The organism is Pseudomonas tehranensis, assembly GCF_014268615.1.
Lineage (GTDB): Bacteria > Pseudomonadota > Gammaproteobacteria > Pseudomonadales > Pseudomonadaceae > Aquipseudomonas > Aquipseudomonas tehranensis.
Genome location: NZ_JABWQV010000015.1, coordinates 1 through 51,559, shown reverse-complemented (window position 1 = coordinate 51,559; position 51,559 = coordinate 1). Strand labels below are relative to the sequence as shown.

The following is a 51,559-nucleotide window of genomic DNA, read 5'->3' as shown; positions in this document are numbered from 1 at the left end:
CGCTCCCACACTGGATCTGTAATGAGCCAAGTAGTTCTGACTGGCACACCTCCCGTGGATCTGCGGTGAGCCCAGGTATTTTGCCTGGCACAAATCCTGTGGGAGCGGGCCTGCTCGCGATTGTGGCTGGCCCGGTCGGGGCAAATTTCAGCGTTGTTTCATTCGGTCGATCACCACCGCCAGCAACAGGATCGAGCCCCGGATGACGTATTGGTAGAAGGTGTCGATGTTCTTCAGGTTCATCGCGTTTTCGATAATCGCCAGAATCAGCACCCCGGCGATGACATGGCGAATCATGCCGATACCGCCGCTCAACGACACTCCACCCAACACGCAAGCCGAGATCACGGTCAGTTCAAAGCCCTGGCCGATCATCGGTTGGCCCGAGGTCATGCGTGAGGCCAGGATCACACCCGCCAAGGCACCGATCACACCATGCACGGCAAAGATGATGATCTTGGTCCGATCAACGTTCACCCCCGCCAACAACGCCGCCTCCTGGTTGCCACCAATGGCCATGGTGTTGCGCCCGTAGGTGGTGTAGTTCAACAACCAGCCGAAAAACAGAAAGCAGACAATGGTGATCAGGATCGGTACCGGCACGCCGAACATTTGGCCGTTACCAAACACGAAGAACGATTCCTGGGACACGCCCACCGCCTTGCCATTGGCAAAGATGTAGGCCAGGCCCCGGACGATCTGCATGGTCGCCAGCGTGGTGATCAACGCATTGACTCGCAGCTTGGCAATGACGATGCCATTGATCAGCCCGACAATCAGCCCCATCACCAGCGCTGCGCTGACGCCGAGGAACACGCTATTGGTGTCACGCATCACCACCGCCGCGACCACACCGGCACAGGCAATCACCGAACCCACCGACAAGTCGAAGTGCCCGGAAGCCAGGCAATACAACATGGTGCAGGCCGCGATACCCGTGGTGGAAATCGCCAGACCCAGGCCTCGCATGTTCAGGGGTGACAGGAAGTTGTCGATCATCAGGGTGCAGAGCACGAAGATTGCGACAGCCGCCAGCAGCATGACCCAGTCGTCCAGGAAGCGCCGCAGATCCAGGGGTTTGCGTGCCGTTGGCAGTGCATTGTTTTGAATGGTCATGTTTACCTCTCAGTTCGCCGCGTCGGCAACGCGTTGGCGTGGCAGCGCCAGTTGCAGCAGGTTGGATTCATTGGCCTGGTCACGCGGCAGCTCGCCGCGCATGGCCCCTTCGCAGAGCACCAGGATTCGGTCGGATATGCCCATCACTTCCATCAGATCGCTGGATACCACAATCACCGCAATGCCATCGGCCGCCAGGTTGTGGATGATCTGATAAATCTCGGCCTTGGCGCCGATGTCGATACCGCGCGTGGGCTCGTCCAGCAACAGGACTTTCATCGGCATCGACAGCCAGCGACCGAGAATCGCTTTCTGCTGATTGCCGCCGGACAGGTACATGATTTTCTGACCCGCAGACGGGGTCTTCACTTTCAGCGCCTTGATCTGCTTCTCGGCGTTACCCCGCTCCCATTCACCGCGCAACAAGCACCTCAGGGTGGAATGGCTCGCGCGGGCACTGATGTTGATGTTCTCGCCGACGCTGGCCAGCGGCATGATGCCTTCCTTCTTGCGGTCCTCCGGGCAGAGCAATACGCCCGCGGCAATGGCATCCCGAGGCGAACGCAGTTTCAACGCCTGGTCATGCAGAACCAGGCGCCCATCAGTCTGGCGTTCCAGCCCACTGAGCAACCGCAGCAACTCGGTACGACCGGCGCCAACCAGCCCGAACAGGCCGAGGATTTCGCCTTTATGCACCTGGAAACTCACCGGTTCGCGCAGGCCCGGGCCGAGCAGCCCCTCAACCTTCAACGCCACATCGCCGCGCTCGCGAGGGCGGTAATCGTAGATGTCCTGGATGTCGCGACCGACCATGCAGGTGACCAACTGATCGTGGGTCAACTCGCTCATGTTCTCGAAGGTACGCACGTAACGGCCGTCCTTGAACACCGTGACCGCGTTACAGATGCGGAACACCTCTTCCATGCGGTGGCTGACATACAGCACCACTTTGCCTTCGTCCCGCAGGCGGGTGATGATCGCCATCAGGCGGTCAATTTCCCGTGCCGAGAGGCTGCTGGTGGGTTCATCGAAGGCAATGACATGGGCGCCACGGGACAAGGCCTTGGCGATTTCCACCAGTTGACGCTGGCCGAGGGACAGGCGACCGACCTTTTCCTGAGGGTCGATTTCGTCGGCCAGGCCTTTGAGCAACGCCAACGCCTGCTGGCGCAGTTGCCCGCGATTGACCAGGCCGAAACGGGCCGGCAAATGCCCCAGGAACAGGTTTTCGGCAACGGTCATTTCCGGCACCAGGTGCAGCTCCTGATGAATCACCGCCACGCCGCTGGCAATGCTGTCGGCGGTGCCTTTGAAAGCCATCGTCTGCTCGCCGATCTGCAGGTCGCCGCTGCTGGGGATGTAGGCACCGCCGAGGATCTTCAGCAACGTGGACTTGCCCGCGCCGTTCTCGCCCATCAAGGCATGGACCTGTCCCGGATGAGCAACGAAACTGATATTGGCCAGCGCCTGCACACCGGGAAAGGATTTACCAATCCCGTTGAACCGCAAGCTACCGCCCATGTTGTGTTGCTGTGTCGCTGTTTGCGCTTGCATAACCACCTCGAACTCACAGAGATCAAGCGACCCCGACACTCGTCAAGCCAGGGCCACTTTTGAATCAACCGACCATCAGTTCCACAGGCCGATCTTCTCCAGCTCTTGCTTGAAGTTCTCCCGAGTGATCAGCGTCACCTCGTCCATGGCGGTGTACTTCGGTGGCTCTTTGCCGGTGGTGATCCACTCGTACATCATCTCGGCAGTCTTGTAGCCTTCGATGTGTGGGCTTGGCAGCATCGAACCGAAGAAACCACTGTCGGCTTTCTTCAACTCGCCAATGGCGTCGGTGCCGTTGATACCGATCCCGATCACATTGGCCGCCTTGAACCCGGCGCTTTCGGTGGCGCGCACGCCGCCCAGCACCGTGTTGTCGTTCATGCCGCCGATGATCAGGTTTTTCGCCCCGCTGGGCAGTTTCACCAGGGCCGAGTTAGTGGCGTCCATGCTGCCCGGCACGTCGAGGGTTTTCAGCGCGGTATAAAGGATGTGATCGTCTGGAAAGCCGGCCTTCTTCAGGGCGTCGACCGAACCGTCGGTGCGCTTCTTGCCCGTATCCAGTTCGTTGTAGGTGTTGATCACGGCATAGGTGTCTTTCCAGCCCCAACCGCGCTTTTTCGCCTCAGCGGCCATCGCGGCTCCCTGCTTCTGGCCCACTTCGAATGCGGCCATGCCCAGGTACGGCACGTCTTCCATGAACTTGCCATCGGAACCGACGAAGCGGTCATCGACAGCAATCACTTTCATGTCGTTGAGCTTGGCCTTGGCCATGATGGCCGGACCAAGGGCCACGTCCGGTGGGCAGATCACAAAGCCCTTGGCACCGTTGGCGGCGAGGCTGTCGATGGCCGAGAGGGTCTTCTCGCCGTCCGGCACGGCGATCTTGATCACCGTGAAGCCCCGGTCCTTACCGGCCTTTTCGGCAAACGCCCATTCGGTCTGGAACCAGGGCTCCTCGGCCTGCTTGACCAGAAAACCGATCTTCACTTCCTCGGCCGCCAGCAAGGTGCTGCTGAGGCTGACCGCAGTAACCGCCAGGGCGGCACGGCACAGGGAACGGATCCCACGACGATGATTCATAGCTGTCTCCTTGTTTTTTTTATTGAAAGCCAAAACGTCCAGGGCCCTGCTCCAACATCAGTGGGAATGTGCAGGCTGGGCGGTGAAACATGTTGCTGTACAGCATAGGTCCAAATAGTCATATCGTATGATGATTGAATTACAGGCGAAGTTTCCGACTGAAATCCCGGCAATATTCAGTCGTGGTACATGACCGAACGTCCACCATCGATGGTGATGCACGAGGCGTTGATGAAAGGTGCTTCATCGCTGGCCAGGAACACCGCCGTCATTGCCACTTCGATCGGTTGGCCGATGCGGCGTGGCGGGTGCAGATCCAGCGCACGCTGGCGTTCGGCATGTGGATCGGCGAAGCCGTTCCAGTAGTCGATATTCAGTTGGGTTTCGATGTAACCCGGCGCAATGGCATTCACCCGCACACCTTTGGGCGCGTATTCGATACCCAATGCGCGGGTCAGGCCGAGCAGTCCGTGCTTGGCCACCGGGTAAGGGAAACAGCCGGGAATGATGTGGGATGAATGGGTCGAGGCGATATTGATGATGCTGCCCCCGCCCTGCTCAAGCATCTGCGGCAACACAGCCTTGCAGCCGTACCAGGCGCCATCCAGGTCGATAGCGAAGCAGCGGCGCCAGTCCTCTTCGCTCATTTCCAGCGGGTCACGGAATACGTTCACGCCCGCGCAATTCACCAGGACGTCGATGCGACCGTGCAACTCGACGGCGCGACGGGCCATGGCATGCAGGTCCTGCTGGTTCGACACATCGGCTTTGAGTGCCTGCACATCCGCCCCGCGTTCACGCCAGAGGGCAGCGACGTTCTCAACCTTGTCAGCCTGGATATCACTGATGACCAAACGAGCCTGCTGCGAGGCGAACGCGGCGACGATCGCCTCGCCAATGCCTTGGGCGGCACCGGTCAGCAGCACCACTTTGTTTTTCAGGCGTTCGCCTTTCGCAGGTTCGGGCATCGGTGACAAGGACAGGGTCTGGGCCATGACTCAAGACTCCTGCCGGTCAGCACGACGAAAACCGGACATCCAGAGATGGCCGGGCGAAAGGCTTTTGGAATCGCGTACGCCGTCGGGCGGTACGGAGGAAGATCGTGGCATCACTTCACCTGTCTTGTTTTTTTAGTGTGAGTGCGTATCGCTGATGGGACCGACTATAAACCCGCTCGCCAAATAATCTCAATATATATATTTACATCCCACATTTTGGGATTCATCCTGCAAACCGCGTACAAGCTACACCCGGTACATCGACCCGCATCGACAACACCGCGCCGTCGAGTGGATGGTTAAGCGGGCTCGCCGCACTGGTGATGTACAAAGTCTTAAGGTCTTCACCGCCGAACACGCAGCTGGTGGGACGACTGACCGGCAGCTCGATTACCCGATCGACATGCCCGTCCGGGTCCAGCCGCAGCAGGCAACTGCCGTCCCAGCGAGCATTCCAGACGAAACCGCTGGCATCCATTGCCGAGCCATCGGGTCCGCCGCGCGGGTGAGGGCCAAACCAGACCTCGGCGGGGGCCAGACTGCCGTCGGGATAGATGAAGTGACGGTAAAGCGTGCCGTCGAGACTTTCTCCGAAGTACACCGTCGTGCCATCGGGGCTCCACAACAACGTATTGGGAATGCCCCGCTCACGCAGCAGAGGCTTTACCCGGCCATCGGCACCAATACGAAACAGGCCGCCGGATCGCCGTTCAATGGGCAGGTCTTCGCCGTTTTCGCCGATGTTGTTCTGCATGGTGCCGAGCCAGAGCTGGCCCAGGGCATCGCAACGGGCCTCGTTGGCACGATTGCCAGGCTGGGGATCGGCCATGCACAGCAACTTCAGGCGCGGTTCCAGACCCGACGACTCCAGGTCCAGCCGATAGACACCGCTGCTCAGGGTCACCAAGGCGTCGCCGCTGTGTGTCGGAATGAAAGCGGATACATGTTCGGGCATCTGCCAGATTTGCACATTGGCGCCGATCAGTCGCAGCGCTTGCTTCCCGGCGATGTCGACCCAATACAAGGCCTGGGTCGGCTCATCCCAAAAGGGGCCCTCGCCCAATGTCGCCCGGTGTTCCGTCACAGCCGTCCACATTACTGAAAACTCCTGTTTGCTGCTTGACCGGCGATCTCTGTTCGCCCGGCCATGACGTTAGGGTAAAAGCGCTTGATCGCCAGGTCAGCGTTATCGATCAAGGTCATGCAGGCCCAGACGCCCCGCGCCGCATCACGGGCAGCGATGGCTTCGGCAATATCCTTGTGAATCGGCAAGGTGCGGCGCAGTTCATCCGGGTCGGCGGCGGACACCTCGAACGACACCGCCAGCAGCGCGCCCAAGGCCGGGACCATTTGTTCGATGAATTGGTTATGGCTGGCGGCGAGGATGCATTCATGGAAGAACTGGTCGGCGCGGTTGTAATCGGCGCCGCTGTCCACGGCACGCTCCAGGGCATGGTAGGCCAGACGGATCGCCTGCACCTGGTCGGCGGTTGCTCGCTCACAGGCCCAGCGCACCGCCATCGGTTCAATGGTGCGCCGCAGGTCCAGCAGGTCGTCGACAAAATTTTCCGGCAGCCCGCTGCGCGACAGCCAACCAACCACCTGCGGGTCAAACAGGTTCCAGCGGCGCACCGGCAACACCCGCGTACCGACTTTCGGTCCGACTTCCAGCATGCCTTTGGCCACCAGGGTCTTGATCGCTTCGCGGATCACCGTGCGACTGACGCCCAGTTGCTCGCCGAGGTCCGCTTCAACCTTGATGGTCTGCCCAGGCTTGACCTGACCGGCGGCTATCCAGCCCCCCAGCCAATCGACGGTCGATGCGTGAAAACTGCTGGACATGAACACCCCATGAACCACTCTTTATAGAGGCCCAAACTAATCATCATATGATTGGGTGTCAATTTGAATTTTACGTTACCCACTGTGGGAGCGGGCTTGCTCGCGAAAGGAGTGGGTCAGCTGAGAAGATGTTGGATGTGCTGGCGCCTTCGCGAGCAAGCCCGCTCCCACAGGGTTTACGGTTCCAGGCCGATCGGGAAAAAGACCCCACCACTCCACACCCCCAGCCAGCGCTGACCGTCGATCTCGCGACTGACCGCCAGCTCCACCAGTTGGTAGAACACATTGCGATGGATCAGCGCTTCGAGGTTACTGCGTACGTGCACGTAGGGCGCGGGCTCCTGGGTCTGCGGATCGATCACCACCCGCATCGGATGTTCGCCGCCGGCCTCAGTGGTTTCCTCGACGTTGGTGGTGAAGCGCAGTCGCTGCTGCTCACCCTGCCCTTCAACCTCCAGGGTCACCGCCACAAACGGCGCATCGTCGACTTTGATGCCAACTTTTTCCACAGGAGTGATCAGGAAGTAATCATCGCCGTCGCGGCGGATGATGGTGGAGAACAACTTGACCATTGGCTTGCGCCCGATTGGCGTGCCCAGGTAGTACCAGGTGCCATCCCGGGCGATGCGCATGTCGATATCACCGCAGAAGTCAGGATTCCACAGGTGGACTGGCGGCAAACCTTTGGTCTTGGGGATCTGCCCCAGCAAGTCATTGGCTTTTTGCGGTCCGCTCATGGTGACTCCTTGAATGTTACTGGTCGCTCACCCCCAACAGGCTGCGGGCATACTGGCGCAAAGGGGCAGCGATCAGGTCTTCTGGCTGTTTGTCGTGCAACGTCAGTAAACCGCCACGACTCTTGATGCGTGCAGTATCAATCAAATACTGGGTGCTGGTCTCGATCAACATGATTTGAATGACGCTGGTGTCGACACCCAAGCGGTCCACAGCCTCTTCATCCAGCCATTCATCGGTGTTGCCGATGCGGTTGTCGGCCTTGGCGAAGCGCGTGTACAGCAAGTAATGAGCACCGGCGGCACGGGCTTCGCCCATGGCCTGGTCCAGGCCCTCCGGAACGCGGGCGCGACGCACCATGGGGAAATACTCGATGAAACCGTTGAAGGCCTCTTCGGCGACAACATTGGGCCGCGGGTAGGCACTGCCGGGAGGCGCAAACGCGCCCTGAGCAATGTAGATGAACGAATCCGGCTGGATGCGCAGGTTATTCACACGACGACTGTCGCTGTGGTCCAGCAAACCGGCGTCGCTCATGTGATAGCGGACGCCCTCCCCCATGTCGCTGACATTCATGCAGCCACCAAGCGCCAAAACGGCCAGCAGCAAAACCAGGCTACGCATCCTACCCTCCAAAAACCGGTGACGGAAAACCGGCGAATGGCCATTGGATGCAGCTTTTGCGCCAGCTCATCGAAATGGGGGTGTCAGACACATCCAAGTGAATGGGAAATTGCTATCGCGGGCAAGCCATGCTCCCACAGGTACGGTGTTCACCTTGTGGGAGCAAGGCTTGCCCGCGATAGCATTCGTCAGCCGCCGATGATTTTCATCACGGTTGCGCCGCCGGAGAACGCCACTTCCTGCTTATCCCCCAACGCCTTGACCAGCAAGCGCTGCAGAGCCGGCAAGGCCTGATGCCGGGGCTTGTCCAGGAGATCGCCGACAAAATGCCGGTTGCTCGACGACAGGCAGCCATGCAACCAGCCGGTGGAGGACAGCCGCAAACGCGAACAGGTACGGCAGAACGGCACGCTTTCGTTGGCAATCACGCCGAAGTGCCCCTGCCCCGGAATTTCATAGCGCACGGCCGTGGCATCCACCGGAGCGTCGGCTTGCAGGTACTCGTACTGGTCACCGATCAGGCTCAGCAACTGCTGAAGGCTGACGAATTGCTGCAGGAACGCGTTGGAGTCGCTGGCCAGGTGCCCCATGCGCATCAGCTCAATGAAGCGCAGCTCATAGCCGCGCTCCAGGCAGTACTCGAGCAATGGCATCACCTGATCCAGGTTCTGCCCGCGCAACGGCACCATGTTGACCTTGATCTTCATTCCCGCCGTACGGGCCTGTTCCATCCCGTCGAGTACGGTTGCCAGATCGCCACCGCGGGCGATGCTGCGAAACGCCACAGGGTCCAGGGTATCGAGGGAAACGTTGATGCGGCGGATGCCGGCATCTACCAGCAAAGGCAGCTTTTTGGCCAGTAACTGACCATTGGTGGTCAGGCTGATGTCCTCCAGGCCCATCTGCCCCACCGCCGTCATGAAGCTCTCAAGCTTGGGGCTGACCAGCGGCTCGCCGCCGGTGATGCGCAGCCGCTCGATACCGGCAGCTTCGATCAGGTAGGCCACACCGCGCGCCATGGCCTCGGCCGACAGTTCATCCTGCGCAGCCACTAGCCGCTTGCCGTTGGGCACGCAGTAGGTACAGGCGTAATTGCAGGCTGAAGTCAGGCTGATTCGCAAATTGCGAAAACGCCTGCCTTGACGGTCAACGATCATGGATCACTCCGGCGGAAGAAGAATCGGACTTACGAAACTTGACCCAGAACTCAAGTTTTCGCAAGGCCCAAGCCTGAGTATATTCCTGGGACACTGCGCCATGTAAGCGGACATGGCGCAATCAGGCAGCTGAATGACTTAGCTGCTCGGAACGTCGGTGTCACGCTTGCGCTTGTTGCCCATGCGAACGCCTATGTCCATCAGGAACTGGAAGAAACCTTCCTGGTCTTCCAGCACGTTGCTCCAGAACGGCGAGTGATACAGCGCCACCGCGCCGTGCACTAACGCCCAGGCGGCGCAGTAGTGGAAATAGGGCGGCACGTCTTCGAGCTTGCCTTCACTGATCCGGCCTTTGATCAGCAGGGTCAGGCGTTCGAAGTTCGAGGCGCGGATCTTGTGCAGTTCCTCGACCATCTCCGGCACCTGGTTGCCCTTGACCACCTTCTCTTCCAGGCGGTCAAACAAGCGATAACGCTGCGGATCGCGCATGCGGAATTCGAAGTAGGCCCGGGACAGGGCCTCCTTGTCCTTGTCCACATCGGCCGAATGCAGCAGCTCATTCAAATCGCGCTCGTAATCAAGCATCAGGCGCAGGTAGATCTCCGCCTTGGATTTGAAATGTTTATAAATCGTGCCTTTGCCGATACCCACGGCATCCGCAATCATCTCGACGGTGACGCTGTCTTCACCCTGGTCGAGGAACAACTTGAGCGCGGTGTCGAGAATTTCCTGCTCGCGGCGACGAAACTCACGGACCTTACGGGGTTCTTTGTGCATAAGAAAAAGGTCTGAAGGGTCAAAATTCGAAGCCGAGTATTATGCCTAACTTACGCAAAAATGCACGGATCATCCGTTCCCAACCACAGTTCTTCACAAAACCGTGCAGCTGCGGCTTCCTGTCATTCGCTTCGCCGCACCGTAACGACTGGCTTTGACGGCAGTGAGAACTTATCCGAAGCGAGCGTATTCCAAATTTGTTTAAAAACCAGCCCGGCCAAACTGGACGCGTCAGCATACTGATCAATACTTGAACTGTCGGCGCGACATCTCCCCCAAGTGACGCGCCGGTAAAGGTACCAACGGACCGTGTGCCTTTGTTTTACTCCTAATGGTCTTAACCCGGATTCACCCCCCAGAACCCGGGTTTTTTTTGCCTGAAATTCAGGCTTGCGCCGAGCGGACATGGGCCAGCGGAAACAGCCGCTTGAAGTTCTCCGTAGTCTGTTCGGCAAGCCGCTCGTAGGACTCGCCGCGCAACATCGCCAGGAATTCCGCCACTTCCCTCACATATTGCGGAAGGTTCGGCTTACCCCGATACGGAATCGGCGCAAGGTACGGGGAGTCGGTTTCCACCAACAGACGATCGACCGGCACTTTGCTGGCCACGTCCCGCAGAGCGTCGGCATTGCGAAACGTGACAATGCCGGACAAGGAAATGTAATAGCCCATGTCCAGCGCGGCTTTGGCCATGTCCCAGTCTTCGGTAAAGCAATGCAGCACACCCGCCTGGGGCAGCGCGGCCTCACGCAACAAGGCCAGGGTGTCGGCCCGGGCGCCGCGGGTGTGGATGATCACCGGTTTGCCGGTCTGTTGCGCAGCCTCCAGATGCAGCCGGAACGAAGCCTGTTGAACCTCGGCGGCTTGCGGTTCGTAGTGATAGTCCAGGCCGGTTTCGCCAATGGCGACCACCCGCGGATGGTCGAGCTCGCGCAACAGCCAATCCAGGGCAGGCGTAGCATCGGGCTGGACATCCAGAGGATGGATACCGACTGAACAATCGACATCTGCATAGCGTTCGGCCAGGGCTTTGACGTCGGCGGCATTGTCGGCGCTGACGCCGATGCACAGGAAGTGACCGACGCCGCGCTGGCGGGCGGCATCCAGTGCAGCATCCAGGGAGCCGTCGTGGGCCGCGAGGTCGAGCCGATCAAGGTGACAATGGGAATCTACAAGCATAAAGGGTCGGGCTACATCGTATGGGTGGGACGGTCGGACTTCAGGGTTCCGGCCAGGTGGGTTTCGATCTGATTACGGGCTGAGTGGTCGCCGTCGTTGAACTGCACACCGACACCGGCAGCCCGGTTACCCTGGGCGCCTTTGGGCGTCATCCAGATCACCTTGCCGGCGACCGGGATCTTCTCCGCTTCGTCCATCAGGCTCAAGAGCATGAACACCTCATCGCCCAAGCGATAATTCTTGTTGGTGGGAATGAACAGGCCGCCGTTCTTGATGAAAGGCATGTAGGCGGCGTAGAGCACCGACTTATCCTTGATGGTCAAGGACAGGATGCCATTGCGTGGACCGGGACTGACAGGTTCGTTCATGCTGATCTCCGCTGCGATTGAGCTGAGTTTAGGCAGTGTCTGTCAGTTTCGACCAGGCAAACTCGCCCATTGCACCAACAGCGCCTCGAGCAACAGCACCCGATTGAGGTTCGCCTTGCTCAGCACCTTCTGACGTTGGGCAAGAATCCAGTCCTGAATGTTCAAGATTTTATCCTGGCTGCTTTTTTGCGCCAGGTACTGAATCACCTTGCGCATGTCCGCCAGTCCCAGGCCGGTTTCGTCCTCGGTGAGCTGATAGCGCAGGATCAGGCTCGACCAGTCACAGAACCAGTCGAACAGCAAAAGCAGCGGGATGGCGTTCCAGCCTTCAGCCAGTTGCGTGGGAGACTGTTGCTGCTTGAGCAGCTTTTTCACGCCATCCACCACCAGCGCCCGTTGTTCACGCACACCCTGGGTCTGGAGGCTGACGGCCGCCAACGGCGAGCCGGCGGCAAGGGTCAACAACTCGACGCGTTCTTCGTCGCTGCTGTCAGGCAAGGCCTCGGCCAACCACTTCAAGCTCATCGCTTCACTGGGCAACGGACAGGCCTGCTGTACGCAACGGCTTTTGATGGTTGCCAGCAAGCGGCTCGGCTGGTGACTGACCAGCAATAGCACGGTATCGCCGGAAGGCTCTTCAAGGCTCTTGAGCAAGGCGTTCGCGGCATTGATGTTCATCGACTCCACCGGCTCGATCAGCACCACCTTGCGCCCGCCCATCTGCGAGGTCTGGACCACGAAGCTGACCAGATCCCGGACCTGGTCGACCTTGATCGCCTTGTCCGCCTCCTCCGGCTCCAACACATAGTTGTCAGGATGACTGCCAGCCTTGAGCAACAGACAGGACTTGCACTCACCGCACGCGTTCGAGACACCCGGACGCAGGCAAAGCAGGCTGGCCATCAGACGCTCGGCCAACGCCCGCTTACCGATACCGACGGGGCCGTGCAGCAGATAGGCATGGGCATGCTGCGCCCTTCCGGCCAGTTGCTGCCAGAGTCCGTTCTGCCAGGGATAGGCTTCAGCCACGGGCACGCTCCAACAAACGCGGCAACAAACCGTCCAGCGCCTGCTGGACTTGCGCCAACGGCTGAGCGGCATCAATCAACAGATAACGCGCCGGATCGGCCTTGGCTCGACTCAAAAAGGCATTGCGCACGGCGTTGAAGAACGCCTGCCCTTCCAGTTCGAAACGATCCAGCCGGCCCCGGGCGCTGGCGCGGGCCAGGCCGATTTCCACCGGTAGATCGAACACCAGGGTCAGGTCCGGCCGCAGGTCACCCTGGACGAAGGTTTCCAGCGCGGCGATGCGCTCCAGGGACAAGCCCCTTCCACCGCCCTGATAGGCATAGGTCGAATCGGTAAAACGATCGCAGAGCACCACAGCGCCACGGGCCAGCGCCGGGCGAATCACTTCGGCCAAGTGCTGCGCCCGAGCGGCGAACACCAACAACAGCTCGGTGTCAGGGTTCATGACTTCTTCGATCGGTGCCAGCAGCACCTCGCGAATCCGCTCGGCCAGCGGCGTACCTCCGGGCTCGCGGGTCAACACTACCTCGATGCCAGCGGCTCGCAGGCGTTCGGCCAGGTATTCGCGGTTGGTGCTCTTGCCGGCGCCTTCAGGGCCTTCCAGCGTTATAAACAAGCCAGTCACGGGCGATCCTTAAACAAAGTCATTGCGAGCGCGGCGGCTCGCTGGTGTTCGGTTCGTCGACAGGCTCCTCGTCCGGCACAGTAGGGGCCGGACTGGAGCGATAATCGGCTCGGCGCTTGAGCTGATATTCGCGCACGGCATTATTGTGCGCATCCAGGTCATCGGAGAACACGTGGCTACCATCACCACGGGCGACGAAGTAAAGGCTATTGCCGGCAACTGGGTTCAACGCGGCGTGAATCGCCTCGCGCCCCACCATCGCAATCGGTGTCGGCGGCAGGCCAGGAATCAGATAGGTGTTGTAGGGGTTTTCTTCCCTCAAATGAGCACGGGTGAGTTTGCCGTTGTAGCGCTCGCCCAGGCCGTAGATCACGGTCGGGTCGGTTTGCAACAACATGCCCAGGCGCATACGGCGCACGAACACACCGGCGATCTGCCCACGCTCCTCAGGCACACCGGTTTCCTTTTCCACCAGGGACGCCATGATCAGCGCCTGATAGGGCTGGGAGTAAGGTAAATCGGCGGCGCGTTGCGCCCACTCTTTGGCAAGCACGTCTTCGAGCCGGTCGTAGGCAATTTTCAGCAGGTCAGCGTCCGATGTGCCACGCACGAAGCGATAGGTGTCCGGGAAGAACCGTCCCTCGGGGAATATCCCGGAATGCCCCAGGCGGTCCATCACCTCGCTGTCGCTCAAACCGGCGAGGGTCTGCTGGAGTTTTTCATCCTTGGCCAACGCCGCGCGAACCTGACGAAAATTCCACCCCTCCACCAGTGTGACGCTGTACTGCACCACCTCCCCGCGCTTCCAGACCTCGATCAGGCTTTCCATCGTCATGCCCGGCACCATCCGGTATTCACCGGAATGCAACGGTTGACCGGCAAGATTGAAGCGCCAATAGACGCGCAACCAGAACGCGTCCTTGATCAGGCCGTCCGCTTCGAGGCGCTTGAGGGTTCCGGTGGGGGTGGTCCCGTTGGGGACGTCCAGCAGTTCTTCCTGGGTGATGTTCAGCGGTTGTTGCAACGCCGAATGAATTTTCCAGGCGCAAGTGCCCAACAGCAGCACCGCCAGAACCAGTCCGGTTTCCAGCAGAAGCAAGAATTTACGTCTCACGAATCAAACATCCAATAGCGTGCGGGCAAGGGTCTGCAGTTTACGGGTGAGCGGCCCGGTCGACCAGCGCGCCGAACCGCATGCACGCACCGGCCATACGCCATAAACGCTGTTACAGACGAAGACTTCGTCGGCCAGGTGCAGCTGTTCGAGGCGGATGTCGGTGATGTGCGTGACGATGCCTTGAGACTCGGCTTGATACAATAATTCGGCCCGCATCACGCCGGCCACGCCACAACGGCTCAAGTCCGCCGTGACCAATTCACCCTCGCGCACCAGAAAGAGGTTGCTGAAGACGCCTTCGATCACTCGCCCGGACGTGTCCAGCATCAAGCCTTCGGCGTGCTCGGCATCGCGCCATTCGGCGCGGGCCATCACTTGCTCAAGACGATTGAGGTGCTTGAGACCGGCCAGCAAGGGTTGCTCGGACAAACGGGTGGCACAAGGAAACAGGCGCACGCCCTGCTCGGCATGCATTGGAGGATAGGCGGCCGGCGGACTGCCCTGCAGGATGCGCCGGGACGGCGCCGAGGGATCAGCGCCATAACCACGAAGAGCATCACCGCGGGTCACGATCAACTTAAGTACGCCGCCACCCAGGCCTTGCGCGTAGGCGCGCAACTCAGCCTCCAACGCCCCCATGTCAACCTGGAGCATCAACCGCTGACAACCTAGCGCCAGACGCTGCAGATGACGCTCAGGCAACACCGGTTTGCCTGAGCGCACAGCGATGGTTTCGAACAACCCGTCGCCATAAGCCAGGCCGCGGTCCTTGAGCGACAGAACGTCGGCAGGCTGACCGTCGACCCAGCTTTCCATCAACCAGCGAACCGGCGGAACACCAGGGAGCCGTTGGTACCGCCAAAGCCGAAGGAGTTGGACAGCACCACATCGATGTCCATGCCACGCGCCGTATGGGGCACGAAGTCCAGATCGCAGCCTTCGTCCGGCTCGTCAAGGTTGATGGTCGGTGGCGCGACCTGGCTGTTGATCGCCAGTACGCTGAAGATCGCTTCCACCGCGCCTGCGGCACCCAGCAGGTGGCCGGTCATGGACTTGGTCGAGCTGACCGCCAGTTTGTAGGCGTGCTCGCCGAACACGGTCTTGATGGCCTGGGCCTCGGCAAGATCGCCCGCCGGGGTCGAAGTGCCATGGGCATTGATGTACTGCACCTGCTCGGCGTTGACCTTCGCGTCACGCAATGCGTTGGTGATGCAGCGGGCAGCACCGGCACCATCGGCGGGTGGCGAAGTCATGTGGTATGCATCGCCACTGGTGCCAAAGCCAATCAGCTCGGCATAAATGGTCGCGCCGCGCGCCTTGGCATGTTCCAGCTCTTCGAGTACCAGCGCACCGGAACCGTCGGACAATACGAAGCCATCTCGGCCCTTGTCCCACGGCCGACTGGCGCGGCTCGGTTCGTCGTTGCGGGTCGACAGCGCACGGGATGCGCCGAAGCCACCCATGCCCAGCCCGCAGGCCGCCATCTCGGCGCCGCCGGCAATCATCACGTCGGCCTCGTCGTACATGATGTTGCGCGCGGCCATGCCAATGCAATGGGTGCCCGTGGTACACGCCGTAGCAATAGCGTAGTTAGGCCCCTGCACACCCAGGTGGATGGACAGGAAACCGGAAATCATATTGATGATCGAGCCCGGCACAAAGAACGGAGAAATCCGTCGCGGCCCCGACTCGTGCAGCGTTCGGCTGGTTTCTTCGATATTGGTCAAGCCGCCAATACCCGACCCCATGGCCACGCCGATACGTTCACGGTTGGCATCGGTGACTTCAAGACCGGCATTACGTACGGCCTGGAATCCGGCCGCCAAGCCGTATTGAATGAACAGGTCGAGCTTGCGGGCCTCCTTGACCGACAGGTACTCCTCGACATTGAAACCCTTTACCGAGCCGCCAAAACGGGTGGAATAGGCAGAAAGGTCGGTGTGTTCGATCAGACCAATGCCACTACGGCCAGCCAGAATGCCCTGCCAACTGCTCGGCACATCCGTGCCCAGTGGCGACAACATACCCATACCGGTGACTACGACGCGTCTACGCGACACAGCACTCTCCTTTATTCTAATGACGACTTTGCATCAGGCCTAAAGAAAAAACCGCACGCCGTGATGGCAGTGCGGTTTTTCCATGACAGCTAGCGACGACTAAAAATAATTAAGCCTGATGCTTATTGATGTAGTCGATAGCCAGCTGAACAGTAGTGATTTTTTCAGCTTCTTCGTCAGGGATTTCGGTCTCGAATTCCTCTTCCAGAGCCATCACCAGCTCAACGGTGTCAAGGGAGTCGGCACCCAGGTCTTCAACGAAGGCAGCTTCGTTCTTCACTTCGTCTTCTTTGACGCCCAGTTGCTCGGCAACGATTTTCTTGACGCGCTCTTCGATGGTGCTCATACCTTGTTTTCACTCCTAATGGACAAATTCAGGCAGCTGGCCGGTGGGTAAGTGTATAGAAAGACTTTTCGGTTTTTCAACCGAAAGCTTCACTCCTCAAACCCAGCAGCCCGCCGCCTATAAATAGATTGCAGCTTTATAACGGATTTTAGACAGCTCGTATGACATTTTTTTGAAGCAATCCGTCACATTTAACTCATGTACATCCCGCCGTTTACCGGGATTGTAGCCCCAGTCACGTATGCCGCACCATCCGACGCAAGAAAAGCGACCACGGACGCGATTTCTTGAGCTTGCCCCAGACGACCCAGCGGAATTTGTGTCAACAAGGCTTCACGCTGCGCTTGCGGCAGCTCACGGGTCATGTCGGTATCGATGAAACCCGGGGCTACCGAGTTTACCGTAATCGAACGCGAACCCACTTCCCGCGCCAGGGCACGGCTGAAACCTTCCAGACCGGCTTTGGCCGCAGCATAGTTTACTTGGCCTGCGTTGCCCATGGCACCCACAACCGAACCGATACTGATAATTCGACCCCAACGAGCCTTGGTCATGCCACGCAGAACGCCCTTGGACAGCCGGTACAGACTGTTCAGGTTGGTATCGATCACGTCGAACCACTCGTCATCTTTCATGCGCATCATCAGGTTATCGCGTGTGATACCGGCATTATTGACCAGGATCGCCGGCGCACCGAACTGTTCCTGAATGCTCGCCAGCACCGCCGCAACGGACTCATCACTGGTGACGTTCAGTTCAAGACCGGTACCTTGAATATCGTTTTCCTTCAGGGTCGCAGCGATGCGCTCGGCGCCCGAAGCGGAAGTCGCGGTGCCAACAACGATGGCGCCTTGACGACCCAGTTCCAGGGCAATGGCCTGGCCGATGCCACGGCTTGCACCGGTCACCAGTGCAACTTTACCTTGCAGACTCATGCAAGCTTCTCCTGTTCAGGCCTGCGCTGCACGGGCGGCAGCGAAAGCATCTGGGGTATTGAGATTGGAAGTCGTTACGCCTTCGGCGCAGCGTTTGTTCAGACCGGCCAGCACCTTGCCAGGACCGCATTCAACCAGCTCAGTCGCGCCCCTGGCGGCCAGGGTCTGCACCGATTCGACCCAGCGAACCGGCTTGTAGAGTTGCTCCAGCAGATCGCGCTTGAGGGTCTCAAGATCCGCAGCCACATCGGCGCTGACGTTCTGTACCACTGGAATCTGTGGCGCTTGCCAGTCAATGGCAGCGATGGATTCGGCAAAACGCTCAGCGGCCGGACGCATCAGTTCGCAGTGCGACGGCACGCTGACGGGCAACGGCATGGCACGCTTGGCACCACGGCTCTTGCACCCTTCGATGGCGCGTTCCACAGCAGCCTTGGCACCGGCAATCACCACCTGGCCCGGTGAATTGAAGTTCACAGCGCTGACCACTTCGCCTTGCGCGGCTTCGGCGCAGGCTGCCAGCACGTCGGCATCTTCCAGGCCGAGAATTGCGGCCATGCCGCCCTGCCCGGCCGGAACAGCCTCCTGCATCAACTGACCACGACGCTCGACGAGCTTCACCGCATCACCCAGGCTCAGACTGCCAGCAGCCACCAGAGCACTGTATTCGCCCAAGCTGTGTCCGGCAACGAACGCCGGACGCGCGCCGCCCTCGGCCAGCCAGAGGCGCCAGAGTGCGATCGAGGCGGTCAGAATGGCCGGCTGGGTTTTGTCGGTTTGATTGAGTTGCTCTTCCGGCCCTTGCTGGGTCAGTGCCCACAGGTCATAGCCCAGAGCATCGGAAGCTTCTTTGAATGTTTCGAGGATCAACGGGTATTGCGCGCCCAGCTCGGAAAGCATGCCGAGGGACTGCGAACCCTGCCCAGGAAAGACGAATGCGAGAGAAGCAGACATGAAAACAAAGCCCCTAATGATCTTGTCGTCAAAAATTGACGCCCCAGGGGGCGCTAGGAAACTGACAGTTGGATGGCGGCTTGAACCGACCGGTCACATTTAAGCATTGTCAGACGAAAACGCCTAAGTTAACAAATCTTCGAGGCGCCCATGAAGACGCTCCGGCAGGTTTTCCTGGATTTCGATCAGCGCGCGATTGATCGCACTTTGAAACCCCTGCACGCCCGCCGAACCATGACTCTTGATCACAATGCCCTGCAGCCCGAGAAAACTTGCACCGTTATGCCGCGCCGGCGCCAGATCCGCCTGCAGCCGACGCATCAACGGCAACGCCAGGGCGCCGACCATCCGCGAGGCCAGGTTCTGCCTGAACAGCTTCTCGATACGCGTGCCGATCATGGTCGCCAGGCCTTCGCTGGACTTGAGCAAAATATTGCCGACAAAACCGTCACACACCACCACGTCCGCCTCACCCCGGTACAACCCATCGCCCTCAACGAATCCGATGTAATTGATGCCCCGCGCAGCCTGCAACAACGTAGCTGCCAGCTTGACTTGCTGGTTACCCTTGATGTCTTCGGTACCGATGTTCAGCAGCGCGACACGAGGACGCACGATACCCAGGGTTTCAGCCGCTACCGAGCCCATTACTGCAAATTGCAGTAGATGCTCGGCACTGCAATCGACGTTGGCGCCCAGATCAAGGAGCTGGCAAAAACCACGCTGGGTGGGGATGGCCGCGACCATCGCCGGCCGGTCGATGCCCGGCAAGGTCTTGAGCACGTAACGCGACAGCGCCATCAGTGCACCGGTATTGCCTGCACTGACACACGCCTGGACCTTGCCATCGCGCAGCAGCTCAAGAGCTACACGCATCGAGGCGTCAGGCTTGCCACGCAGGACCTGGGCGGGTTTTTCGTCCATGGTGATGATTTCGGACGCAGGTGCGATCGTCAGGCGCGAACGATCCACAGCCGATTGGCCGTTGAGCATTTCTTCTAGAAGGGAGGGTTGACCGACGAGGGTCAGGTGCAGCGAGGGCGTCGCATTCAGACAAGCAAGGCTGGCCTGAACAATGCTGCGGGGACCGAAGTCCCCGCCCATTGCGTCAATCGCGATGACTTGAGCGGACAAGGATTACTCGTCAGCGCCCTTGTCGATCACTTTACGACCACGGTATACGCCTTCTGGCGATACGTGGTGACGCAGGTGAACTTCACCGGTGGTTTTTTCTACAGACAGGGTGCTAGCCTCGAGAGCGTCGTGCGAACGGCGCATGTCACGGGCAGAGCGGGATTTTTTGTTCTGCTGAACAGCCATAATTGATTAACTCCTAAACGTTTGGGTCACGCTTTAACTGCGCCAATACACTGAACGGGTTGGACCGCGTTACCTCGTCCTCGCTCGGTTCGGGCTCATCTGCTCCCGCCGGCTGCTGGCATTCTTCCGGATGATGAGCAGGCACAATGGGCAAGGCGAGCAGAAGCTCCTCCTCGATCAGTGACTGCAGATCCAATGGATCTTCGCCCAGTTCCAGCACGTCATAACCTTTCGGTAACGACTGGGTATTCGCACCCTCCTTCACCACGGCGTAACTGCATTCGCTGTGGATCGGCAGGGTGACCAGCTCAAGACAACGCTGGCAAACCATTTTGACTTCAGTGTCGATAAAGCTGTGGATTACCACAGATTTACGTTCATCTCGTTCAAAAACGAATTTGGCCTGGACCGTACCGACATCGTCGGAAAGCGGGTCGCAGAGTCTCTTCAAATCGGCCAGCAGCAGCTCACCTTGAAGGGTGGTGCCACGGTCAGCCAATTTGCGCGGGTCAACGTGAGGTGGAATCGGGTCATTCAACATAGGCGCAGCATTATAGGGATGCACCCGGCCATGTCAAAGGAAATTCAGCCCTGTCCGTCACTTGCGCGCCTCGCTAGAATTCGCCCCTGCCTTTTGGAGATGCCCATGCTGCCTTTATTACTCGCCTCAAGCTCAGTGTATCGCCGGCAATTGCTTGCCCGTCTGGGGCTACCGTTCGTCTGCAGCTCACCGGACATCGACGAAAGCCGTCGGCCTGACGAGCCGGCACTCGACCTGGTAAAACGCCTGGCCCGAGAAAAAGCCTTGGCTCTGGCAGACAGCCATCCGGGACACCTGATCATCGGCTCGGACCAGGTGGCTGTGCTCGGCGAGCAAATCCTGGGCAAGCCCCATACATTCGAAAACGCCCGCGAACAGCTGCTGGCCGCCAGCGGCGCCCGGGTCAGTTTTCTGACCGGCCTGGCGGTACTTAACAGCCAGACCGGTGCCTGCCAGGTCGATTGTGTTCCGTTTACCGTTCACATGCGCACGCTGGACCCGGCGCGCGTCGAACGCTACCTACTGGCCGAACAACCTTATGACTGCGCGGGCAGCTTCAAGGCCGAAGGACTTGGCGTGAGCCTGTTCCAGAGCACGGAAGGACCGGACGCCACCAGCCTGGTTGGCCTGCCACTGATTCGCCTTGTGGATATGTTGCTGGCCGAGGGCGTGCAAATCCCCTGAAGCCCGGACCTGCACACACCTGTGGCGAGGGAGCTTGCCCTCTCGCCACAGGGATCGGTGCGATCTTTCAGGTCACTCAGCGCAACGTCGGCCCCTGGAACCCCATCCACATCGCCAAATGCTCGGCAATGCTCGCCCCCAGCTTCTTCGAGAAGCGATCAAACGGCGATTCTTCGATGGTGAAGTCCACCAACTCCTTCTCACCAATCACGTCCCGCGCCACCGAACTGGCGCTACCCAAGCCATCGATCAAGCCCAGCGGCAAGGCCTGCTCCCCAGACCAGACCAAGCCGGAGAACAGCTCGGGATGCTCCTTGTCTTTGAGCCGCTCACCCCGCCCCTTCTTGACGCTGGCAATGAACTGCTTGTGGGTCGTGTCGAGCACGCCCTGCCAAAACACGGTCTCTTCAGGCTTTTGTGGCTGGAACGGATCAAGGAACGACTTGTGCTCCCCTGAGGTGTACACCCGACGCTCCACGCCAAGCTTCTCCATCGTCCCGACAAAACCGTAACCGGCCGCCGTCACACCAATGGAGCCCACCAGGCTCGCCTTGTCGGCATAGATCTGATCGGCCGCGCTGGCAATATAGTACGCACCGGAAGCCCCCAGATCGGAAATGACCGCGTAGACCTTGGTGTTCGGGTGCAACGCGCGCAACCGGACGATCTCGTCATAGACATAACCCGACTGCACCGGGCTGCCACCCGGACTGTTGATGCGCAATATCACACCCTTGACCTTGGGATCTTCGAAAGCAGCCCGCAAGCTACCGACAATATTGTCCGCGCTGGCAGGCTCCTTATGGGCAATCATGCCTTCGATGTCGATCAACGCCGTGTACCCGGAGCCCCGCACGGCACTTTTTTCCATGTCAAACAGGGGCGTGAACAGCAATAGCGCGACAAAGAGATAAACAAACGTCAGCAACTTGAAGAAAATGCCCCAGCGACGGGAACGACGTTGCTCCTGCACACCGGCCAGCAAGGTCTTCTCCAACAGCTTCCAGCTTTTGTCGTCACCGTTCTCGGCGCTCGCCTTGGCCGGTGCTTTCCATTCGTCGGTCATGCAAGTATCCCCAGCAAAAACTTAATTGGCCCGCTGGCTCAGCCAGGCGTGCAATTCAGGAAAATGGTCGATCGCCAGCCGCGGCTCGAAGGCCTGCAGCGCCGCGATCGTCTGCGCGCCGTAGCTCACCGCGACCGACCCCATGCCGGCGTTACGCGCCATCTGCAGGTCAAACGAGGAATCCCCCACCATCAACGCCTGCTCCGGCTGCATGCCGCAGTGAGCCAGGATTTGCTCGAGCATCAGCGGATGCGGCTTACTGGCCGTTTCGTCCGCAGCCCGGGTGATATCGAAATAATCGTTCCAACCATGGGATTTCAGCACCCGATCCAGCCCGCGACGCGCCTTGCCGGTGGCGACAGCCAGGCGATACCCGTCGCCCCTCAAGGCTTCAAGGGTGTCTACCACACCGTCAAATAACGGCGAAGGCTCAGCCTCCAGCGCAATGTAGTGATCAGCGTAATACTGGCGAAAAACCAGCAACTCAGGGTCACTGATCTCCGGGTACAGACTGCGGATCGCTTCCGGCAAGCCGAGACCGATGATGCCCTTCACGGCAAAATCATCACACCTGGCAAAACCCGCACGGTCAGAGGCGGCATGCATTGCCTCCACAATCCGACCGATGGAGTTCGCCAGAGTGCCGTCCCAATCGAAGATCAGCAGCTTATATTCAGGATGCACTCAACCGCTCCACGGTCTTGGCCCACATTTCATCCACTGGAGCCTGCAATTTCAGCTCACCACCATCGGGCAACGGCACGGTCAACATGTAGGCATGGAGAAACAGGCGCTTGCCACCCAGATCACGGATTTCCCGGGTGAAGTCGTCATCGCCGTACTTGCTGTCCCCAGCGATGCAATGCCCGGCATGCAGCGTGTGGACGCGAATCTGGTGGGTGCGGCCGGTCACCGGCTTGGCCTCGACCATGGTGGCGAAATCACCAAAGCGGCGCAGCACCTTGAACACCGTCAGGGCCTCCTTGCCTTCTTCGTTGACTTCCACCATGCGCTCGCCGGAACGCAGGTTGCTCTTGAGCAACGGCGCACGGACTTGCTTGATGGACGTATCCCAACGCCCCCGCACCAGCGCCATGTAGCGCTTGTCGACGCCATCGCCGCGCAATTGCTCATGCAAATGCCGCAACATGCTGCGCTTCTTGGCGATCATCAGCAGGCCGGAGGTGTCGCGATCCAAGCGATGGACCAACTCCAGTTCCTTGGCGTCGGGGCGCAACTGACGAAAGGCCTCGATCACGCCGAAATTCAGGCCGCTGCCGCCGTGAACCGCAATGCCCGCAGGCTTGTTGAGCACAATCAGCGCCTTGTCTTCGAAGACGATCGAGGCTTCCAGGCGCTGCAACAGACCCTGGGCCAGGGGCACGGGCTCATCGCGCTCGGGCACGCGAACCGGCGGCACGCGCACGATATCGCCCGCCTGAAGCTTGTACTCGGGCTTGATCCGACCTTTGTTCACCCGCACTTCGCCCTTGCGCAAAATGCGATAGATCAAGGTCTTGGGCACGCCTTTGAGTCGGGCTAGAAGGAAGTTATCGATTCGTTGGCCGGCATATTCCGGCGAGACCTCGAGCAGTTGAACGCCAGGGGTCGAAGGGGCAGTAGTTGTCATGGCGGCGATGATAACAATTTTTTATGGAATTGAAGCACTTAATCATTGCTGCTATAGTCGCGAACGCCGCCAAAAGCGGCTGGACAGCGGACTAGCGGTCAAAAACCGGCCCTGACCAACGCAATTCACGAGGACGAGAGGCCGTCCTACGGGGCTTTTGCTAGATAACGGCAGAGTTTGCAGGTGTAACGAGCGCAGGTGACATGAGGCCTGAAATACGCGGCAAAGCAGAGTTTTGACTCGCCTTGCGCGCCACATTCACGGCCAGTTCACAAAGTGCAGTCACCGGTAGACGACCCCGAGCGAGAGCTTCGGAAACAACGCCTAAATTAGCCATGATGCGTGACCTCCCCTTTCGGAGCTCACGGTAAATGCCAACCCGCTGCGGATTCTGCGCGCGGCAGCACCCGATTATCAGGGATACGTGTAGGGTGGAGATGTACAACCGTCGGACTGTGTAGCACTAGGCTTATATTTAGACGCTTCATCTCGTCCACAGGCGCCGGTTGATTCCTCCTCCTGACTGAGTGCTTGAACAGCCAGCAAGCAGGACGCGTCCGTCGCGACTTCGCCATCATTGGGTCGAACTCGCTGGACACTGGAATGGCCCGGCCACTTCCATGACGCACCTGACACCGACCGTGAGAAGTCGTGTGTGCCGAACGCCGTTTCCGGCAGCCCGGAAACCGACGGTACTACATGAAAAGAATGCTGATTAACGCAACTCAACCCGAAGAGTTGCGTGTTGCACTGGTAGACGGCCAGCGCCTCTACGACCTGGATATCGAATCCGGTGCACGCGAGCAGAAGAAGGCCAACATCTATAAAGGCCGGATTACTCGCATCGAACCAAGCCTTGAGGCTGCCTTTGTCGATTTCGGCTCCGAGCGCCACGGCTTCCTGCCCCTCAAAGAAATCTCCCGCGAATACTTCAAGAAGGCTCCTGAAGGCCGCGTCAACATCAAGGACGTCCTGAGCGAAGGCCAGGAAGTCATCGTCCAGGTCGAAAAAGAAGAGCGTGGCAACAAGGGCGCAGCCCTGACCACCTTCATCAGCCTGGCGGGCCGTTACCTGGTCCTGATGCCGAACAACCCTCGCGCCGGTGGCATCTCCCGCCGCATCGAAGGCGAAGAGCGTAATGAACTGCGCGAAGCCCTCAACGGCCTGGTTGCCCCGGCCGACATGGGCCTGATCGTTCGCACCGCCGGCCTTGGCCGCAGCAGCGAAGAAATGCAGTGGGACCTCGATTACCTGCTGCAACTGTGGACCGCCATCAAGGAAGCCTCGCTGGATCGCTCCGCGCCGTTCCTGATCTACCAGGAAAGCAACGTCATCATCCGCGCGATCCGCGACTACCTGCGCCAGGACATCGGCGAAGTGTTGATCGACAGCGTTGAAGCCCAGGACGAAGCCCTGACCTTCATCCGCCAGGTCATGCCGCAGTACGCCAGCAAGATCAAGCTTTACGAAGACAGCGTTCCGCTGTTCAACCGTTTCCAGATCGAAAGCCAGATCGAGACTGCGTTCCAGCGCGTCGTCGAACTGCCGTCCGGCGGCTCCATTGTCATCGATCCGACCGAAGCCCTGGTGTCCATCGACATCAACTCGGCGCGCGCCACCAAAGGCAGCGACATCGAAGAAACCGCCCTGCAGACCAACCTTGAAGCCGCCGAAGAAATCGCCCGTCAGTTGCGCCTGCGCGACATCGGCGGCCTGATCGTCATCGACTTCATCGACATGACCCCGGCCAAGAACCAGCGCGCCGTGGAAGAGAAGGTCCGTGAGTGCCTGGAAGCCGACCGCGCCCGCGTGCAGGTCGGTCGTATCTCGCGCTTCGGCCTGCTGGAAATGTCCCGTCAGCGCCTGCGTCCTTCCCTGGGCGAGAGCAGCGGCATCGTCTGCCCGCGTTGCAACGGCACCGGCATCATCCGTGACGTCGAGTCGCTGTCCCTGGCGATCCTGCGCCTGATCGAAGAAGAAGCCCTGAAAGACCGCACCGCCGAAGTTCGCGCCCAGGTGCCGATCCCAGTGGCGGCGTTCCTGCTCAACGAAAAACGCAACTCGATCACCAAGATCGAACTGCGCACCCGCGCCCGTATCGTCATCCTGCCGAACGATCACCTCGAGACGCCGCACTTCGAAGTGCAGCGCCTGCGTGATGACAGCCCGGAAGCCCACACCAATCAGTCCAGCTACGAAATCGCTGCTGCCGCTGCCGAAGTGGAAGAAGTCCAGCCGGCTGCCGCCACTCGCACCCTGGTTCGCCAGGAAGCCGCGGTCAAGACGGCTCCAGCCCGCGCCAATGCACCGGTTCCGACCGAAGCAGCCGCGCCGGCACCGGCACCTGCCGCCGCACCTGAACCAAGCCTGTTCAAAGGCCTGGTGAAATCCCTGGTCAGCCTGTTCGCCACCAAGGAAGAGCCGGCTGCGCCGACCGTTGTCACCAAGCCAGCGACTACCGAGCGTCCAGCCCGCAACGAAGAACGTCGCAATGGTCGTCAGCAGACCCGCAACCGCAACGGTCGTCGTGACGAAGAGCGCAAACCCCGTGAAGAACGTGCACCGCGTGAAGAGCGCGCGCCACGTGAGCCACGTGAAGAACGCCAGCCTCGCGAAGCCCGTGAGGAAGCGCCAGCCGTAGCCCGCGAAGAACGCGCGCCGCGTCCGCCGCGCGAAGAGCGCCAACCGCGCGCACCTCGTGAAGATCGCAAGCCACGTGGCGAGCGTGAAGAACGTGTTCGCGAGCTGCGCGAACCACTGGATGCCACTCCCGCCGCCGCTGCCGTCACCGCTGAAGAGCGTCCGGCCCGTCAGCCTCGCGAAGAACGCGCACCGCGTCCGCCACGTGAAGAGCGTCAACCACGCTCCGAGCAGGCTGCCGCTGCCAGCGAAGAGGAAGTACTGAACAGCGAAGAGCAACTGCAGGAAGACGGTCAGGACAACGCCGAAGGCGATCGTCCACGCCGCCGCTCCCGTGGTCAGCGTCGCCGTAGCAACCGTCGTGAGCGTCAACGCGACGCCAACGGCAATGTGATCGAAGGTTCGGAAGCATCCGAATCCACCGAGAACACCGAAGCGCCAAGTGCTGCCGACCTCGCCGCCGGCCTGGCCGTCACCGCTGCGGTTGCCAGCAGCTCGATCAGCGCCCCCGCTGAAGCCGAGGCGCACGAACAGGCCGAACGCGCTACCGCCGTGGTGGAAAACGCGCCGGTTGAAGCGCCTGTGGTCGAAGCCACTACCCCGCTAGAAACCACCGCTTCGCCAGAAGTGGAACTCGCCCCGGCACGTGAAACCCAGCCCGAAGCCGAAGCCGAGCCTGCACCGGTCGTCGAGCAGCCAGTGCTGGCCGCTGAGCCTGTATTCGAAGCTGCGGCCGAGGAAAAAGCACCAGAGCCTGCCCGTGAAGAGCAGACTGCGTTCAACTGGACCGCAGAGCCAGCCGCACCGGCACCTGTTGTCGAGCCAGAACCGGCACCAGAACCTGTGAAAGCGGTCGAAGCGCAAGTGATCGAACCGGCTCCAGTGGTCGAAGCGCCCGTTGCTGTCGAAGCACCAGCCCCGGTGGAAGAGCCAGCACCTGCCAGCGCCCTGACCCCCAACGGTCGTGCGCCGAACGATCCGCGTGAAGTGCGTCGTCGCAAGCGTGAAGCTGAGCGCCTGCAGAAGGAAGCCGAACAAGCTGCCGCTGCCGCTGCTCAAGCACCTGTGGCCGAGCCGGCACCCGTGGAGCAAGCAATCGAGGCAGCCCCTGCCCCGGTTGCAGAAACCACAGATGAACCTGCTATCGTTGAAGCGGCTCCGGTGATCGACGAACCTCAGCACTCCGCTGAAGAAATCGAACCTCGCCACACTGAAGCACTGGAAAAAGAGCACGAGCCAAAACCTCACGCTTGATTCCATCGCCCAGTAAAAAGCCCCGCCTGGTTGTGATACCAGGCGGGGCTTTTTTATGTCTTCAGACTTATCCACATAAGTGTTGGGATTCTGTGAGAGCGGGCTTGCTCGCGAATGCGGTAGCACAGTCAACATCGATGCAAGCTGATCCAATGCTTTTCGCGAGCAAGCCTGCTCCCACAGGGATCCGCGTCGGCTGTTATTTGAAGATCAGTGCTTCTGGTACGTCCACATCCCAAAGCACACCAGGATCATCCACGGTTACCTCGGCCACATGCGTCCCGGCAAACAGCGTCCTGGCGCCGCGATCTCCGGTCAACGCCATCAACTTCGGCCCGAACGAGCGCCCGAATCCAACCGGATGTCCATACTCACCTGCCAATACGGGCACACTGATGCCATCCTCGCTGATCTGCGCCACCACCTGCTCGATGCTCGACGGCAGGATGAACGGCATATCACCCAGCACGATCAGCCAACCATCAAGGCCCGGGCAAGCCTGGATGCCAGCGGCAATGCTGTCCCCCAAACCGGGCGAGTCCAGCTCCACGAAATCGCAGCCATAGGCCTGGGCCATGCGAATAGCCTGCGGACGATCCTTGCTCGTCACCAGCAGGCGTTTTTCCAGGGCGGCAGGTAAATTCACCAGCACCTGCTCGATCACTGACCGGACAGCGCCGTCACGCCCCGTGCAATCGGCCAGCAGCTTATCTTTGTCCTGGCCGGCAACCTGACGGAAACGGCTGCCCGATCCTGCCGCGAGAATGATCACGCCAATCGACTCAGACATCCCCGCCTCCTCGCCCGCCGATTACAGCGGCTTTTTCTGACGCAACTCGACGCCATTCTTGATCGCCACGATTTCAGCCAGCAACGACAAGGCAATTTCCGCCGGCGTATGGCTGCCGATGTGCAAACCGATCGGGCCATGCAGCCGTTCGATCGCCTGTGCAGACAAGCCTAGCTGAGCCAGGTTATCCCGGCGCTTCTGGCTGTTCACCCGAGAGCCCAGGGCCCCGACATAAAACGCCTTGGAGTCCAGGGCCGTGAGCAACGCCATGTCGTCCAACCGTGGATCATGGGTCAGGGCGACAATGGCGGTGCGCTCGTCGGTCTGGATGCTCAACACCGCTTCGTCGGGCATGCCGGAAACGAAGCGGCCATGCTGCTCTTCCCAACCGTAGACAAATTCCTTGCGCGGATCGCAGATCAACACCTCGAAATCCAGCAACCGGGCCATTTCTGCCACATAACGCGACAGTTGCCCCGCGCCGATCAACAGCAGCCGCCAGCGCGGGCCGTAGATGGCCCGCAGGACTTGACCGTCGAATACCAATGCGTCGGTTTTGCTGGCCGACATCAGCAGCACTTCGCCTGTGGCGACGGTCAGCTCACGGGCGACAATTTCATGGCCTTCGCAGCGTTCCAGCAGTTGCGCCACCCATTGCGGATCGCCGACCCGTTCTTCGGTCAGGCGCAAAGTACCGCCGCACGGCAGGCCGAAGCGCGCCGCCTCCTCACGAGTCACGCCATAGGTGATGAGCTGCACGGGTGGACCGTCCGCTGGAATACGCCCGTCATGCAGCCGGGCGATCAGGTCATCCTCGACACAACCGCCCGATACCGAGCCAATCACCACACCGTCCTCGCGCAGAGCCAGCATCGCCCCCGGAGGCCTTGGCGCCGTGCCCCAGGTCTGGACCACGGTGAACAACACCACCCGCTGCCCGGCGCGGCGCCATTGAAGCACGCTGCGCAGGACATTCAGATCAACGCTGTCCATCAGGCTTTCGCCTGCTGCCAGCCCTGCAACTGATAACGCACGGGCAGCTCGCGGATGCGTTTGCCGGTGACGGCGAAAATCGCGTTGCACAGCGCCGGCGCAATCGGCGGCACACCCGGTTCACCCACACCGCCCAGCGGCACCTCGCCCGGCGGCGTGACCAAGTGCACCGCGACCTCCTTGGGAGCCAGCGACATGCGCGCCACTTCGTACATGTGGAAGTTGTCTTGCTGGACCTTGCCGTCCTTGAAGCTGATCTCCCCCACCACTGCATTGCCCAGGCCCATGACGCAGGCGCCTTCGAACTGGGAACGGATACGCTCGGGGTTGATCTGCGGGCCGCAGTCCACGGCAATATCGGCCTTGTGCACGATCAACGTACCATCGTCCTTGACCTCCACCTCAAGCGCTACCGCCACGTAGGTGACGAAGCTGTAATGCACCGCCAGCCCCAGGCCGCGGCCCTTGGGCAGTTTGCGGCCCCAACCGGCGGCCTTGGCGGCGGTTTCCAGCACGGTGCGGATTCGCGCCGTATCGATGGGATAACGCTCGGGGGATTCGCCGTAGTTCCACTCTTCATTCAAGGTGCGCGGATCGATCTTACGGTCCGGGCCAAGCAATTTGACGTGATACGCCAGTGGATCCTGGCCGGCCTTGTGGGCCAATTCGTCGATGAAACTCTGAATCGCAAAACCGTGGGGAATGTTCGATACCGAGCGGTACCAGCCAACCCTCGTATGGGCCACCGCTTCAGGGTTCTCCAGGCGCATGTTGGGAATTGCGTAGGCCATGTTGGTCACGCCCATGCCCACTTCGAACGGCGCTTCGTGGGTCATGCCCGGTGCAAACAGTGCGGTAATGGTCGGGGCTACGGTGCGATGCAGCCAGCCGGACGGCATCCCGTCCTGGTTCAGGCCAGCCTTGAGGTATTCGGCCGATACGGTGTGGAAATACGAATGATGGATGTCATCTTCGCGGGTCCACTGCACCCGCACCGCCTGGCCAGGAAACTCCTTGGCCAACACGGCCGCCTCGAGGACAAAATCGGGCTTGGACTTGCGCCCGAAACCGCCACCCAGCAGCGTGATGTGTACCGTGACCTTGTCGAAAGGGATCCCCAATCGTTCGGCGACACGTTCACGGGTGACCTGCGGCGCCTGGCTCGGTGCCCAGGCTTCGCACTGGCCATCCTTGAACCGCGCGACGGCGACCATCGGCTCCATCGGCGACTGAGACAGGTGCGGCAGGTAATAGGACGCTTCCAGGGTCGCGTCGGCCTTGGCCAACGCGTCGTCGAGGTCACCCGTGCTGCGCAGGACTTTCCCGGGCTTGAGAGCAGCGGCTTCCAGTTCCTTGCGATAGGCGACGGAGTCATAACCAGCATTCGGGCCGTCATCCCACTCGATTTTCAGCGCCTCGCGGCCCTTGATCGCCGCCCAGGTGTTTTTCGCCACGACCGCCACGCCGCCCAGCGGCTGGAACTCGGAGGGCAGCGGACGTCCTTCGATCTGCAGCACCTTGACCACGCCCGGTACTTTCAGCGCCGCGCTGCTGTCCACACTCTTGACCTTGCCACCATAGACGGGCGGGCGAGCCACGACGGCATAGAGCATGCCATCGAAATGTACATCAGCCCCAAACACGGCACGACCGTTGACGACGTCTTCGCCATCGATGGCCCGGCTCGATTCCTTGCCGATGTAGCGAAACTCCGAAGGCTGCTTGAGGCGCAGGCTGTCACGGGCGGGAACTGGCAAGGCACTGGCCGCGGCGGCCAACGCGCCATAGCCCAGCTCCCGACCGGAAGGCTGGTGCACGACTTTGTGCAATTGGGCACGACACTCACTCGCCGGGACATTCCACTGGGCAGCGGCGGCCAGTTCCAGCATGGTCCGGGCGGCGGCCCCGCAACGACGCATTGGCTCGTACCAGTGGCGCATGCTGCGCGAACCGTCGGTGTCCTGGTTGCCGAAGCGCACCTCATCAGCCGGTGCCTGCTGCACCTTGACCTGCGCCCAGTCAGCGTCCAGTTCATCGGCCACCACCATGGTCAGGCTGGTGCGCACACCCTGGCCCATTTCCGAACGATTGCAGATCACCGTCACGCTGCCATCGGCGGCGATGCTCACGTACACCTTCGGGTCGTCGATCACACCATTGGGCATGCCCTCGCCGCCGAACTTCTTGTCCTCGGCAAAGGCGTCCGGCAGGCCCCAACTGGCGGCCAGCACCAACACACCAGTGGCGCTCGCGCCTTTGAGGAAACCACGCCGGCTGAGGTTGCTCAGCACAAAGTCATTGGGCAAGCGGCTCATGCCTTGGCCTCCTTCAGATGGGTGGAAGCCTGGCGGATCGCCGTCTTGATCCGGTTATAAGTGCCGCAGCGGCAGATGTTGCCGACCATGGCCTCTTCGATCTGCTCATCGCTCGGGTTGGGATTGGTCTTAAGCAAGGCGGTCGCGGACATGATCTGCCCGCCCTGGCAGTAGCCGCACTGGGCTACGGCGGTATCGAGCCAGGCCTTCTGGACAATTTGCCCGACCGGGTCGACGTGCAGGGCATCGATGGTGGTGACATTCTGGCCTTTCACCGAGCCGATCGGGGTGATGCAACTGCGCGCCGGGGCGCCGTCGATGTGAATGGTACAGGCGCCGCACAGACCCATGCCGCAGCCGAATTTGGTGCCGTTGTAACCGGCCACATCCCGGATCGCCCACAGCAGCGGCATGTCCTCGGTCACATCCAGTTGGTGATCTTTTCCATTGAGTTTCAGGGTAATCATGGGCACGCCCGCACAGTGATCGAGTGATGGGGTCGAGCAATCTGCCGTTTGGGCAACGGTTCGGTTGGCGCAGACTGACTCAGGCTAATAGGGCTCTCTTGTGCAAACACGCAAGCGTCTGCACCGGGCCTTCAATAATGCGATGGTCGCATCGTTAGCCCACTAAATTAACCCAGGATTAAGCAAAACGCCCTGCACAATCCTGCACAAATGATCCTTGTGCGAGGTTGTGCAGGGCGCTCGATGAAAGCCAGGTTCAGTACCGATTGGGCTCCATTTCCAGATCGACCTGAAAACGTTCGGCAATGTCTTTCTGGATACGCAGGGCCAGATCCAGCAATTGCGGACCGGTAGCGCAGCCGTAGTTGACCAGCACCAACGCCTGCAACTTATGCACCCCGGCGTCGCCTTCGCGAAAGCCTTTCCAACCGGCGCGCTCGATCAGCCAACCGGCGGCGATTTTCATCTGCCCTTCGGGTTGTGGATAAGCCACCAGATCAGGGTATTGCAGCTTGAGTTGCGCGACATGCGAAGCCGGCACCAGCGGGTTCTTGAAGAAACTGCCGGCATTGCCCAGCACGGCCGGGTCCGGGAGCTTTTCACTGCGAATGCTGCAGATGGCCCGGCTGACATCCGAGGGAGTCGCCTGTTCGATGCCCAGTTCGGTCAACCGCTGGCGGACCGGACCGTACTCCAGGTGCAGATGCGCGGCGCGACTGAGGGCAAAGCGCACCCGCAGGATCAGCCAGCGACCCGCTTGCTGCTTGAACAGGCTGTCGCGGTAGGCGAAGCGGCATTCTTCGAGGGTGAAATCGCGCTGCTCACCGGTCTGGCGATCCAGGGCGGTGAGGCCGGCGAACACATCCTTGATCTCCACGCCGTAGGCACCGATGTTTTGCATCGGCGCGGCCCCCACCGTACCCGGAATCAGGCTGAGGTTTTCCAGCCCCGACCAGCCTTGGGCCAGCGTGTACTGGACGAAGGGGTGCCACGGTTCGCCTGCTTCGGCTTCGATCAGAACCCGCTCGCCATCATCGCTGAGCAGGCGAATCCCTTGACTGGCCATGCGCAACACCAGCGCGTCGATATCGCCGGTCAGCAGCAGGTTGCTGCCGCCACCGATCACCAGCAACGGCACTTCATTGGCGCTGGCATAGGCCAGCGCCTCGCGAACATCGGCGTCGCTATGAGCTTCGGCGAATAACCGGGCGGTGACGTCCACGCCAAAGCTGTTGAACGGCTTGAGGCTGACGCCGGCCCGCACCTGCAAGGTCATAGCCGCCCCTTCAATTCGATCACCAGGCGGTCCGTGGCTCGCTCGATCAGGTCCAGCACTTGCTCGAAACCTTGTTCGCCGTCGTAGTACGGGTCTGGCACGTCATCGAGTTCAGCCTCGTAGCGGCGCAGGAACAGATCCAGTTCGGCCCTGCCATTGCTCGGTTGCAGGGCTTTTAGGTTGCGCAGGTTGCTGCCGTCCATTGCCAGGATCAGGTCGTAAGTGGCGAAATCGGCCCGGCTGACTTGGCGGGCACGCTGGGCCGACAGGTCATAGCCGCGTCGCAGGGCCGCAGCCTGGCTGCGCTTGTCCGGGGCCTTGCCGACGTGCCAGTCACCGGTGCCGGCGGAGGCGACTTCCACCTGCTCGGCCAGCCCGGCCTCGCGCAGCTTGTGCCGCAGGATGCCTTCGGCGGTGGGTGATCGGCAGATGTTGCCGAGGCAGACAAACAGAACCCGCATCAGGCCTCCAGCAGGCGACGAACGCGCTCGAGGTCTTCCACGGTGTCGACGCCGGTCGGCGGGGCAATCAGCGCATCGGCGACATGGATTCGCACGCCGTGCCACAGGGCACGCAATTGCTCCAGGGACTCGGTGTTTTCCAGCCAGCACGGGCCCCAGGCGACGAAATCCTGGAGGAAACCGGCGCGGTAAGCGTAGATACCGATGTGGCGGCGGTACGGCACGCCGTCAGGCATCGCGTCGCGACTTTGCGCGAATGCATCACGCGCCCAGGGCAAGGTGGCGCGGCTGAAGGTCAGCGCCAGGCCATTGAGATCGCTGACGACCTTGACCACGTTGGGGTTGAACAGGGTTTGCACATCCTCGATCGGCTCGGCCAGGGTGGCCATGCGCGCTTCGGGATGGAGTGCCAGATTGTTTGCAACCTGATCGATCACACTGGGCGGGATCAACGGTTCATCGCCCTGCACATTGACCACGATGGCGTCGGGTTCCAGGCCCAGCTTGGCGGCGACTTCGGCCAGACGATCAGTCCCGGAGTTGTGATCCTCGCGCGTCAGCACCACTTCGGCGCCAAAACCCTTGCACGCTTGCACGATGCGCGCATCGTCGGTCGCCACTACCACGCGCTGGGCGCTGCTTTTGCAAGCCTGCTCCCATACGTGCTGGATCATCGGCTTGCCGGCGATCAACAGCAACGGCTTGCCAGGCAGGCGCGTCGAGGCAAAGCGCGACGGAATGACAACGGTAAAGGCTGCGGTCATTTATCCAAGCGCTCGTCGGTGGTCAGGGTACGGGCCTCGCTTTCGAGCATCACCGGGATGCCATCGCGAATCGGATAGGCCAGGCCGGCGCCTTTACTGATCAGCTCGGTTTTGTCGGCGCTGAGTTTGAGCGGGCCTTTGCAGACCGGGCAGGCCAGAATGTCGAGCAGTTTGGTGTCCATGATATTTCCCTGGATAAATGTTTTAGGGCAAAAGCCGGTCCGGCAACAGGCGCATCAACTGGGTGTCGAACCAGTCCGCGAAAGCTGGCGACGGCGCGGCATCCACCGCCAGGTACCACCAGTCGGGGGCGGCAAAGGCACGGCATTTGACCGCGTCCTTTTCCGTCATGACCACCGGCAGCGACGGCGTGAAATTCAACGCCTGGGCGCTGTATTGGGCGTGGTCGGCAAACCCGTGCGGTATGGGACGCCAGTGTAGCGTTTCGAGGGTCTTGAAGAAACGTCCGGGATTGCCGATGCCGGCCACGGCATGCAAGGCCTGGCCGGGCGGAAAATGGTCGAGTGGCCGCCGTTCGCCGCTGGCCAGGTTCACCAGAGCTGTGGGTCGTAACTCGAAGGCAAAGCCGTCTTCGCGGTCGGCGCTGGCGCCGTTGTACAGCACGGCATCGACCGATTGCAGACGCTCCACGGGTTCACGCAGCGGACCGGCAGGCAGACAACGCCTGTTGCCCAGGCCCCGGGCGTTGTCGATCAGCACCAGCTCAAGATCCCGCGCCAGGCGGTAATGTTGCATGCCGTCGTCGGACAGGATCAGGTCCAGCGGTTGAGTCTCCAGCAGCGCCCGCACCGCCCGACTGCGATCCGGATCGATCATCAACGGCACGCCAGTGCGCTGGACAATCAGCAGGGGCTCATCACCGGCGATGTCGGCGCCCTGCCCGGCTTCGACTCGCCAGGGCAAATGGGGTGGTTTGGCGCCATAACCCCGGCTCACCACGCCGACCCGCAGGCCACGGCGCTGGCAATGCTGGATCATCCACAGGATCAATGGGGTCTTGCCGGTGCCACCCACCGTGATGTTCCCCACGACCACCAGCGGCACAGGCGGTTGGTAAATCTCACCCTCGCCCGCCAGAAAACGCTCGCGTTTACCCATCACCACCCGCCGGTACAACCACTCCAGTGGCCGCAACAGCGTCAGGGCCGGGTGACCTTCGTACCAGGCGGCAAGCAATCGATCAGACATGGCCATCAGGGTGCCGGCGCCGCCTCGACGGTGGTCATGCGCAGATGGCTGAAGCCGAGCTTGCCGGCCGCGTCCATGGCGGTGATGACGGATTGATGAGGGGTCTTGCCGTCGGCGCTGATGGACAGCGGCAGGCTGGTGTCACCGCCGGACTCCTTCTGCAGCGCATCGATCAGGCTCGCCAGGTCGCTCTTGGGCAGCAACTGATTGTTCACCGAAAACGTCCCTTCGGCACTGATCGTGACTTCCAGGTTCTTGAGTTGCTGGTCTTCGGCAGGCGAGCCGCTGACCGCTTCCGGCAGCTCCACCTTGAGTTGGGTTTCCCGGGTGAAGGTAGTGGTCACGACGAAAAACAGCAGCAGGATGAACACCACGTCAATCAAGGACGCAAGGTTGATCTCGACGGTTTCCCGTGGTTTGCGGCGGAATTTCACTTCTTGCCCTCGGCCAGGTCCACGTCACGGTCGCCTTGCACCACCTCGACCAGCTTGATGGCTTCCTGCTCCATGCCCACCACCAACTCATCGATGCGCCGTTGCAGGAAGCGATGGAAAAACACCGAAGGAATCCCCACCATCAACCCGGCGGCCGTGGTGATCAAGGCCTTGGAAATCCCCCCTGCCAGCACCGAGGCATTGGCGGTCATGCCTGCGCCGGTGAACGAACTGAAAATGTCGATCATGCCCAGCACCGTGCCCAGCAGGCCCAGCAACGGGGCCATGGCGGCAATGGTGCCCAGGGCATTGATGTAGCGTTCCAGCTCATGGATGACCCGGGCGGCGGCTTCTTCGATGCATTCCTTCATGATCTCGCGACCATGCTTGGAGTTTGCCAAGCCCGCGGCGAGGATTTCACCCAACGGTGAACTGGCCCGCAGCTCCTTGAGCCGGTCCTTGTTCAGTTTCTTGTCCTTGATCCAGACCCAGACCTGACCGAGCAAATGCTCCGGGGTCACCCGGCTGGCCCGCAGGGTCCACAGGCGTTCGGCAACAATTGCCAGGGCCACGATGGAACTCAGAATGATCGGCAACATCATCCAGCCGCCGGATTTGACCAATTCCCACACAGTGACAGCCCCCTCGAAAAAGTGCGCCACTTTATCATACAGACGCACCTTGCAGACCCGCCCCGCCGATTACACCGTCATGGAAGATGACCCGGGTCAAGGTGGCGCCCATGGTCCCGCAGACGGCGGGTCGCGCCAGTAGCGCCGTTGGCCGGCCTGCAGGTGCGGTGCTTCGAAGGCCCCCAGTTGCAGACGAATGGCACCCTGTTCGGCACTGTCGTAGATCGCCATGCCCAAGCGGCGATAGCGAGCCATGACCCGCGGATGAGGATGACCGAACGCATTGCCCTGGCCCCGGGAGATCAACACCGAATGGGGTTTGAGCCGTGACAGCAGCAACATCGACGATGAACTGCGGCTACCGTGATGGGGCGCCGCCAGCCACTGGACCGGCACCGCCAGAGGCCCGTCGAGCAACGCGCGCTCGGCATGGCTATCGATGTCTCCGGTGAGCAACAACCGCTCACCGCCCGCTTCGACCAGCAGAACGCAGGATCGCTGGTTGCTTTCAAGGGCGGATGACCATTGCCACAGCTCGAACCTGACCCCGTCCCACTCCCAGCGCGCACCACTGTCGCACGCCTCTGCCTGCAAAGTGGCAGGCAACGCGGCCGGGTCTCCACTGACCACCCGGACCGTTGGCAACCCGTTGCGCACCGCTTGGGCGCCTCCGGCGTGATCGGCGTCGGCATGGCTGAGCAGCATCAGGTCCAACCCGGTTACGCCCAGCTTGCGCAAGGTGGGCAGCACGACGCGCTCACCCGCGTCGGCCTCGCCAAAGCGCGGCCCCGCGTCGTAAAGCAAGGCATGGCGACGGGTGCGTACCAATACCGCCAACCCTTGGCCCACGTCCAGTTGCCAGATTTCGGCGTGCCCCGGGGGCACTTCCTCGCGCGGAGGAAAAACCACCAGCAGCAACATGGGCCAGCCCAGTACCCGCAGCGGCACGCCTTTGGGCAGCAACAGCAGCAAAGCCCCAAGAGCGGCCATGCACCATGCCCATATGGGGATAGCCGCAGGCACCCATACCGGTATTCGCCCGGCCACCAGCGCCAACCCCTTGAATAGCAGATCGAGCAAACCGCCGGCGATCCAAAGCAGCCCTTCACCCACGAACGGCACCGGCAGCAATGCCGTACCGAGCAGCGCCGGCGGCAACACCAGCAGGCTGACCCAAGGCACCGCCACCAGGTTCACCAGAGGGCCGCTGAGGCTGATCGGCAAACCCAATATCAACAGTATCGGGCACAGTCCGACTGCCACCAGCCATTGAGCACGGGTCCAGGTTTGCCACCAGCGCCAGGGGCCCAAGCGTGCGCCGAAAGTAAACATCAGAATCGCCACCGCGGCGAACGACAGCCAGAATCCCGGCCGCAGACTGGCCAATGGATCGAACACCAGCACCCCATTAAAAGCCAGCAGCCACGCCCACCAGGGGTCCGGATGCCGGTAACGCAAACGCCACAGCAGCACCAGGCCGATCATCGTGCAGGCGCGCCGCACCGGTACTTCGAAGCCAGCGAGCAAACCGTAGCCCAGGGCCGCGACAAAGGCCAACGCGCAGGCCCAGGGCAACCACGGCAGACGCGCCGGCCACATGCCATAGCGCGCCGCACCTGCCACCAGCAGGTACACCAGTGCGGCAAGCAGACCGATGTGCTGCCCGGAGATCACCAGCAGATGGACCGTACCGGTGTCCTGCAGTACTTGCCAGTCATCACGACTCAGCCCGGCGCCATCCCCCAGGACCAATGCCGCCAGCGCCCCGGAACGGCCCTGGGCATCGACTTGCGCCAGCGCCTGACGCACGCCGTCGCGCCAGGCACCTTGGGCAGGTTGCCGGAGATGACCGTCCTTGACCGTGCCAGTCGCGCCGATGCCCCGGCTCAACAGCCAGGCCTGGTAATCGAAGCCATGGGGGTTCAGTAGCCCGGTGGGGCGTTTGAGCTTCACCGCCAGTCGCCAACGTTCGCCGCTGCTCACAGGCGGTCCACCGAACCAGGCCAGGCGCATCGACGACGGCAACCGTGTGCGGCGGGAATGGGCATCGGCCAGTTCAAAGCGCACCACACCTTCGTTATATTGCGGCAAACCGACGACGCGCCCTTCGACCCAGCGGGTTTCTCCGTCCAGTGCGGCAGGCAACCGATCGTCCAGGGCCAGTTGCGCCGACAGGCAGGCCCAAGCCAGCCCGATCAGGAAAAAACCCAGCGGATGAGTTCGAAACGGCAACACCATCAGCGCCAGCACAGGCATGACCGCAATCAGCCACAGCGGCGGCAGCGCCGGGCAAAAAACCGGGGTCAACAGCCCGAGTGCAAGCGCGACCATCCCTGTGCGCATAAGCCTGTCCTTGAGAGTCTTCTCTTCAGGCATAGTCGGTCTGCGGCACGGTGCGCGTTAACAATTGTCACAAAGTCTGAATCAGTCCGCCGTAGAATGCGGACATACTTGCGGCCTCACCGCTTTGAACCGACCGAGAAGCCTTATGCCCCGGCGCCTTTTCAAACGTTACATGCCTGACCCAGCGAGTATTCGGGAACATAAGTCCTTACGTTTTCTCGGTTCCTTGCTGCACGACCCCAACCTTTGGCACCTCAACCGACATTCAGTGGCACGCGCCATGGCCGTTGGTCTGTTCGCGGCCTTTTTGCCGATTCCTTTGCAGATGCTGCTGGCCGCGGCGCTGGCCATCACGGTGCGCGGCAACATACCGATTGCGGTGAGCCTGGTCTGGCTGACCAACCCCATCACCATGCCCGCCGTGTTTTTCTGCACCTACCAGACCGGGGCCTGGTTGATGGATGTGCCTGCCCGCACGTTGCCGGAAGAGCTGACCTGGGAATGGATCACCAACCAATTGTCTACCTTGTGGCGGCCGTTTCTGCTGGGGTCGGTGGTGACGGGCCTGGTGCTCGGCGCCCTGGCCTATTTCATGACCATGATCTATTGGCGCTGGTGGGTGGCGCGGCAATGGAAACGGCGCAAGAAAAGCCGGATGTGAGATACCAAAAGGCCTCCACTGAATGGAGGCCTTTTTTTGCGCTTCAATGTGGGAGCGAGCCTGCTCGCGATAGCGGCATATCAATCAACACACCTGCTGGATCAGGTCCGCATCCCCCGCCCACTGACCAGTAACCGCGCGCACCCCACATAAAGCACCAGGGTTGCCACCAGCATGAAGGTGATGGCGATGCTGATCTTGATGTCCGAAACCCCGAGAATGCCGTAGCGAAACGCGTTGACCATGTGCAACACCGGGTTGGCCAAGGACACGGTCTGCCAGAACGGTGGCAGCAGGGAGATCGAGTAGAACACTCCGCCCAGGTAAGTCAGTGGCGTGAGCACGAACGTCGGGATGATGGAAATGTCATCGAAGTTGCGCGCAAACACGGCATTGATGAACCCCAGCAGCGAAAAGATCGTGGCGGTGAGCACCACCACCAATATCGTCACGCCCAAATGGTGCACTTGCAGATCGGTGAAGAACAGTGACAACAAGGTCACGATCAAGCCCACCGCCAACCCGCGCAGTACGCCGCCCAAGGTGTAGCCGATCAGGATCGTATGGGGCGAAACCGGCGAGACCATCAGTTCCTCGATCGAGCGCTGGAACTTGCTGCCGAAGAAACTCGAGACCACGTTACCGTAGGAGTTGGTGATCACCGACATCATGATCAGTCCCGGTACGATGTAGTCCATGTACGTGAAGCCACCCATGTCGCCGATCTGCCGACCGATCAGGTTGCCGAAAATCACGAAGTACAAAACCATGGTGATGGCCGGCGGCAGCAGGGTCTGCGGCCAGATCCGCATGAAGCGGCGGACTTCGCGATAAACGATGGTATTGAGGGCGATGAGGTTGGGTCGCAGCTCGGAACTCATACCGCCACCTTCGCCAGATTTTTCTCCACCAGAGACACGAACAACTCCTCGAGGCGATTGGTTTTGTTGCGCAGGCTCTGCACTTCAATGTTTTGCAGCGCCAGTTGGGAGAACAAGCCGGTAATACCGACGGCTTTATCCACCTGGACTTCCAGTGTGTGATGGTCCACCAGGCGGGCCGGATAGCCGATCAGTTGCGGCGCGGTCTTCAGATCGTTCTTCAGGTCCAGCAGGAACGTCTCCACATGCAGTTGGCTGAGCAACTGTCGCATGCTGGTGTTCTCGACGATGGTGCCGTGGTCGATGATGCCGATGTTGCGGCACAGCTGCTCGGCCTCTTCCAGGTAATGGGTAGTGAGGATGATGGTGATGCCTTTCTGGTTCAGCTCGGTCAGAAAGGTCCACATCGACCGACGCAGCTCGATGTCGACGCCCGCGGTCGGCTCGTCAAGAATCAGCAGGCGCGGCTCATGGACCAGGGCACGGGCAATCATCAGGCGCCGTTTCATGCCGCCGGACAAGGAACGGGAAGGCACATCGCGCTTGTCCCACAAACCCAATTGCGTCAGATACTTCTCGGCGCGCTCATTGGCGATCTTCGGCGGGATACCGTAGTAACCCGCCTGGGTCACGACGATGTCGAAGGTCTTTTCGAACTGGTTGAAATTGAATTCCTGGGGCACCACGCCGATGCAGCGCTTGAGCGCGGCGGGCTCACGGTCCAGGTCATGACCGAAGATATTCACCGTGCCGCTGGTTTTGTTCACCAGGGTGGAAAGAATGCCGATGGTGGTGGACTTGCCGGCACCGTTGGGACCGAGCAAAGCGAAAAAATCACCTTCGGCGACGTCCAGATCGATACCACTCAAGGCCTGGAAACCGTTGCCGTAGGTTTTGGTTAGCTGCCGGATGGACAGAGCGGAACTCATATCGGATTACGCACCAAGAAGGGGAAGAAACAATTAGATAAGGGCGCACGGCGAGCAATACAACCACGGCGCACGAAGGCAATGGTGCGTGGCGTCGCCGCACAAGTACAGTCAAGCGTGTCGATAGTAAGTATTAAGTCAACGCGGTCATGACCGCCTTGCGATAGGCCGGACGCTGCTGCAGCCGGGCGTACCAGGCCTGCAGATGAGGCAGCGCAGCCCGCTCGATGGGCATCTCGAACCAGGCATAAATGAAACTGCCCAAGGGAATATCGCCCATGCCGATTTCATCCCCCGAGAGGTAGGGTTGCTCGCTCAACGTCTGGTCTGCCATCGCCAACAGACCATCGCAGACCTTGATCGCCGCATGGATGGCCGCCCAGTCCTGCTGCTCGGCGGGAGTGCGCAAGACGCCCCAGAATACGGTGCGAAACGGATCGGCAAACGAGGAAGTGGTCCAGTCCATCCATTTTTCAGCCCGGGCCCGAGCCTGGGGATCGGCCGGATACCAGGCCGAACCCGGAGCATGGCAAGACGCCAGATAACGCACGATGGTGTTGGACTCCCAAAGCACGAAACCGTCATCTTCGATCATCGGAACACGGCCGTTGGGGTTCTTGGCGCGATACTCGGGCGTGTCCACCACGCCGAACGCCCCCCCGGCGTCGATGGCCTCGTAGGCCAGCCCCAGTTCCTCGGCGCACCACAGCGCCTTGCGCACATTCGATGAGTTTTTCCGACCCCAGATCTTCAGCATCACGGCTTGCTCCGATGGATAAATGCCGCAGCAGCATACGCCGGATCAGCCGCGGCTCAAATCGCCCTGCATGTCGCCAAGCAGGGGCGGCAGTTGCTCGCCGAACAGGTGCGGGTAGCATTTTTCCAGGTGCTGGAAGAAGAACGCTTCGGGCACATCGGCGAATTGGCCGTGGTCGGTGACGTACTCCATCAGCTTGGCGCCCTGGCGATTGAACGGGTGGAAAACGCTGTCTTGGAGGCCATCGAATTCCAGGGGTGCCACATCGAACAACTCACACAAACCTTGATTGAAGGCCGGCGTGGCCTTGACCCAGCGCTCGTTCAGGTAGAGCTCGGTATAACCGTGCATGGCGAACACATCACTCTTGAGCAACTCCAGCAGGCGCGGTGTGGACAAGTGATTGCGCACATCCGCCAGACCGATGCGCGCCGGGATACCACAATGACGGGCGCAGGCGGCCAGTAAGGTCGCCTTGGGCACGCAATAGCTTTCGCCGCTGAGCAATGCATAACTGCCCCGCAAGGTGGCAGGATCGCGACTGAAGGTGTAGGGGTTGTACCGTACCGCCTCGCGCACGGCGTAATACAGGCTGACCGCCTGGGCCAGCGGGTCGCCATCGGTGCCACGGTGGGTTTCGGCGAACTCGATGACCGCAGGGTGATCGCTGTCGATGAAGCGGCCGGGGTTCAGGTATTGCTGCATAAATGGAAGGCCTCTGGAGAAACATCACCGTCCGTAGGAGCTGTCGAGTGCAACGAGGCTGCGATCTTTCCCCAGACAATTGAATCCTGAGCGAAAGACCGACAGATCAAGAATCAAAAAATCGTCCGAACGCGGCCCGAGCCTTCGGCAGCTCCTACAGGAGAGCTTGCCACGAGTTTATCCACAGCCCTCGCCCGGCGATAACGGCATTCCGGCCAAACAATGGCGCTTTCTCACTTTGTTAACGAACGATTTCCCACGGCTGTTGCCAACCAGACTGGCGCAATGCATCCAAGGTTTCCCACGAAATCAATCACATCGCGCCGACCGCCGGTTTTGCAGATGCCGTCTAAGCTCTGAGGGTCGGTTTTGCCCTGGTTCACGGAGGATTACTTATGCTGTTGTTGTGGATACTGGTTCTGGTCGTCGGGAAAGCCTGGCTGGCGCATCGGCGCACCGCCCCGCTGCCCGCGCTGGGAATCATTGCGGTCTACCTGCTGGCCATGAACCTCTTCAGTCCCGCCCCCGGTTGGCTGATGCTGATCCTCTGGGTCGTGCTCGCCGCCGTCGCGGCCCCACTGCTGCTGCCGGACCTGCGCCGCAAGTATTTCAGCGCGCCGATGTTCAACTGGTTCCAGAAGACCCTGCCTCCCATGTCAGAAACCGAGCGCGACGCCATCGACGCCGGTACGGTGTGGTGGGACGGTGAACTGTTCAGTGGCCGGCCGGACTGGGATACGCTACTGGCCTACCCCAAGGTGCAACTGACCGAGGAGGAACAGGCTTTCCTCGACGGCCCCACCGAAGAACTCTGCGCCATGGTCAGCGACTGGCAGATCGGCCAGGCCATGGACCTGCCACCCGCCGCCTGGGCACACATCAAGGAGCACGGGTTCTTCGCGCTCATCATCCCCAAGGAATATGGAGGCAAGGGCTTCTCCGCCTATGCCCACTCCCAGGTGGCGATGAAACTGGCCACCCGTAGCGGCGATCTGGCTTCCACCGTGATGGTCCCCAACTCCCTCGGCCCGGCCGAACTGCTGCTGCACTACGGCACCGACGAGCAACGCAACCACTACCTGCCACGGCTGGCTCGTGGCGACGATATTCCCTGCTTCGCCCTGACCGGGCCGCTGGCTGGCTCCGACGCCGGGGCGATGCCCGACACCGGCATCATCTGCAAGGGCCAATGGCAAGGTCAGGAAACCGTGGGCCTGCGCCTGAACTGGGAAAAGCGCTACATCACCCTCGGACCGGTAGCCACCCTCCTCGGCCTGGCCTTCAAGGCCTATGACCCCGATCACCTGCTGGGGGATGAAGAGGACCTGGGCATCAGCCTCGCCCTGATCCCCACCGACACCCCTGGCGTCAATATCGGCCGTCGTCACCTGCCCCTTGGCGCCGCTTTCATGAACGGACCGAACTGGGGCAAGGACGTGTTCATCCCGCTGGACTTTCTCATCGGCGGCCAGCCCATGCTCGGCAAAGGCTGGATGATGCTGATGAACTGCCTGTCGGTCGGCCGGTCGATTTCGCTCCCGGCGGTGGGCACCGGGGCGGCGAAGTTCACCAGCCTGGTGACCGGCCAGTACACCCAGGTACGCGAGCAGTTCAACGTGCCATTGTCGGCCTTCGAAGGTATTCAGGAGGCCATGGCCCGTATCGGTGGCAATGCGTGGATGATGGACGCCGCCCGCATGCTGACCGCCAACGCGGTGGACCTGGGAGAAAAACCTTCGGTGCTGTCGGCGATCCTCAAATACCACCTGACCGAGCGCGGTCGCGAATGCATCAGCCACGCCATGGATGTACACGGCGGCAAGGGCATCATCATGGGGCCCAATAACTACCTGGGGCGTAGTTGGCAAGGTGCACCGATCTTCATCACGGTCGAAGGCGCGAATATCCTGTCACGTAACCTGATGATCTTCGGCCAGGGTGCGATTCGCTGCCACCCTTTCGTGCTCAAGGAAATGGCCTTGGCCACGCGAGAAGACAAAGACCAGGCGCTGATCGAATTCGACGGGTTGTTGCTCAAACACATCGGTTTTGCCATCAGCAACGCCGCCAGCACCCTGGTGCTGAACCTGGGCCTGGGGCGTTTCGAAAGAGCCCCCGGCAACGCCTTGAGCCAGGGTTATTTCCGCGCCCTCAACCGGCAGGCGGCGGCATTCGCGCTGCTGGCGGACCTGAGCATGATGCTGCTGGGCGGCGAACTCAAACGTCGCGAACGCTTGTCGGCGCGCCTTGGGGATGTATTGAGCAACCTCTACCTCGCCTCCGCCGCGCTCAAGCGCTACCACGACCTGGACTCGCCGGACCATATGGAACCGCTGTTCACCTGGGCCATGGAAGAAAGCCTGGGCCAGGCTGAGCGGGCCCTGGACGAACTGCTGGACAACTTCCCGAACCGGGTGCTGGGTGGTCTGTTGCGCGTGGTGGTATTCCCCCTCGGCCGCCGCCACAAAGGTCCGAGCGACAGGCTGGACGCTGAAGTGGCTGCAGTGATCGGCCGGGGCAAGGGCGACCCGACCCTCGAGGAGCTGCTGCAGGGTTGCTATCGCCCGCAATCGGTCGACGATCCGGTGGGTGCGCTGCAGCACGCTTGCGACCTGCTGGCCGCGGCTCATCCGCTGCACAAGAAACTGCACGGCGCGCTCAAACAGGGTCAGCTTAACCCCGCCCCAGGCGAACAGGTCATCGACGCGGCCCTCGAAGCCGGCATGCTACAGGCCGGCGAGGCCCAGACCCTGCGCGAGGCCGAAGCGGCCCGACGTAAAGTGATCGACGTGGATGATTTCGACAAGGAGGAACTCACGCTCGCCGAGGACAAGGTCCGTTGATCCTGGCGACCCTGTGCTCTGTGCCATGTAAAAACGGGCGCAAGCGCTTTATACTCCTGCGCCCGTTTTGCTCTTGAGGACTTATCTCGTGTCCAACGTCGTTGCCGATCACCTTGTCTTGCTTGACCACTTGCGCAGCATCCTGGTCGCCGTGGGTGAGGCAGACCAGGTTCCCGAAGAAAGCCATGCCCTGTTTCTGGAACGCTTCGACGAATTGCGCGCGCAGTTGCCCGTTGATCCGATCGAAAGCCAGTACCTGGGCCAGGACCTGATGTGCCAGGTGATCGTGCGTTATCCACAGATCGCCCACCTGGTGCCTCGTGACCTGCTGTGGTACTTCGCCGGTGACTGCCTGCATTACATGCCCGACGAAGAAATCGCCTTGTACCAGGCCCTGGAAGAACGTCGTTTCGAAGCCGAACAAAACGACGAACCGTTCGACTGGAACCAGGAAAAGCAATTGCTGGCGATGTCGGATCAGGACAGCAAGCACTGATTGCGATCAGTCATGCCAAGGCCCGCACGGTTAATCCGGCGGGCCTTTTTTGTGGCCCGCCTTGTTCAAAGTGGGCTCTTTCTCCAGACACTCCACCAGATAATCAATGAACACCCGCAACTTCGGCGGCAGGTAGCGGGTAGGCGAATGCAGCAGCCACAACCCACCCTGGTAGGAGGCCAGGAACGTCCAATCCGCCAGCACCTGTACGATCAACCCTTGCTCCAGCGCATGACGGGCCGTGAAGTACGGCAAGCTGCCGATGCCAATGTGCTGCAAGACAGCCTCCAGCCGCACGCCCGTATGATTGGCAGCATAGCGGCCACGTACACCCACGTGGACGGACCGGGTGCCTTTCCTGAATTTCCAGCGAGCGTCGTGTGGGGTTTCTCCCAGGTAGATGCAGCTGTGCTCCAACAGGTCGTGGGGATGCTCGGGGATGCCGTGTTCGGCCAGGTAGCGCGGCGTGGCGCAGAGCAGGTGGTCAATGGTCAACAACTGACGTCCCACCAGCCCGACCGGCGGCTGGTCGGTGATCCGCAGAGCCAGGTCAACATGATCGTCGATCAGATCGACCTGCCGATCCTCCAGCAGTAACTCCACATCGACCTTGGGGTAACGACGCAAGAATTCGGGTATGTGGGGATGAATGACAAAGCGCCCCACCGCCTTGGGCACGCTGACCCGGATCCGCCCCTCGGCTTCATGGGTGAACTGGCCGCTGATTTCCATCACCGAGCGGGCGGCGGCGACCATCTCCCGACAACGCTTGAACACTTCCTCCCCGCCATCGCTCAAGCGCAGCTTGCGCGTGGTGCGTTGCAGCAAGCGGGTGGCCAAGGCTTTTTCCAGACGCGAGATGCTTCGGCTGACAGCCGACGGGGACAAGCCTGACTGCCTGGCCGCTTCGGAGAAGCTGCCGGTCTCCACGACCTTGACGAAAATGGCCATTTCGGCGAGCAAGGCCAGTGATTGATTTGTGCTCATGGCGCAAAAGCCCTATGAAATTTCAACGGATTATCACCCATTACCACACAACTTATAATCCCGCACACATCCCGATGCGGGTATGGAATATCCGCGCCTGAGCCTTTTCTCTTTTTTATCGGTCATCGCCGCGATGCCGCGCCCTGACCGTTCGGAGTTGAAATGCTATCGAGCTACCTTGGCGAATTCCTGGCCCTGGCCACCGTTCATTTTCTTGCGGTGGTCGCACCCGGCCCTGATTTCGCCGTGACGATCCGCCAAAGCGTCCGTTTTGGCCGCTGGATCGGGATCTGCACAGCGCTGGGCATCGGCGCCGGCATCTCGGTGCATGTGATCTACACCTTGCTCGGCGTAGGTGCGCTGATGCACACCTTCCCCTGGTTGCTGATGGTCGCCAAGGTGGTGGGGGGGGCCTACATTCTTTACCTGGGGGTCAGCCTGCTGCGCAGCCAACCCAAATCCACGCTTGAAGGCGTACACAGCAACGATCAAGACACTACTGGGCAAACGCCATTCAAAGCGTTTGTCACCGGGTTTCTGACCAACGCCACCAACCCGAAAGCCACGCTGTTTTTCCTGGCCATCTTCACCACGCTGATCAGCACCACCACACCGCTGCAGATCCAGGCGTTGTACGGGCTCTGGATGTGCCTGGTGAATGCACTGTGGTTTGTCCTCGTTGCGTTGTTTTTTTCCAGCGCCCGAGTGCGGGAAGTGTTTATGCGCATGGGACATTGGTTCGAACGGAGCATGGGCGTCATCCTGATTCTTTTTGCCGGACGGTTGATCCTGTCCCTGTAAACACGCCCTCAAAATCAAACAAAAGACAAATTATTGACGGCGACTTTACCGAGAATTTCCCTCCCGTCACTTTTTAGTCGTTTTTTTCGTTTATGGCGTGGCGCTTTGCCATGCATGAACTACCTTCAAAAAGAAGCGGGCACGGCGGTGAATAAATCACCCCTAGGGCGACCCGATCAACACCGGTCACCCTGCTCGTCACCCCGCTATCGCGGGGCTCAAAAAGTTTTTTCGAAAGCTGCCTGCCATTCAGTCAGGCCGGTGGGATGCGCTCGCTCGCTTGTAGCGACGAGGCGGTCACCGCCGCCGCTCAATGGTCTGGTGCAATACAAGGGGCAGCCCGGGCCCCTTAAGTGATCCGAGGCATTTGTTAAGCCTAGGGACGGCCTCTCTGTCGAGGATCACTTCATGAGCTATCGTACCCCGCCCGCGTTAAAGCAATTGATGCATGGCCTGTTCTGGATCGGCCTTGGCCTGGAAGCGGCCCAGGCCGCAACGGCAAACTGTTCTCAGTTGGACAATTTGCCAGCGACCTTCGAGGTTGGCCAAGGGCTTCAGAATGAATTGCGTATCCTGGCCCCCGTGACGAAACTGGCGGTGGGTGACCCGAAAATTGCCGACGTGCAACCCAGCGGTAGCGACGCCTTTATTCTTACAGGCCTGGCGCCCGGCGCTACCAGCCTGATGGTCTGGACGGCCTGCTCGAAAAACCCGCGCCAGAGCATGATTTTCGTCAAAGGCAGAGCCACTGCGGCACTGACCAGCGCAGCGAGCGTGCCCTCCGAAGACCCTATGCTGCTCGCCCAGGTTCAGACCGACATCCGTTTCGTCGAAGTCAGTCGGACCAAGCTCAAGGAAGCTTCGACCTCTATTTTCGGCAGCCGTGGCAACTTCCTGTTCGGCGCGCCGAGAACCCTGCCCACCATCGGTGGCGTGGTGCGGCCTTCATTGCCGGTCAACAACGACATGTTCAACCTGTCCTTTGCCACCGGACAAACCCTGCTGATGATCAATGCGCTGGAAGGCAGTGGCTTTGCCTACACCCTGGCGCGGCCGAGCCTGGTGGCCCTGAGCGGGCAGAGCGCGAGCTTCCTGGCCGGCGGCGAAGTGCCGATCCCGGTGCCCAGTGCCGGCAGCGACAACGTGTCCATCGAGTACAAGGAATTCGGTATCCGTCTGACCTTGACGCCCACCGTCGTCGGAACCAACCGCATCATGCTCAAGGTCGCACCGGAAGTCAGTGAGCTGGATTTCACCAACGCGGTGAACATCGCCGGCACACTGGTTCCGGCGCTCACCGTCCGCCGTACCGATACCAGTATTGCCCTGGCCGATGGCGAAAGCTTTGTCATCAGCGGCCTGATCAGCACGCGTAATGCCTCTCAGGTGAACAAATTACCGGGGCTGGGTGATGTTCCGATTCTCGGTGCGTTCTTTCGCGATAATTCCATCAATCGCGAAGAACGCGAGCTGCTGATGATCGTTACGCCGCATCTGGTCCAACCGTTGGCCGCCGACGCACAACTGCCGACGTTGCCGGGCGAACAGCTGCGCAATTACGACCCGAACTTCTACCGCATGTACTTCCTTGAAAACGGCGAGTTCGACAACCGTAACGGGCTGTCCCAATGAGCCGGCGCCTGAAGTGCAGTCGTCCACGTGTTCAACCTGATACGAGGGGGCATTCAATGAAAGCGGTGATCGCGATAGCTGCAACGGTGCTGCTGGTCGGCTGCGCCAGCAACGGCGTGGCTTCACGCCCGACCAGTTGCGCCAAGCCCGGCTCCGATCAGGAACTGGCGCTGAACCTGGCTGATGACATGGCCAATGACGGACGTTTGTATGCAAGCTTGGCGAACCTCGAAGGTCTGCCGCAGGATCTGGTCCAGGTCCGTCTGCGCAAGGCGCGCGTGCTGCGCCTGATGGGACGGAACGAGGCAGAGCCGTTGTACCAGAGCCTGCTCGGCACTTGCCTGGCCGCCGATGGCGAGCATGGCCTCGGCCAGTTGGCTGCCGCCAGACAGGATCATGCTGGCGCCACTGAACACCTTGAGCGCGCTGTGAAAATGTCCCCCACCGAAGGAAAAATCCGCAATGACCTGGGGGTTGTCTATCTCAATCAGCGACGGATCCCAGAAGCCCGCTTCGAGTTCATGACCGCCATGGAGCTCAGACAGTCAGACTCACTGGCCGCCTTCAACATGGTGACGCTGCTGATTTACCAGGACAACTGGAAGCAGGCAGCCGAACTGGCAAACATGGCCAACCTGAGCCCCAAACAAGTGGCGGATGCTCAAGCCCGGGCGGAAAAAATCAGAGGTTCGGCCCCTATCGGGGCGACATCTCCCGTGAACCGTTTGAGCGATGTAGCCGACGCCTCATCCGATGCGGTCAAGTAGAGCCTTACGAGGAGTCCAAGAGATGAAAACCAGACAACTGTTGATCGTGTGCATGACTTGCCTGTCCACCACCGCCTGGGCCATTGAACCAGGCCCCTCTTCGGCTGCGCAACAGGGCACGGAGAGCTGGATGCAGTTGCAGATTCGCGGGGTGGTGGCCTCAACCCACCTGCAAACCGCCTCGGCCACCGAACGGGAATTGGCCATGCAGCGCTGGCTCAATAGTTTCAATTACCCGATCCCGGAGTTCTTCGAACAGGACTCGGGTGGGGAAATCACCAGCAGCAACTGAAACACAGTGGAAAAACAAAAGATCGCAGCCTTCGACAATGCCTACATCCGATCCGGTGTAGGCCTTTTCGAAGGCTGCGATCTTTTGTTCTGCCTTGCATCAAGCTGAACGCGCCTGCTTGTGGCGAAGGGATCTATCCCCGCGGGGTTGCGCAGCCCTCCAGGAAGCAACCGCCCATTCAAACTGAGTCTTGCGCAGCTCCGGCCAATGGATGACACGCCAACTCCCGGTTTCCAGGACCGCCACGCGGCCCAACAGGGATCAATCCCCTCGCCACGGGGTTGGTGTTCGGTTGGGTATGGACGTTCAGGTGAGGATCTTTGTGTGCCCGGCGGGGTGTTGACTGTCAGGTGATAACCCTTGCGTGCCTGGCTGAGTGTTGGTTTTCAGGCTGTCACTATCGTGGCGAGAGAGCTTGCTCCCGCTCGGGTGCGCAGCAACCGCAAACCGGGGCCGCTACGCTGCTCGAGCGGGAGCAAGCTCCCTCGCCACA

Annotated in this window: 52 protein-coding genes; 9 read left to right on the top strand and 43 right to left on the bottom strand. The window is 60.7% G+C overall.

Annotated features, from left to right (window positions below; all coding sequences use genetic code 11):
• Nucleotides 1–147: 147 nt before the first annotated feature.
• From araH to HU811_RS05415, 23 genes are all read right to left on the bottom strand, one after another.
• Nucleotides 148–1,116, bottom strand: coding sequence for an L-arabinose ABC transporter permease AraH (gene araH / locus HU811_RS05525; RefSeq protein WP_076383836.1), 969 nt, complete (start codon nucleotides 1,114–1,116; stop codon nucleotides 148–150).
• A gap of 9 nt (nucleotides 1,117–1,125) precedes the next feature.
• Nucleotides 1,126–2,670, bottom strand: coding sequence for an L-arabinose ABC transporter ATP-binding protein AraG (gene araG, locus HU811_RS05520; protein WP_186654527.1), 1,545 nt, complete (start codon nucleotides 2,668–2,670; stop codon nucleotides 1,126–1,128).
• A gap of 75 nt (nucleotides 2,671–2,745) precedes the next feature.
• Complete coding sequence (locus HU811_RS05515) at nucleotides 2,746–3,750, bottom strand: substrate-binding domain-containing protein (protein ID WP_186654524.1); 1,005 nt, start codon at nucleotides 3,748–3,750, stop codon at nucleotides 2,746–2,748.
• 176 nt (nucleotides 3,751–3,926) lie between these two features.
• Nucleotides 3,927–4,745 (bottom strand): SDR family oxidoreductase, encoded by an 819-nt coding sequence (locus HU811_RS05510; protein WP_186654523.1) that lies wholly within the window; start codon nucleotides 4,743–4,745, stop codon nucleotides 3,927–3,929.
• A gap of 226 nt (nucleotides 4,746–4,971) precedes the next feature.
• Nucleotides 4,972–5,844 (bottom strand): SMP-30/gluconolactonase/LRE family protein, encoded by an 873-nt coding sequence (locus HU811_RS05505; RefSeq protein WP_186654521.1) that lies wholly within the window; start codon nucleotides 5,842–5,844, stop codon nucleotides 4,972–4,974.
• Nucleotides 5,844–6,590: a FadR/GntR family transcriptional regulator gene (locus tag HU811_RS05500; RefSeq protein WP_092458883.1), complete on the bottom strand. Its 747-nt coding sequence runs from the start codon at nucleotides 6,588–6,590 to the stop codon at nucleotides 5,844–5,846. The genes HU811_RS05505 and HU811_RS05500 overlap by 1 nt, the downstream gene beginning before the upstream one ends.
• 176 nt (nucleotides 6,591–6,766) lie before the next feature.
• Complete coding sequence (locus HU811_RS05495) at nucleotides 6,767–7,327, bottom strand: DUF1285 domain-containing protein (RefSeq protein WP_047228208.1); 561 nt, start codon at nucleotides 7,325–7,327, stop codon at nucleotides 6,767–6,769.
• A gap of 16 nt (nucleotides 7,328–7,343) precedes the next feature.
• Nucleotides 7,344–7,949, bottom strand: a complete 606-nt coding sequence (locus tag HU811_RS05490) for a DUF4823 domain-containing protein (RefSeq protein ID WP_092400023.1) — start codon at nucleotides 7,947–7,949, stop codon at nucleotides 7,344–7,346.
• Between the two features lie 188 nt (nucleotides 7,950–8,137).
• Nucleotides 8,138–9,106: a GTP 3',8-cyclase MoaA gene (locus HU811_RS05485; RefSeq protein WP_186654518.1), complete on the bottom strand. Its 969-nt coding sequence runs from the start codon at nucleotides 9,104–9,106 to the stop codon at nucleotides 8,138–8,140.
• 138 nt (nucleotides 9,107–9,244) lie between these two features.
• The gene (locus tag HU811_RS05480; protein WP_003204240.1) at nucleotides 9,245–9,883 is read right to left on the bottom strand and encodes a TetR/AcrR family transcriptional regulator; all 639 of its coding nucleotides are present in this window, start codon (nucleotides 9,881–9,883) and stop codon (nucleotides 9,245–9,247) included.
• Nucleotides 9,884–10,267: 384 nt separating this feature from the next.
• A complete protein-coding gene (locus tag HU811_RS05475) occupies nucleotides 10,268–11,062 on the bottom strand; it encodes a TatD family hydrolase (protein ID WP_092400027.1) in 795 nt (264 codons plus the stop codon).
• An 11-nt stretch (nucleotides 11,063–11,073) separates the two neighbouring features.
• The gene (locus tag HU811_RS05470; RefSeq protein WP_047228204.1) at nucleotides 11,074–11,430 is read right to left on the bottom strand and encodes a PilZ domain-containing protein; all 357 of its coding nucleotides are present in this window, start codon (nucleotides 11,428–11,430) and stop codon (nucleotides 11,074–11,076) included.
• Between the two features lie 42 nt (nucleotides 11,431–11,472).
• The gene (locus HU811_RS05465) at nucleotides 11,473–12,459 is read right to left on the bottom strand and encodes a DNA polymerase III subunit delta' (protein WP_186654516.1); all 987 of its coding nucleotides are present in this window, start codon (nucleotides 12,457–12,459) and stop codon (nucleotides 11,473–11,475) included.
• Nucleotides 12,452–13,084, bottom strand: coding sequence for a dTMP kinase (gene tmk, locus HU811_RS05460; RefSeq protein ID WP_047228202.1), 633 nt, complete (start codon nucleotides 13,082–13,084; stop codon nucleotides 12,452–12,454). Before tmk ends, HU811_RS05465 begins: the two co-directional genes overlap by 8 nt.
• 19 nt (nucleotides 13,085–13,103) lie before the next feature.
• On the bottom strand, nucleotides 13,104–14,198 hold the full coding sequence (mltG, locus tag HU811_RS05455; protein ID WP_092400033.1) for an endolytic transglycosylase MltG: 1,095 nt from the start codon (nucleotides 14,196–14,198) through the stop codon (nucleotides 13,104–13,106).
• 3 nt (nucleotides 14,199–14,201) lie between these two features.
• A complete protein-coding gene (gene pabC, locus HU811_RS05450) occupies nucleotides 14,202–15,017 on the bottom strand; it encodes an aminodeoxychorismate lyase (RefSeq protein ID WP_186654514.1) in 816 nt (271 codons plus the stop codon).
• On the bottom strand, nucleotides 15,017–16,261 hold the full coding sequence (gene fabF / locus HU811_RS05445) for a beta-ketoacyl-ACP synthase II (RefSeq protein ID WP_047228200.1): 1,245 nt from the start codon (nucleotides 16,259–16,261) through the stop codon (nucleotides 15,017–15,019). Before fabF ends, pabC begins: the two co-directional genes overlap by 1 nt.
• A gap of 109 nt (nucleotides 16,262–16,370) precedes the next feature.
• Complete coding sequence (gene acpP / locus HU811_RS05440) at nucleotides 16,371–16,607, bottom strand: acyl carrier protein (protein ID WP_092400037.1); 237 nt, start codon at nucleotides 16,605–16,607, stop codon at nucleotides 16,371–16,373.
• Between the two features lie 191 nt (nucleotides 16,608–16,798).
• Nucleotides 16,799–17,542: a 3-oxoacyl-ACP reductase FabG gene (fabG, locus tag HU811_RS05435; RefSeq protein WP_047228198.1), complete on the bottom strand. Its 744-nt coding sequence runs from the start codon at nucleotides 17,540–17,542 to the stop codon at nucleotides 16,799–16,801.
• Between the two features lie 15 nt (nucleotides 17,543–17,557).
• A complete protein-coding gene (gene fabD / locus HU811_RS05430) occupies nucleotides 17,558–18,496 on the bottom strand; it encodes an ACP S-malonyltransferase (protein WP_186654511.1) in 939 nt (312 codons plus the stop codon).
• A gap of 123 nt (nucleotides 18,497–18,619) precedes the next feature.
• A complete protein-coding gene (plsX, locus tag HU811_RS05425) occupies nucleotides 18,620–19,630 on the bottom strand; it encodes a phosphate acyltransferase PlsX (protein WP_092458727.1) in 1,011 nt (336 codons plus the stop codon).
• Nucleotides 19,631–19,633: 3 nt separating this feature from the next.
• Complete coding sequence (rpmF, locus tag HU811_RS05420; protein WP_003179396.1) at nucleotides 19,634–19,816, bottom strand: 50S ribosomal protein L32; 183 nt, start codon at nucleotides 19,814–19,816, stop codon at nucleotides 19,634–19,636.
• 13 nt (nucleotides 19,817–19,829) lie between these two features.
• A complete protein-coding gene (locus tag HU811_RS05415; protein ID WP_003204262.1) occupies nucleotides 19,830–20,357 on the bottom strand; it encodes a YceD family protein in 528 nt (175 codons plus the stop codon).
• A 105-nt stretch (nucleotides 20,358–20,462) separates the two neighbouring features.
• On the opposite strand from HU811_RS05415, the gene HU811_RS05410 reads away from it, so the two are divergent.
• Nucleotides 20,463–21,041 (top strand): Maf family protein, encoded by a 579-nt coding sequence (locus HU811_RS05410; protein WP_186654508.1) that lies wholly within the window; start codon nucleotides 20,463–20,465, stop codon nucleotides 21,039–21,041.
• 76 nt (nucleotides 21,042–21,117) lie between these two features.
• On the opposite strand, the gene HU811_RS05405 is transcribed toward HU811_RS05410, so the two are convergent.
• From HU811_RS05405 to rluC, 3 genes are read right to left on the bottom strand one after another with little or no spacing between them, the layout of a single operon-like run.
• On the bottom strand, nucleotides 21,118–22,107 hold the full coding sequence (locus HU811_RS05405; RefSeq protein WP_186654506.1) for a S49 family peptidase: 990 nt from the start codon (nucleotides 22,105–22,107) through the stop codon (nucleotides 21,118–21,120).
• 21 nt (nucleotides 22,108–22,128) lie between these two features.
• Entirely contained in the window at nucleotides 22,129–22,791 is a 663-nt protein-coding gene (locus HU811_RS05400; RefSeq protein WP_186654504.1) for an HAD-IA family hydrolase, read from the bottom strand.
• A complete protein-coding gene (rluC, locus tag HU811_RS05395) occupies nucleotides 22,781–23,737 on the bottom strand; it encodes a 23S rRNA pseudouridine(955/2504/2580) synthase RluC (protein WP_047228192.1) in 957 nt (318 codons plus the stop codon). Before rluC ends, HU811_RS05400 begins: the two co-directional genes overlap by 11 nt.
• 699 nt (nucleotides 23,738–24,436) lie before the next feature.
• On the opposite strand from rluC, the gene rne reads away from it, so the two are divergent.
• Nucleotides 24,437–27,631 carry a ribonuclease E gene (gene rne / locus HU811_RS05390; protein ID WP_186654501.1) on the top strand — a complete coding sequence of 1,065 codons (3,195 nt, stop codon included), beginning with the start codon at nucleotides 24,437–24,439 and terminating at the stop codon, nucleotides 27,629–27,631.
• Nucleotides 27,632–27,830: 199 nt separating this feature from the next.
• Here the strand turns inward: rne and HU811_RS05385 are convergent, their stop codons facing one another.
• The 12 genes from HU811_RS05385 to HU811_RS05330 form a co-directional block, all read right to left on the bottom strand.
• Nucleotides 27,831–28,421 carry a nucleotidyltransferase family protein gene (locus HU811_RS05385; protein ID WP_186654499.1) on the bottom strand — a complete coding sequence of 197 codons (591 nt, stop codon included), beginning with the start codon at nucleotides 28,419–28,421 and terminating at the stop codon, nucleotides 27,831–27,833.
• A 21-nt stretch (nucleotides 28,422–28,442) separates the two neighbouring features.
• Nucleotides 28,443–29,414, bottom strand: a complete 972-nt coding sequence (locus HU811_RS05380; protein WP_092400053.1) for an XdhC family protein — start codon at nucleotides 29,412–29,414, stop codon at nucleotides 28,443–28,445.
• Nucleotides 29,414–31,729: a xanthine dehydrogenase family protein molybdopterin-binding subunit gene (locus HU811_RS05375; RefSeq protein WP_186654497.1), complete on the bottom strand. Its 2,316-nt coding sequence runs from the start codon at nucleotides 31,727–31,729 to the stop codon at nucleotides 29,414–29,416. Before HU811_RS05375 ends, HU811_RS05380 begins: the two co-directional genes overlap by 1 nt.
• On the bottom strand, nucleotides 31,726–32,196 hold the full coding sequence (locus HU811_RS05370) for a (2Fe-2S)-binding protein (protein ID WP_047228187.1): 471 nt from the start codon (nucleotides 32,194–32,196) through the stop codon (nucleotides 31,726–31,728). Before HU811_RS05370 ends, HU811_RS05375 begins: the two co-directional genes overlap by 4 nt.
• A 256-nt stretch (nucleotides 32,197–32,452) precedes the next feature.
• Nucleotides 32,453–33,472 (bottom strand): UDP-N-acetylmuramate dehydrogenase, encoded by a 1,020-nt coding sequence (gene murB / locus HU811_RS05365; protein WP_186654495.1) that lies wholly within the window; start codon nucleotides 33,470–33,472, stop codon nucleotides 32,453–32,455.
• Complete coding sequence (locus HU811_RS05360; RefSeq protein ID WP_092400061.1) at nucleotides 33,469–33,933, bottom strand: low molecular weight protein-tyrosine-phosphatase; 465 nt, start codon at nucleotides 33,931–33,933, stop codon at nucleotides 33,469–33,471. Before HU811_RS05360 ends, murB begins: the two co-directional genes overlap by 4 nt.
• Complete coding sequence (gene kdsB, locus HU811_RS05355; protein ID WP_092400063.1) at nucleotides 33,933–34,697, bottom strand: 3-deoxy-manno-octulosonate cytidylyltransferase; 765 nt, start codon at nucleotides 34,695–34,697, stop codon at nucleotides 33,933–33,935. Before kdsB ends, HU811_RS05360 begins: the two co-directional genes overlap by 1 nt.
• Complete coding sequence (locus HU811_RS05350) at nucleotides 34,694–34,879, bottom strand: Trm112 family protein (RefSeq protein ID WP_003179363.1); 186 nt, start codon at nucleotides 34,877–34,879, stop codon at nucleotides 34,694–34,696. The genes kdsB and HU811_RS05350 overlap by 4 nt, the downstream gene beginning before the upstream one ends.
• A gap of 22 nt (nucleotides 34,880–34,901) precedes the next feature.
• Nucleotides 34,902–35,912: a tetraacyldisaccharide 4'-kinase gene (gene lpxK / locus HU811_RS05345; RefSeq protein ID WP_186654494.1), complete on the bottom strand. Its 1,011-nt coding sequence runs from the start codon at nucleotides 35,910–35,912 to the stop codon at nucleotides 34,902–34,904.
• A complete protein-coding gene (locus HU811_RS05340) occupies nucleotides 35,912–36,340 on the bottom strand; it encodes an ExbD/TolR family protein (RefSeq protein WP_047228182.1) in 429 nt (142 codons plus the stop codon). Before HU811_RS05340 ends, lpxK begins: the two co-directional genes overlap by 1 nt.
• Complete coding sequence (locus HU811_RS05335; protein WP_177193368.1) at nucleotides 36,337–36,972, bottom strand: MotA/TolQ/ExbB proton channel family protein; 636 nt, start codon at nucleotides 36,970–36,972, stop codon at nucleotides 36,337–36,339. Before HU811_RS05335 ends, HU811_RS05340 begins: the two co-directional genes overlap by 4 nt.
• 96 nt (nucleotides 36,973–37,068) lie before the next feature.
• Nucleotides 37,069–39,315: a DNA internalization-related competence protein ComEC/Rec2 gene (locus HU811_RS05330; protein WP_186654493.1), complete on the bottom strand. Its 2,247-nt coding sequence runs from the start codon at nucleotides 39,313–39,315 to the stop codon at nucleotides 37,069–37,071.
• A 145-nt stretch (nucleotides 39,316–39,460) separates the two neighbouring features.
• Here HU811_RS05330 and HU811_RS05325 point away from each other — a divergent pair, with 145 nt between their 5' ends.
• Nucleotides 39,461–39,976 carry a DUF2062 domain-containing protein gene (locus HU811_RS05325; RefSeq protein ID WP_092400069.1) on the top strand — a complete coding sequence of 172 codons (516 nt, stop codon included), beginning with the start codon at nucleotides 39,461–39,463 and terminating at the stop codon, nucleotides 39,974–39,976.
• A gap of 101 nt (nucleotides 39,977–40,077) precedes the next feature.
• On the opposite strand, the gene HU811_RS05320 is transcribed toward HU811_RS05325, so the two are convergent.
• From HU811_RS05320 to HU811_RS05305, 4 genes are all read right to left on the bottom strand, one after another.
• Nucleotides 40,078–40,857, bottom strand: a complete 780-nt coding sequence (locus tag HU811_RS05320; protein ID WP_092458708.1) for an ABC transporter permease — start codon at nucleotides 40,855–40,857, stop codon at nucleotides 40,078–40,080.
• Nucleotides 40,854–41,786 (bottom strand): ABC transporter ATP-binding protein, encoded by a 933-nt coding sequence (locus tag HU811_RS05315; RefSeq protein ID WP_092400073.1) that lies wholly within the window; start codon nucleotides 41,784–41,786, stop codon nucleotides 40,854–40,856. Before HU811_RS05315 ends, HU811_RS05320 begins: the two co-directional genes overlap by 4 nt.
• A 133-nt stretch (nucleotides 41,787–41,919) precedes the next feature.
• The gene (locus HU811_RS05310) at nucleotides 41,920–42,543 is read right to left on the bottom strand and encodes a glutathione S-transferase family protein (protein WP_092400075.1); all 624 of its coding nucleotides are present in this window, start codon (nucleotides 42,541–42,543) and stop codon (nucleotides 41,920–41,922) included.
• Between the two features lie 45 nt (nucleotides 42,544–42,588).
• On the bottom strand, nucleotides 42,589–43,248 hold the full coding sequence (locus HU811_RS05305; protein ID WP_186654491.1) for a transglutaminase-like domain-containing protein: 660 nt from the start codon (nucleotides 43,246–43,248) through the stop codon (nucleotides 42,589–42,591).
• A gap of 395 nt (nucleotides 43,249–43,643) precedes the next feature.
• On the opposite strand from HU811_RS05305, the gene HU811_RS05300 reads away from it, so the two are divergent.
• Nucleotides 43,644–46,091: an acyl-CoA dehydrogenase gene (locus HU811_RS05300; RefSeq protein ID WP_186654490.1), complete on the top strand. Its 2,448-nt coding sequence runs from the start codon at nucleotides 43,644–43,646 to the stop codon at nucleotides 46,089–46,091.
• A gap of 88 nt (nucleotides 46,092–46,179) precedes the next feature.
• A complete protein-coding gene (locus tag HU811_RS05295; protein ID WP_047228173.1) occupies nucleotides 46,180–46,587 on the top strand; it encodes a PA2817 family protein in 408 nt (135 codons plus the stop codon).
• A 30-nt stretch (nucleotides 46,588–46,617) separates the two neighbouring features.
• Here the strand turns inward: HU811_RS05295 and HU811_RS05290 are convergent, their stop codons facing one another.
• Complete coding sequence (locus tag HU811_RS05290; protein ID WP_092400081.1) at nucleotides 46,618–47,574, bottom strand: LysR family transcriptional regulator; 957 nt, start codon at nucleotides 47,572–47,574, stop codon at nucleotides 46,618–46,620.
• 162 nt (nucleotides 47,575–47,736) lie between these two features.
• Between HU811_RS05290 and HU811_RS05285 the strand changes: the two genes are divergently transcribed.
• From HU811_RS05285 to HU811_RS05270, 4 genes are all read left to right on the top strand, one after another.
• The gene (locus tag HU811_RS05285) at nucleotides 47,737–48,375 is read left to right on the top strand and encodes a LysE family translocator (RefSeq protein WP_092400083.1); all 639 of its coding nucleotides are present in this window, start codon (nucleotides 47,737–47,739) and stop codon (nucleotides 48,373–48,375) included.
• Nucleotides 48,376–48,783: 408 nt separating this feature from the next.
• Nucleotides 48,784–50,007, top strand: coding sequence for a type II and III secretion system protein family protein (locus HU811_RS05280; protein WP_092458696.1), 1,224 nt, complete (start codon nucleotides 48,784–48,786; stop codon nucleotides 50,005–50,007).
• Between the two features lie 56 nt (nucleotides 50,008–50,063).
• On the top strand, nucleotides 50,064–50,774 hold the full coding sequence (locus HU811_RS05275; RefSeq protein ID WP_092400087.1) for a tetratricopeptide repeat protein: 711 nt from the start codon (nucleotides 50,064–50,066) through the stop codon (nucleotides 50,772–50,774).
• Between the two features lie 22 nt (nucleotides 50,775–50,796).
• Nucleotides 50,797–51,066, top strand: a complete 270-nt coding sequence (locus tag HU811_RS05270) for a DUF3613 domain-containing protein (protein WP_092400089.1) — start codon at nucleotides 50,797–50,799, stop codon at nucleotides 51,064–51,066.
• Nucleotides 51,067–51,559: the final 493 nt, after the last annotated feature.

Coding starts and splice junctions, on each gene's coding strand:
- HU811_RS05385 (WP_186654499.1), bottom strand. CDS start 28,421: ATGTCTGAGTCGATTGGCGTGATCATTCTCGCGGCAGGATCGGGCAGC.
- HU811_RS05325 (WP_092400069.1), top strand. CDS start 39,461: ATGCCCCGGCGCCTTTTCAAACGTTACATGCCTGACCCAGCGAGTATT.
- HU811_RS05510 (WP_186654523.1), bottom strand. CDS start 4,745: ATGGCCCAGACCCTGTCCTTGTCACCGATGCCCGAACCTGCGAAAGGC.
- HU811_RS05320 (WP_092458708.1), bottom strand. CDS start 40,857: ATGAGTTCCGAGCTGCGACCCAACCTCATCGCCCTCAATACCATCGTT.
- murB (WP_186654495.1), bottom strand. CDS start 33,472: ATGACCTTGCAGGTGCGGGCCGGCGTCAGCCTCAAGCCGTTCAACAGC.
- HU811_RS05500 (WP_092458883.1), bottom strand. CDS start 6,590: ATGTCCAGCAGTTTTCACGCATCGACCGTCGATTGGCTGGGGGGCTGG.
- HU811_RS05480 (WP_003204240.1), bottom strand. CDS start 9,883: ATGCACAAAGAACCCCGTAAGGTCCGTGAGTTTCGTCGCCGCGAGCAG.
- HU811_RS05375 (WP_186654497.1), bottom strand. CDS start 31,729: ATGAGCCGCTTGCCCAATGACTTTGTGCTGAGCAACCTCAGCCGGCGT.
- HU811_RS05270 (WP_092400089.1), top strand. CDS start 50,797: ATGAAAACCAGACAACTGTTGATCGTGTGCATGACTTGCCTGTCCACC.
- araH (WP_076383836.1), bottom strand. CDS start 1,116: ATGACCATTCAAAACAATGCACTGCCAACGGCACGCAAACCCCTGGAT.
- HU811_RS05275 (WP_092400087.1), top strand. CDS start 50,064: ATGAAAGCGGTGATCGCGATAGCTGCAACGGTGCTGCTGGTCGGCTGC.
- kdsB (WP_092400063.1), bottom strand. CDS start 34,697: ATGACCGCAGCCTTTACCGTTGTCATTCCGTCGCGCTTTGCCTCGACG.
- HU811_RS05405 (WP_186654506.1), bottom strand. CDS start 22,107: ATGACCGACGAATGGAAAGCACCGGCCAAGGCGAGCGCCGAGAACGGT.
- HU811_RS05315 (WP_092400073.1), bottom strand. CDS start 41,786: ATGAGTTCCGCTCTGTCCATCCGGCAGCTAACCAAAACCTACGGCAAC.
- HU811_RS05470 (WP_047228204.1), bottom strand. CDS start 11,430: ATGAACGAACCTGTCAGTCCCGGTCCACGCAATGGCATCCTGTCCTTG.
- HU811_RS05360 (WP_092400061.1), bottom strand. CDS start 33,933: ATGCGGGTTCTGTTTGTCTGCCTCGGCAACATCTGCCGATCACCCACC.
- HU811_RS05485 (WP_186654518.1), bottom strand. CDS start 9,106: ATGATCGTTGACCGTCAAGGCAGGCGTTTTCGCAATTTGCGAATCAGC.
- HU811_RS05495 (WP_047228208.1), bottom strand. CDS start 7,327: ATGAGCGGACCGCAAAAAGCCAATGACTTGCTGGGGCAGATCCCCAAG.
- HU811_RS05410 (WP_186654508.1), top strand. CDS start 20,463: ATGCTGCCTTTATTACTCGCCTCAAGCTCAGTGTATCGCCGGCAATTG.
- HU811_RS05310 (WP_092400075.1), bottom strand. CDS start 42,543: ATGCTGAAGATCTGGGGTCGGAAAAACTCATCGAATGTGCGCAAGGCG.
- HU811_RS05380 (WP_092400053.1), bottom strand. CDS start 29,414: ATGGACAGCGTTGATCTGAATGTCCTGCGCAGCGTGCTTCAATGGCGC.
- pabC (WP_186654514.1), bottom strand. CDS start 15,017: ATGGAAAGCTGGGTCGACGGTCAGCCTGCCGACGTTCTGTCGCTCAAG.
- HU811_RS05290 (WP_092400081.1), bottom strand. CDS start 47,574: ATGAGCACAAATCAATCACTGGCCTTGCTCGCCGAAATGGCCATTTTC.
- HU811_RS05280 (WP_092458696.1), top strand. CDS start 48,784: ATGAGCTATCGTACCCCGCCCGCGTTAAAGCAATTGATGCATGGCCTG.
- rluC (WP_047228192.1), bottom strand. CDS start 23,737: ATGACAACTACTGCCCCTTCGACCCCTGGCGTTCAACTGCTCGAGGTC.
- HU811_RS05330 (WP_186654493.1), bottom strand. CDS start 39,315: ATGCGCACAGGGATGGTCGCGCTTGCACTCGGGCTGTTGACCCCGGTT.
- HU811_RS05370 (WP_047228187.1), bottom strand. CDS start 32,196: ATGATTACCCTGAAACTCAATGGAAAAGATCACCAACTGGATGTGACC.
- HU811_RS05285 (WP_092400083.1), top strand. CDS start 47,737: ATGCTATCGAGCTACCTTGGCGAATTCCTGGCCCTGGCCACCGTTCAT.
- fabD (WP_186654511.1), bottom strand. CDS start 18,496: ATGTCTGCTTCTCTCGCATTCGTCTTTCCTGGGCAGGGTTCGCAGTCC.
- HU811_RS05300 (WP_186654490.1), top strand. CDS start 43,644: ATGCTGTTGTTGTGGATACTGGTTCTGGTCGTCGGGAAAGCCTGGCTG.
- rne (WP_186654501.1), top strand. CDS start 24,437: ATGAAAAGAATGCTGATTAACGCAACTCAACCCGAAGAGTTGCGTGTT.
- araG (WP_186654527.1), bottom strand. CDS start 2,670: ATGCAAGCGCAAACAGCGACACAGCAACACAACATGGGCGGTAGCTTG.
- lpxK (WP_186654494.1), bottom strand. CDS start 35,912: ATGGCCATGTCTGATCGATTGCTTGCCGCCTGGTACGAAGGTCACCCG.
- fabG (WP_047228198.1), bottom strand. CDS start 17,542: ATGAGTCTGCAAGGTAAAGTTGCACTGGTGACCGGTGCAAGCCGTGGC.
- HU811_RS05475 (WP_092400027.1), bottom strand. CDS start 11,062: ATGCTTGTAGATTCCCATTGTCACCTTGATCGGCTCGACCTCGCGGCC.
- HU811_RS05515 (WP_186654524.1), bottom strand. CDS start 3,750: ATGAATCATCGTCGTGGGATCCGTTCCCTGTGCCGTGCCGCCCTGGCG.
- HU811_RS05490 (WP_092400023.1), bottom strand. CDS start 7,949: ATGCGTAGCCTGGTTTTGCTGCTGGCCGTTTTGGCGCTTGGTGGCTGC.
- HU811_RS05350 (WP_003179363.1), bottom strand. CDS start 34,879: ATGGACACCAAACTGCTCGACATTCTGGCCTGCCCGGTCTGCAAAGGC.
- HU811_RS05415 (WP_003204262.1), bottom strand. CDS start 20,357: ATGTTGAATGACCCGATTCCACCTCACGTTGACCCGCGCAAATTGGCT.
- HU811_RS05505 (WP_186654521.1), bottom strand. CDS start 5,844: ATGTGGACGGCTGTGACGGAACACCGGGCGACATTGGGCGAGGGCCCC.
- rpmF (WP_003179396.1), bottom strand. CDS start 19,816: ATGGCTGTTCAGCAGAACAAAAAATCCCGCTCTGCCCGTGACATGCGC.
- HU811_RS05305 (WP_186654491.1), bottom strand. CDS start 43,248: ATGCAGCAATACCTGAACCCCGGCCGCTTCATCGACAGCGATCACCCT.
- acpP (WP_092400037.1), bottom strand. CDS start 16,607: ATGAGCACCATCGAAGAGCGCGTCAAGAAAATCGTTGCCGAGCAACTG.